Below are 57,671 nucleotides of genomic sequence, written 5' to 3'. Positions count from 1 at the left end.
GGCGAGCTGCAGATGAAGAGCCAGGCGCTGATGCTGGGCTACTACAAGCAGCCGGAGCTGACCGCCGAGACCCTCACCGCCGATGGCTGGCTCAAGACCGGCGACAAGGCGGAGATCTCCGACAAGGGCGCGCTGGCGGGCTGTGTGCGCATCACCGGCCGGGTGAAGGACCTGTTCAAGACCAGCAAGGGCAAGTACGTGTCGCCGGCGCCGATCGAGGACCGGCTCGGCGCGCATCTCGCCATCGAGGCCTGCGTGGTGACCGGCGCCAACCTGGCGCAGCCGGTGGGCATCGCGATGCTGTCGCCCGAGGCCGCCAGGCGCGACCGCGCCGGCCTGGAGCAGGAACTCGCCGCGCACCTGGCCAAGGTCAATGGGCGCCTCGATCCGCACGAGCAGCTCGAGTGCCTGATCGTCACCGCCTCGCCCTGGACCGTCGACAACGGCCTGATCACGCCGACCTTCAAGGTCCGGCGCAACCGCGTCGATGAGGTCTACGGTCCGAAGCTGGAAAACTGGATCGCGCAGCGCCGGAAAGTCGTCTGGGCCGATTGAGCCGCGTCATGGCGCCTGGCGCATGATGCGCGGATGAAACGCGGATCCCTCAAGCGCTGGGCCGCCCTGCTCAAGGGCGAGCTGCTGACCGTCTACTTCGCGGCGCGCGACCCCGAGGCGCCCTGGCTGGCGCGCTGCGTCGCCATCGCGGTCGCGGCCTACGCGCTCAGCCCCATCGACCTGATCCCGGACTTCATCCCCGTGCTGGGCCTGCTGGACGACATCATCCTGGTGCCGCTGGGCTTCTGGCTGGTGCTGAAGCTGATGCCGCCGCCGGTGCTGGCGCGCGCGCGGCTGCGAGCCGCCGAGCAGCGCGGCCGCTTGCCGCGCAACCTCAAGGTGGGGGTGGCGATCGTCGTCGCCTGGGTGCTGGTGCTCGTGCTGGCCGTGGTCTGGCTGGTGGGCCGTACGGGCGGCGGGGCGCCGCCGGGCCCGGTCTGACGCGGCCGCTGGGCCGGGTCGCGCTCAGTCCGGCCCGAGCCCCTTCTTGGCCAGCGTCTCCACGACCCACTCGATGAACACGCGCATGCGCGCCGACACGAAGCGGTTGGGCGAATAGACCAGGTAGACCGGCACGGCGTTGTGGTGCCACTCGGGAAACAGCGGCACCAGTTCACCGCGGTCGAGCTGCTCCTTCACCGCGTACTTCGCCAATTGCACGACCCCCAGCCCCGCCAGGCCCGCGGCGACATAGGCATTGCTGTCGTTGACGTCGAGCCGCCGGCGCCCTTCGATCTCCAGGCGCTCGCCGCCGCGATGGAACACGAACGGGAACACGCGGCCCGTGCGCGACGAGAAGTAGCCCACCGCCTGATGCGGCTCGCGATCGAGGTCGCCGGGCGCCTGCGGCGTGCCATGCGCCGCCAGGTAGGCGGGCGAGGCGCAGGTGCAGAACTGGATCTGGCCGACGCGCCGGGCGACCAGGCCGGCGTCCTGCACCGGGCCGACGCGCAGCACGAAGTCGACGTTGTCGACCAGCAGGTCGATGGCGCGGTCGCTGACGCCGAGCGCGATCTGGATGTCGGGATAGCGCGCGTGGAAGTCGCCCAGCGCCGGGATCAGCACCCGCGAGCCGGTCAGCGTCGTGACGTCGACGCGCAGGCGGCCGCGCGGCTTGCTCTGGTCGTGGAGCATCCCCTGGTCGATGGCCTCGAGCTCGTTGAGCAGGGCCACGGTGCGCTCGTAATAGGCCGCGCCGTCCTGCGTGACGGTCACCTTGCGGGTGGTGCGCGTCAGCAGCTGCACGCGCAGGCGGGCCTCCAGCGCCTGCACCAGCCGTGTCAGGCTGGCCTTGGGCAGGTCCATCGAGTCGGCCGCCTTGGTGAAGCTGCCGGTTTCCACCACCCGGGCGAAGGCCCGCATTTGCACGATCCGGTCCATCCAATGTCCTCGATCCGGCGGCCCGAAAGGGGGAAGCTCACCGCGGGTCACTGCTGCGGGCCGACGGGCGATTCTCATGGATTCCGCACGGCCGTGCGCGCCGCGGCCAGGATTCAGCGCTTTTGCACTGCCAAGGGGCACGCCGGGCGAATATCGGATGAATATGAAGCGGACCCGCGACGAATATCGGGAGCGGCCCGCCTGTTGATATGCCTGCCGAAAAAAGAAAACCCCTCGGCGAGCGTTAACTCATCCGAGGGGATATAGGCGGCCGGTGACGGACAGGAGGAGGGGGAGTGCGGAGAACCGCCACCGACCGGGGCCGGAGCCCCTGACCTTGCAAATGCTCTCTCAGGACATCTGGCGCTGTTGTTCGAGTTCTTTCAGGGTTTCAGGAGGGAAGCGGTGAAAACCGGTGATGCCGGATCAGCGGCCCGCCACGGCGGTGGCGGGGGCGCTGCCGCCGAAGCGCTTGACCAGGGTCGCGTAGTAGGGCGAGCTGCGCAGCTCGGCATAGCGGGCCTTGGCGGCGTCGCGGCGGGCGCTGTCGTAGCCGTAGGTCTCCGATTGCTCGACGGCGGCCAGGCCCGATTCGCGATAGATCTGCAGATCGGCCAGCACTTCGGCGCGGCTCACGGCGCTCGGGGTATTGACCGGTTGCTCATGCGGGTTGTCATTGGCCATCGCGTTGCCGGCCAGCAGGGCGGCGGAAGCAAACAGGACGGAAGCGACGATGTTCTTGCTCATGATCATTCCTTTCGGTTTCGGTCCCAGGGCGATCAGCGAAGGGGCGCGGGTTGAATATTCGACCCGTCGATCCGTATTTCTGGAGGAGATTCCCGGAAGCGGTATCGGTGTGTCGATGGGATGAACTATGGCGCATAAGGGTTGACCCTTAAATCCATTCCATCGCAACAGACCGTTGAAAAGATCGGAACAATCGACGCTCAGGCGTGGTCCTGCATCCCCAGGTGGTGGGACAGGTACAGCCGCCCGTGGAACCACGACTCCCACCCGCTGGCCTTGAGCCGATCCAGCACTGGTCCCTTGACCTCGCTGAGGTCCAGTCGGCGTCCCTGCCGCTCCAGCGTCTCGTGGAGCTCCTTCAACGCGCTCAGCCCGCTGAAGTCGATGCTGTTCACCGGTGACATGAGCAGCAGCACGCGGCGCGTCGTCGGATGGGTATCCAGGTGGGCCTGCACCACGTCCGCCAGGCTCCGCCCGTTGAGGAACAGCAGGCTCTCGTCGATGCGCAGCCCCAGCACCAGCGGATCCAGTTCCACCTGATAGCGCTCGACGTTGCGGTAATGCTCGGTCCCTGGAATGCGCCCGATCAGCGCCACATGCGGCCGCGCGCTGCGCTGCAGCAGCAGCGCGATCGCCCCCGCGACGCCCAGTCCCAGCGCCGCCGTGATGCCGACGAAGATCACCAGCAGCGTCACTGCCGCCATCAACAGCGCCTCGGCGCGCGCATAGCGCCAGGCATCGGCATAGGGACCGAATTTCAGTCCCGACAGCACCGCCACCATGATGCTGGCCGCGAGCACCGGCTTGGGCACCCAGGCCAGCAGCGGCGCCATCGTCAGCAGCGTCACGCCCATCATCCCGGCGACGAACACGCCGGTCATGCGCGTGCGGCTGCCCGCGTCGCTCATCAGCACGCTGCGCGAGAAGCTGGCCGCGGCCGGCATGCCGCCGGAAATCGCCGCGGCCAGGTTGGCCGCCGCCAGCCCCATCAGCTCCCGTCGCGCATCCACGCGCTGCCCGACGCGCCGTGCCAGCGACTCCGCCACCGCCAGGCTCGACACATAGCCGAGCAGCCCGATCAACGCGGCGCCTGGCAGCATCGCCATCCACAACTCGGGATCGAGCCGCGGCAGCGTGAAGACCAGGGCCAGCGGCGGCAGTTCGCCCACGCGCGGCAGCCCTTGCGGATCCCAGGCCCACGCGACGGCGATGCCGCCCAGCAGCACCGCCAGCGGCGCAATGCGAGACACCAGGCCTTTGGGCAGCCGCCGCACCGCGACCAGCGCCAGCAGCGCCACCACGCCGAACAGCGCCGCGATGCCGCGCCAGTCGAAGTCATGCGTCACCAGCGAGTGCCACAGCTCGGGCAAGGTGCCGCCGGTCGCCGTGGAGCCGATCAGCACGGGGAGCTGGCTCGCGGCGATCGCGATGGTCGCGCCCGATTCGAAGCCGTGCAGCACCGGCACCGACAGCAGTGCCGCCAGCGCATGCAGGCGCAGCAGCGCCGCGGCGCCGAGGAACAACCCCACCTCCGCCGCCAGCACCAGCGCCGCTTCGCTCGGACTGACGCCGGCCGGCGCGAGTTGCAGCGTCTGCATGATCATCAGCGCCAGCACCGCGACCGGCCCGATGTTCAGGAAGGGGCTGGACCCCAGCGCCGCGTACAGCAGCGGCGGCAGCAGGCTGGCGTAGAGGCCGACCTGCGGCGGCAGGCCCGCGAGCATCGCGTAGGCCAGGCTCTGGGGGATCAGGAGCACGCTGACCACCACGGCGGCGACGAGATCGTCGCGCAGGGCGTCGCGCAGATAGGGCCGCAAGGCGGCGAGGGACGGCAGGGTCGGCATGGGCGGCAGGCCGCGTCAGCAGCGCGGCGGGCGGCAGTATAGGAGCCGCCCCTCGCGCGCCAGTCCGCGGGCCGCCCTGGTCCACGCCCCCGTCATCGAGCGCGCCCTCAGAGGATCAGCGGTCCCGACGGCTTGTCCGGACGCACCACCGGCAGCGGCGGATCGCGGGGCTCGAGCAGGTCGATGCTCAAGCGCAGCGTCAGCTCCTCGCCGCGCGGCAGCGGCGTCGCGCGCGGTGAATCGGCGGTCATCAGCCGCAGCTGCACCACCGCGCGGCTGGCGTGGCGTTCATGGAGCAGCGTGTCGAGCGGCGGCGCTCCGCGCAGCAGCACCAGGCGGCCGCCCGCGCCGCTGATCGTCGCCAGCCCGCACCAGGGATCGCGCCGCTCCTCATGGCCGCGGTCCGGCTCGCGCAGCGCGTCCAGCGTGTCGTCCAGCCAGGCGGCCTCGGCGAAGTCGTCCGGAAACTGCAGCAGCCACCCCAGCCGCGCCAGCATCGGCATGCGGCTCAGATTGCACACCGACAGCTCCCACTCGAGGCGATGCTCGTCCAGCCGCAGGCTCTGGCTCGCCTGATAGCCCCACGAGCCCGGCGACGGACCGCGCGGGTGCAACATCATCGTGATCCGGTCCGAGGTCTGCAGCGTCACTTGCCAGGGCTCCTCGAAGGAACCCGGATCGGGGACGAAACGCGCCAGCGACTCCTCCACCACGGACGGCGGCGCCAGCCGCACGCCACCGCCGCCCACCGGCACGCCCCGTTCGTTGATCAGCGGCCGCAGCCACGAGGCCTTGCCCGTGGGCGTCATCTCGCCCAGCCACTTCAGCCGGCCGCCGCGGTCCGGCGAGACCACCGCGCGCCAGCGCCCCGATTTCAGTTCAACCTCACGTCCCACTTGCATCCCCGTGATGGAAAGGGGCGGAGTCTGCGCGTGAGGGGAGGACCGGTGGCCCACTCGAAAAGAGGTGGTGCTCCGCAGCTGTGATGGATTGGAGTGGACGATCAGCAAGGGTTTGCGGACCGGTCCGGGCGGCCGCGCTAGGCCCCGGCGATCAGCATCGCGATGCGCTCGTCCGAGAGGCGGATCGGCGAGGCATGGGGCGGCAGCAGCGCGACGATGGCGTGGTCGTCGCGGCTGCTGTCGCGCAGCACCGGCGACTGACGCGGCTCGCCGTTGGCATTGGTCAAGGCCGACACCATCGGCCGGTGCGCCTTGTCGCCGTTCTTCACCACCAGCCCGATCTCGCCGCTGGCCAGCCGCACCACGCTGCCCGGCGGGAAGATGCCGAAGGCCTTGATCAGCGCCGCCGCCAGCGGGCTCTGCGCCGCCATCTGATGCAACTCGCGGCCGGCCTGCGCGGCGCTCATCGCCGGCCGGTTGGCGCGGCTGCTCAGGCGCGCGGTGTAGACGTCGGCGTAGCGCAGCATCTCGGCCAACTCGCCGATGTCGCTGATGCCGTGCGGATAGCCGCGGCCATCGGGCGTCTCGTGGTGCTGCAGCACGGCCTCGAGCCAGTCGTGGTCGTCGATGCCGGCGGCGCTGAGCATCTCGACGCTGCGGATCGGGTGCTCGTGGATGGCCTCGCGCTGCATCGAGGTCAGCGGCGAGACCTGGCTCGAGAGCCGCGCCTGCAGGTCCAGCATCCCCAGGTTCATCGTCAGCGCCGCCTGGAAGGCCCGGCGCTGATCGTCCGGCCCCCAGCCCAGATAACGCGCCGCGGCCTGGCACGCGGTGGCCGCATGCAAGGAATGGGTCACGCCATAGTGCCCGCTGCCTGATTCAGGCTGTCGGACCACCTGTGCGAGTGCCATCTCCGGCGAGCAGTCGATCAGCGACATGAGCAGCGCCGTCGCGCCGTCGAGCGCCTCCGCGAGCCGCTCGGGAGCGGCGGACAGCGCGTTGCGCACGTCCGCCAGGCCGCGGTCCCATTCCTCGGGCAGGCGGTCGCGCAGAGAGGTGGCGGAGCTCGGGCGCCCGGGGCGCATCGCTTCGGTCAGCTCGTGGACCTCGACGATCGCTCCGCGGCGCATCAGCGCGTCGAGCTGGGCGCCATCGGCGATCACCTGTCCGCGCGCGAGCAGCAGCGTCCGGTCGGCGTCCCGCACGCTGAAGGCGAGCGGCTGGCCCAGGACGATCCGGTTCTTGACCGATGACAGTGAACAGACACGCATGACAGGCGCGATGAGCGGAGGGAGAGCCGGCCGCGCCAGGACATGTCGGAAATATGTAACGCGGGCGGCTCGGACTCTACATCGTCCGCCAGACGATCGTTCTGAACCGTGCCGGCCTTCCCTCACCCCGAGGGGCGAGGGAAAGCGCCAACTCCGTCACGGCCGGGAAGGGAGCCTCAGGCGGCGGCCGCGGCTGGGTAGTCGCTGTAGCCCTTGGCGTTGCCGCCGAAGAGGGTGCCGCTGTCGAAGGCCGCGAGCGGCAGCCCGCGCTCCAGCCGGACCGGCAGGTCGGGATTGGCGATGAACGGGCGGCCGAACGCGATCACGTCGACCAGGCCGGAAGCCAGCAGCGCCTCGGCCCGCGCGCTGTCGTAACGGCCGGCGACGACGATCCGGCCCTGGAAGGCGGCGCGCAGCGCGCGGCGGAAGTCCTCCGGAATGCGGGGGGCGTCGTCCCAGTCCGCCTCCGCCAGATGGAGGTAGGCGATCCCTCGCAGCGAGAGCGCGCGGGCCCCTTCGAGGATGGTCGGGATGATGTCCGGACAGGCCATGTTGCGCGCGGTGATGTAGGGCGCCAGCCGTACGCCGATGCGGTCGGGGCCGATCTCGGCGGTGATGGCGTCCACCACGTCGAGCAGGAAGCGCAGCCGGTTCTCGCGCGAGCCGCCGTAGGCGTCGCCGCGCTGGTTGGAGGTGGTGCGCAGGAACTGGTCGATCAGGTAGCCGTTGGCCGCGTGGATCTCGACGCCGTCGAAGCCGGCGCGCATTGCATTGGCGGCGGCGCGGCGGAAATCAGCCACGACGCCGGGGATCTCCTCCAGCGTCAGGGCCCGGGGGACCGGGCAGTCGACCATGCGGCCGGTGCCCTGCTCGTCGGCGATCCAGACCTGCGCCTCGGGCGCCAGGGCGGACGGCGCGACCGGCGCCTGGCCGCCATGGAAGACCGGATGCGACATGCGGCCCACATGCCAGAGCTGCAGCACGATGCGGCCGCCGGCGCGATGCACGGCGCGCGTGACCAGCTGCCAGCCGGCGACCTGCGCCTCGCTGTGGATGCCGGGGGTGAAGCTGTAGCCCTGGCCTTGCGGCGAGATCTGCGTGGCCTCGCTGACGATCACCGCGGCGCTGGCGCGCTGCGCGTAGTAATCGGCCATCAGCGCGTTGGGCACGTTGCCCGGCTGGGTGCTGCGGGCGCGGGTCATCGGGGCCATCGCGATGCGGTGGGGCAGGGTCAGCGCGCCGAGGGTGATCGGAGAGAACAGAGCGGTCATGGAAACCTCGCGGAGGAAGGGGAACCCGGGGAAGGCCAGGGCTTGGCGGACATCACTGGATGAGCGAGCCGCCGTCGATGTCGATGACGGCGCCGGTGATGAACGGGTTGTCGATGAGGAACAGATAGCCGGCGGCCAGTTCCCGCGGATGGCCCACGCGCCCGGCCGGCAGCGTCGCGGCGGCCTTGGCGAGCATGGCGCCGCGGGCGTCGGGGGCCATGCCGGCATAGGCCTCGGTGTCGGTCAGGCCGGGGCTGACGACGTTGACGCGCAGCGGCGCCAGTTCGCGCGCCAGCAGCTTGGCGGAGGCCTCCAGGGCCGCGTTCATCGCTGTCTTCACGAAGGCGCCCGGGACGGTGCGGCGGGACAGGAAGCCGGAGGTCAGCGTCAGCGTGCCGCCCGGGCGCAGCTGGCGTGCCGCAGCCTGCGCCACGGCGATCGCGCCCCAGAACTTGACGTCGAACGCGGCCTTGGCGGCGTCCAGGTCGAGCGCCGCGACCGGACCGCCGGGCGCCTGCGAGCCGGCGGTGAAGACGACGTGATCCACCGGCCCGATCGATTCGAAGAACGCGGCCACCGCCGCCGGGTCGGACACATCGAGTCCGGTGGCCAGACTGGCCGTGATCACGCGGCCTGGGCGCGCCTGCAGCGCCTGGGCGACGGCGCGCCCGATGCCGGAGGTGCCGCCGATGACGGCGCTGACGGTTTCGGCCGTGAAGGAAGAGGGGATGAGATCCATGGCTGTGTTCCAGGCTGTTTGATGGATCGAAGTCTGAAGGCCAAGGTCTCGGGGTTGAACCGCCTCGCGGCGGAAGCTTTTTCAAAGAAAATCGAACGATGACCCGGATCGCCGACCTTGAATTGCTGGTGCGCATCGCCGATCTCGGCAATCTGACGGCGGCCGCCAAGGCGCTGGACTGGTCGCCTGCCGCGGCGAGCGCGGCGCTCAAGCGCCTGGAGGAGCAACTGGGGTTCGCCCTGTTCGTGCGCAGCACGCGGAGCCTGCGGCTGTCGGGCGAGGGCCAGCGCTACCTGCCGCACGCGCGCGCCGCGCTGCGCGCGCTCACCGAAGGCCGCGACGAGGCGCTCGCCGGCCGCGAGGCGCTCAGCGGCGAGCTGCACCTGACGGTGCCGTCGGACCTCGGGCGCCATGTGCTGCTGCCCTGGCTGGAGCAGTTCCAGGAACGGCATCCGGCGCTGACGCTACGGCTGCAGTTGGGCGATCCGCTGACCGACCTGCTGCGCCGTCCCGTCGATGCCGCGATCCGCTACGGCCAGCCGGCGGGCGGCTCGCAGGTCGCGCTGCCCTTGCTCGCGGACTGCCGGCGCGTGCTGGTCGCCGCGCCGCATTACCTGGCCCTGCACGGCATGCCGGCCTCGCCGGACGACATGGCGCGCCACGAGGCGCTGCGCTACCTGCTGGACGGCGAGGTGCCCGCCCACTGGCCGGTCGAGATCGCCGGAGCGTCCGTGGCGCTGCGGTTGCAGGGACGCCGCGTCGCGGATGATGGCGAGGTCGTCAAGCGCTGGGCGCTGGCGGGGCTGGGCATCGCGTTCAAGTCCTGGCCGGACGTGGCCCAGGAGTTGGCGAGCGGCCAGCTGGTTCACGTGAATCCGCATTGGCGCGGCGACCCGTCGCCGCTGCACCTGGTGGTGCCGGGGCGCGCCCAACTGTCGCCAGCGCTGCGGCAACTGCGGGACGAACTGCGCCGCCGCCTCGAGGAGTTCGCGCGGACGATGCCGCGCTGAGGCCGGTTCAGCCGCTGGAATCCGGATGACAGGCGCAGGCCTCGCCATGCGCCGCGGACACCAGCTCTTCAAGGATGCCGCAGGCATGGTGGTCGTGGTCCGCGTCGCAGCGCTTCTGCAGCGCCACCAGCTGCGCCTCCAGCGCCTGCATGCTCTTGAGCCGGGCGCGGACCTTGCCGAGCTGCGACGCCACCAGCCCGTCCACCTTCGCCAGCGCCGCCGGATCACGGCTCTCGACACTGTCCAGCAGCAGCGCCACATCGGCCAGCGACATGTCCAGCGCCCGGCAATGCCGGATGAAGGCCAGCCGCTCCAGGTGCTCGTGGGCGTAGTCGCGATAGCCGTTCCCGCTGCGGGCGGGCGGGGGCAGCAGGCCGCTCTTCTCGTAGAAGCGGATGGTCTCGATGTCCACGCCGGTGGACTTGCTCAATTCGCCGATACGCATGAGGCCAGCATAGCCGCTTGACCTTGGAGCGGCTACAGACATTCCAATCCACCCCCATGGCACATCAGGAACACGCCCACGCCCACGACCACGTCCACGGTCACGGTCACGATCACCGCGAGGCGGATGCCCATGCCGGCCCCCACGCGCATGCCCATGGCCACGCCCATGCGGAAGGCGCCTGTTGCGGCAGCCACAGCGCGGCCCCGTCCGCGCCGGCGCCGAAGGTGTCCGCCGAGGAACTCGCCGGCACGACGCGCCAGCGCTACTTCATCGCGGGCATGGATTGCCCGACCGAGGAAGGGCTGCTGCGCCGCCAACTCGGGAGCCAGCGCGGCGTCGTGGCGCTGGAGTTCGACCTGATCAACCGTCTGCTCGACGTCCATCACCGCCTCGCCGATGACGCGCCGCTGCGCGCCGCGATCCAGTCGGTGGGGATGACCGCAGAGCCCGTCGCGGCCGAGGCCCCGCCCCCCGCCCCACCCCCCGCGGTCCCGGCCAGCCTGCGCTGGCGCATGGCCGTGGCCGGCGTCGCCGCGATCGCGGCCGAGACGCTGGCCTTCTCCGGCTTCGACGAGTCCGGCCCGCTGGTGATCGCCCTGGCACTGGCGACCATGCTGCTGGGCGGGCTGCCGACGCTGCGCAAAGGCTGGATCGCGCTCAAGCGCTTGACGCTCAACATCCATCTGCTGATGAGCCTGGCGGTGATCGGCGCGATCGTGCTGGGCCAGTGGCCCGAGGCGGCGATGGTGGTGTGGCTGTTCGGCCTGTCCGAAATGATGGAGAGCCTGAGCCTGGCCCGCGCCCGCGACGCGATCCGCGCGCTGACGCAGCTGGCGCCGGAGACGGCGTCGGTGCAGGGTGCCGATGGCCGCTGGAGCGCCGTCCCCGCCGCGCAGGTCGCGATCGGCGCGCGCGTGCGCGTTCCGCCGGGCGAGCGGGTGCCGCTCGACGGCCGCGTGCTGACCGGCCGCTCCAGCCTGAACGAGGCCGCGCTGACCGGCGAGGCGATGCCCGTCGACAAGGCGCCCGGCGACGCGCTGCTCGCCGGCAGCATCAACGGCGACGGGTTGCTGGAGATGGCGGTCACCGCCGCCAAGGGCCACACGCTGCTGGACCGCATGGCGGCGGCGGTGCAGCAGGCGCAGTCGCAGCGCGCGCCGACTCAGGCCTTCATCGATCGCTTCGCCCGCGTCTACACGCCGGCCGTGGTGCTGGCGGCCGTGGCGCTGGCGGTGCTGCCGCCGCTGCTGGGCCTGGGCGCGTGGAGCGACTGGATCTACAAGGGCCTGGTGCTGCTGGTGATCGCCTGCCCCTGCGCGCTGGTCATCTCGACGCCGGTGACCGTGGTCAGCGGGCTGGCCGCGGCGGCGCGCCGCGGCATCCTGATCAAGGGCGGCCTCTATCTCGAGCGCGCCCGCCAGCTCAAGACCCTGGCCTTCGACAAGACCGGCACGCTGACCGAAGGCCGGCCGCAGCTGGCGGCGGTGCAGCCGCTGTACCCGTCGGTGAGCGTCGACCAGGCGCTGCATCTCGCCGCGCGGCTCGACGCCGGCAGCGCGCATCCGCTGGCGCAGGCCATTGTCGCGGCCCATGCGCAGCGGCTGGGCACGGCGCTGGAGCCGGTCGAGCATCTGCGCAACCTGCCCGGCCTGGGCCTGACCGCGCAGCTGGAAGGTCAGGACTTTGCCCTCGGCAACGAGCGGCTGGCCGAGCAGCGCGGCGCCGTCGACGACGAGGCGCGATCGGCGGCCCGCTCGCTGCAGGCGCAGGGCCACACGCTGGTCTGGCTGATGCGCGGCCCGCAGACGCTGGCGCTGCTGGCGCTGTCGGACACGCCACGGCCCGAGGCCGCCGAGGTGCTGCGCACGCTGCGCGCTCGCGGCCTGGCGCTGACGATGCTCAGCGGCGACCAGCGTGCCAGCGCGGTGGCGATGGCGGGCCGGCTCGGCCTGCCGGAGGACGCGGTGCGCGCGCCGCTGCTGCCGCAGGACAAGCTCGACGCGATCGCGCGGATGGCCGATGGACAGGGGCCGGTCGCGATGATCGGCGATGGCGTCAACGACGCGCCGGCGCTCGCGCGGGCCGACATCGCGATCGCCATGGGCGCCGCCGGCAGCGCGACCGCGCTGGAGACGGCCGACATCGCGCTGATGCAGGACGATTTGCGCAAGCTGCCGGAGCTGATCGGCCTGTCCGAGCGGGTGGCGACCGTGCTCAAGCAGAACATCGTCGTGGCGCTGGGCTTGAAGGCGATCGTGGCGGCGCTCACGCTGGCGGGCATCGGCTCGTTGTGGCTGGCGGTGCTGGCCGACGCGGGCGCGAGCCTGCTGGTGGTGCTCAACGGCCTGCGTCTGCTGCGCGAGGAGCGCCCCTGAGCCGTCGACGCGGCGTGAACCGGCCATGGACGCCGTGCGAGGGCGCTGGGGAAAGTCCGCGCGACCTAGGGTGAGCCCTAATCCCGAAGCGGCGGTTGACGCTGACCTTTCGCTGACAATGGCGCGCCTGCCGCTGGCGGGCCCCAAGGGATCGACCGGTCCGGGGCCTGGACCAGCGGCAAACGCGTTCTGATCCCTGGAACGCGGTTTCCCGTGACCCGGAGCGCCGGGTCATCGATCCCTCAGCGATCCATCACGGAGCGTCGTTTGAACACAATTCAAACTCCCGGAGCGCGGCAGACCATCCTCGGCCAGCCCAACAGCCTGTTCGTCCTGTTCTTCACCGAGATGTGGGAACGGTTCTCCTACTACGGCATGCGGGCGCTGCTCGTGCTGTACCTGATCTCGGCCACGACCAAGGGCGGCTGGGGCTGGACGCGCGAGGAGGCCACCAGCCTCTATGGCTGGTACACGATGCTGGTCTACCTGACGCCGATCATCGGCGGCTACATCGCGGACCGGCTGCTGGGCACGCGCCGCGCGGTGGTGCTGGGCGGCTTCATCATCGCGGCGGGGCACATCTCGCTGTTCTTCGACACCCGCGTGAGCTTCTTCCTGGGCCTGGGCCTGGTGATCCTGGGCACGGGGCTGTTCAAGCCGAACATCTCGGCGATCGTGGGCCAGCTCTACAACAAGGACAACGAAGGCCAGCGCGACGGCGGCTACACGCTGTTCTACATGGGCGTGAACGCGGGCGCGTTCTTCGGCATCTCGCTGTGCGGCTACATCGGCGAGAAGATCGGCTGGCACTACGGCTTCGGCCTGGCGGCGGTGTTCATGATCCTGGGCGCGCTGCAGTTCTGGTTCGGCCAGGGCATCTTCGGCGAGATCGGCGGCGCCCCGAACAAGAACGCGCCGCTGGTGGATGCGAGCCAGCCGCTGGACGACACGCCGTCGCACATCGTGCGCGACCGGCTGATCGCGATCGGCGTGTTCTCGTTCTTCACGATCTTCTTCTGGTTCGCGTTCGAGCAGGCTGGCGGGTCGATGACGATCTTCGCGGCGGACTACACCGACCGCGCGCTGGTGGGCACCAGCGGGCTGATCTTCAAGATCGTGAACTCGCTGATGACGCTGATCCCGGTGGCGATCCTGAGCTGGCTGCTGATCAAGCTGGCGCGCAGCACGGAGGGCCTGTACAAGCTCTCGAACCTGCTGCTGGCGGGCGCGCTGGCGCTGATCTGGGGCCTGTCGCTGTGGATGCTGGGCCGCGAGTTCCAGATGGAGCAATCGGAGATTCCGGCCACCTGGTTCGGGGTGCTGAACTCCTTCTTCCTGGTGATCCTGGCGCCGATGTTCAGCAAGCTGTGGGAGCGCCACTGGAACCCGAGCGGTCCGGTGAAGTTCGGCGTGGGCCTGGTGCTGCTGGGTCTGGGCTTCGCGGCGCTGTCGTATGGCGCGTCGGGCATTCCGGCGGGCGCGAAGACGGCGCAGGTGAGCATGATCTTCCTGACGCTGGCCTATCTGCTGCACACGATGGGCGAGTTGTGCCTGTCGCCGGTGGGACTGTCCTACATCTCGAAGCTGGCGCCGGCGCGGTTGCTGGGGCTGATGTTCGGGGTCTGGTTCGTGAACGCGGCGATCGCCAACAAGATCGCGGGCGCGACGGGCTCCTACATCGACGCCATCTCGTCCACGTATTCGATGTCGACGTTCTTCCTGATCTTCACCATCATCCCGGCCGCCGCCGGCGTGCTGCTGATGCTGCTGAGCCCGTGGATGAAGAAGCTGATGCACGGCGTGCATTGAGCGCCTGATCGCTCCCGCGGACCTCCGCGGAATCCTCCAGAACCCGGGCGTTGCCCGGGTTTTTTGTTGGCCGCGTGGCGGGAACGCCGCCTTGAGTGATGCATAAGAAATGGTTATTGTTTATGCATCACATCTCCCTATTCTCTGGAGCTGCCATGGCGACCGCATCGAGCCAACAAGCCCTGAAGCTGAACTTCAAGGAGGACACGCTGACGACGGTGTCGAGAGACGCCCTGAAGGCGATGTCGAAGAAGCTCGGCTTCAACGAGACCCAGACCGTCCTCTTCGCCCTCGCCCGGCTCCGGGACGAAGTGTTCAACGAACAGGAGATGGAGAAGTTCATGCCTCTGACCAAGAAACATCACGAAGCCATCGCCAAGGCGGAGCCTCGCCGTCGCGGCAAGGTGCTCGATTCGCTGCTGTGAGGCCGCATGTACTGGACGCCGCGTCCCAAGTCGGGCGACATCGTCCAGTGCCGATTCCCCGAGCATGTCGGCGTGCCGGGACCGAAGGAGCGACCGGCGCTGGTGCTACAGGTTGAAGAGGCCGCCGAAGACCCGCGCGGGAGTGTCGTCGTCGTGGCTTATGCGACCAGCCGCCGCACCGGCATGCTGTTCCCCGGGGAATTCGTCGTCGAGCCCGGCGGAAAGTCCGGCCTCGCGAAGCTGACGAAATTCGATCTGGTGAACCAGCGCGTCCTTCCTTTCGGTACCGAATGGTTCGCGCCTGCACCCGGCCGGACGCCCGAGCATCCTCGCCGGGGCCGTCTGGATCTCACGAACGACCTGACCAAACGTCGGCTCCAGTCCGCCATCGGAGAAGCGAAGCGGCTGCGCAAGCGCTTGTCGTGAGGCGGGCGAGGGTTGCGCCGCACCCGCCTCGAACATCCGCTCCCGCCATCCCTAGCTTGATCCGCGGTGGTTACATCGCCGCGACATCCCGCGCGGCCGCGCCGTCCTGCTGACGCGCGGCGTCAGCAGCTCCCCCGAGACTTGCCCACACTCGCGACCGGGTCGTCAATGAAGCCCTCGGTCAAAGTGACAGGTATTGCCCACAGCACTGTGCGGACATTCGTGTACCGCGTACATTCCGCCGCACCTCACGGTGCAAAAGATGCCGTGGGGGTTTTGGGAGTGATGCATGGCTGGATCGAATCTCGCTCGCACGGCCGTCGCCGGCGCCATCGTGGCGCTGCTGCTGACCGCTTGCGGACAACCACAGGATCAACAACAACAGCACGGCGGTCCACCGCCCGTGACGGTCGCCGCCGCAGTCACGCGCGAGGTGCAGGACTTCGATGAGTTCACCGCGCGCCTGGAAGCGCCCGACACCGTCGAGATCCGCGCCCGCGTCGCCGGCACGCTCGACAAGGTCCACTTCCGCGAAGGCCAGGTCGTCAAGAAGGGCGAGCCGCTCTTCACCATCGACCCCCGCCCCTTCCAGGCCGAACTCAACCGCGCCGAGGCCCAGCTCGCCGCCGCGCGCACCGCCGCCGAGCTGTCCAAGTCGGACCTCGGCCGCGCCGAGAAGCTGGTCTCGATCCAGGGCGTCAGCCAGCAGGAGATCGACCAGCTCAAGGCCGCCGTCCGCAACAACGACGCCAACATCCGCGCCGCCGAGGCCGCGGTGACCCAGGCCCGGCTGAACCTGGAGTTCACCCAGGTCCGCGCCCCGGTCACCGGCCGCTCCTCGCGCGCCAACGTCACGCCCGGCAACCTGGTCAACGTCGGCGAGCCGGTGCTGACCACCGTGGTCTCCAGCGACAAGGTCTACGCCTACTTCGACGCCAGCGAGGCCACCTTCCTGAAATATGCCGCCGCCGCGCGCGCCGGCGGCGCCAAGCGCGAGCAGGCCAGCAAGGTGCACCTGGGCCTGGCCAACGAGCAGGGCTACCCGCACGAGGGCCGCATGGACTTCGTCGACAACCGCCTGAATCCGGCCACCGCCACCATCCGCGGCCGCGCGGTCTTCGACAACAAGGACGGCACCTTCACACCTGGCCTGTTCGCCCGCGTCAAGCTCGAAGGCACCGGCAGCTACACCGCCACGCTCATCCCCGAGCGCGCCATCGGCACCGACCAGGCCAACAAGGTCGTCATGGTCGTCGGCCCCAACAACATCGTGGCGCCCCGCCCGGTGGTCGTCGGCGCCCAGTTCGACGGCTTGCGCGCCGTCCAGGGCATCAAGCCCGGGGAACTCGTCATCATCGACGGCCTCCAGCACGCCATGCCCGGCGCGCCGGTCACGCCGCAGCAGGCCAAGCTCGACGACAAGGGCCGCGTGGTCGCCCCGCCGCAGGGCGCCGCGCCGGCCGCCCCGGCCGCATCGAAGTAACCGGGCGCGAGGTCGTTCATGGATATCTCCCGCTTCTTCATCGAGCGGCCGCGCTTCGCGTCGGTCCTCTCGATCTTCATCTTCCTGGTGGGCCTGCTGGCGATCTTCCGGCTGCCCATCTCCGAGTACCCTGAGGTCGCGCCGCCGCAGGTCGTCGTGCGCGCCCAGTTCCCCGGCGCCAACCCGCGCGTGATCTCGGAGACGGTCGCCACGCCGCTCGAGGAGCAGATCAACGGGCTGGAAAACGTCCTGTACTTCGACAGCCAGGCCACCGCCGACGGCGGCATGACGCTGACGGTGACCTTCAAGATCGGCACCAATCCGGAGGCCGCGGAGACGGCGGTGCAGAACCGCATCAACCGCGCGCTGCCGCGCCTGCCCGACATCGTCCGGCAGATCGGCGTGACGACCGAGAAGTCCAGCCCCAACCTGACCATGGTCGTCCACATGGTCAGCCCGGACAACTCGCGCGACGCGCTGTACCTGCGCAACTACGCGCAGCTGCAGGTCCGCGACGAGCTGCTGCGCGTGCAGGGGATGGGCTCGGTGCAGGTGTTCGGCTCGGGCGACTACGCGATGCGCATCTGGCTGGATCCGGCCAAGCTCGCCGGCCGCGGCCTCACCGCCACCGACGTCACCAACGCGATCCGTGAGCAGAACACGCAGGTCGCGGCCGGTGTGGTCGGCGCGCCGCCCGCGCCCAAGGGCACCGACTTCCAGCTGCAGATCAACACGCAGGGGCGCCTGGTCACCGAGGAAGAGTTCGCCGACGTCATCATCCGCACCGACACCGCCACCGGCGGCCTGGTGCGGGTGCGCGATGTCGGCCGCGTCGAGATGGGCCCGGGCACCTATGCGCTGCGCAGCCTGCTCAACAACAAGGAAGCGGTCGGCATCGGCATCTTCCAGGCCCCGCAATCCAACGCGCTGAACATCTCCAAGGACGTGCGCGCGACGATGGAGCGGCTCAAGGCCAACTTCCCGGCCGGCGTCAGCTACGACATCGTCTACGACCCGACGCGCTTCGTCGCCACCTCCATCGAGAAGGTCATCCACACCCTGATCGAGGCGGTGCTGCTGGTCGTGCTGGTGGTGATCATCTTCCTGCAGACCTGGCGTGCGTCCATCATCCCGCTGCTGGCCGTGCCGGTGTCCATCGTGGGCACCTTCGCGGTGCTGTTGCTGCTGGGCTACTCGATCAACACGCTGACGCTGTTCGGGCTGGTGCTGGCCATCGGCATCGTGGTCGACGACGCGATCGTGGTCGTCGAGAACGTCGAACGCAACCTGGAGGACGGCCTCACGCCGCACGCGGCGACGATGAAGGCGATGCAGGAGGTCTCCGGGCCCATCATCGCGATCGCGCTGGTGCTGTGCGCGGTGTTCATCCCGCTGACCTTCGTCCCGGGCCTGTCGGGCCAGTTCTATCGCCAGTTCGCGGTCACGATCGCGATCTCGACGGTGATCTCGGCGTTCAACTCGCTGACCCTGTCGCCCGCGATGGCGGCCTTGCTGCTGCGTCCGCACGACGCGCCCAAGGACCCCATCATGAAGGTGATGGACAAGCTGTTCGGCCGGTTCTTCCACTGGTTCAACTGCTTCTTCCAGCGCCGCAGCGAGGGCTACAGCCGCGGCGTCACCGGCATCCTGCGCCGCAAGTCGGCCGCGCTGATCGTCTACGCCGTGCTGCTGGGGCTGACGGCGCTGCTGTTCACGCGCATCCCGTCGGGCTTCGTGCCGGCGCCGGACAAGCAGTACCTGATCGGCATCGCGCAGTTGCCGGCCGGCGCCACGCTGGACCGCACCGACGAGGTGATCCGCCGCATGAGCGACATCGCGCTGAAGGTGCCGGGCATCCGGGATTCGATCGCCTTCCCGGGGCTGTCGATCGCGGGCTTCTCGGCCGCGCCCAACGAAGGCATCGTGTTCTTCGGCCTGGACGACTTCGAGAAGCGCACCTCGCCCGACCTGTCCAAGGATGCGATCCTGGGCAAGGTCAACGGCGCGATCCAGCAGATCCAGGGCGCGCGCATGTTCGTCGTGCCGCCGCCGGCGGTGGACGGCCTGGGCAACGCGGGCGGCTTCAAGGTGCAGGTGCAGGACCGCAGCGGCCTGGGCGAGCAGGCGCTCTACGGCGCCGTCTGGGGCACGCTGGGACCGATCTACGGCGATCAGAAGAGCGGCATCGGCACGCCCTTCTCGACCTACGACATCAACGTCCCGCAGCTGTTCGCCAACGTCGACCGGACCAAGGCCAAGCAGATGGGCGTGAGGCTGCAGGACATCTACGACACGCTGCAGATCAACCTGGGCTCGCTGTACGTCAACGACTTCAGCCGCTTCGGCAAGACCTACCAGGTGATCGTGCAGGCGGATGCGCCGTTCCGCGCCAACGCCGGCAGCATCACCGACCTGAAGACCCGCAACGAGCGCAACGAGATGGTGCCGCTGGGCGCGCTGATGAACGTCGATCCGACCTTCGGGCCGACGCGCGTGACGCGCTACAACGGCTTTCCGAGCGCGGACATCAACGGCGCCGCCAAGCCGGGCTTCTCGACCGGGCAGGCCGAGGCTGAAATGGAGCAGCGGCTGAAGAACCTGCCGCGCGGCATGACCTACGAGTGGACCGAGCTGACCTACCAGGACCGGCTGACGCGCGACATCAAGGCGGGCGGCTTCTCGATCCCGACGATGGCGGCGGTGCTGGCGATCTCGGTGCTGCTGGTGGTGCTGGTGCTGGCCGCGCAGTATGAAAGCTGGACGCTGCCGCTGGCGATCATCCTGATCGTGCCGATGTGCATCCTGTCGGCGCTGTTCGGGGTCTGGCTGTCGCACCTGCCGCCGTTCATGCAGTCGGGCGACCTCAACATCTTCACGCAGGTGGCGCTGGTGGTGCTGGTGGGCCTGGCGTGCAAGAACGCGATCCTGATCGTGGAGTTCGCCAAGGAGCTCGAGGAGCGCGGCGAGTCCATGGTCGACGCGGTGATCCATGCCTGCCGCATGCGTCTGCGCCCGATCCTGATGACCTCGATCGCGTTCTGCGCGGGCGTGATCCCGCTGATCCTGGGCTCGGGCGCGGGCAGCGAGATGCGCCGCGCGATGGGCATTGCGGTGTTCTCGGGCATGGTGGGCGTGACGCTGTTCGGCATCTTCCTGACGCCGGTCTTCTACTCGCTGCTGCGCAAGGGCACGGAGAAGAAGCGCGCCCACGCGGCCGAGCTGCGGCACCAGATCGATGCGGCGGCGCATCCGTTCCATCCGGGCGTCGACGACGCCGATCCGCCCAAGGGCACCTCGCCGAAGGGGCACGCATGATGTTCTTCCGAGTCTCTCTGATGGCCGCCGCGGCGGCCGCCACGGTGGCGCTGACCGGCTGCTCGACGGCGCCGGCGCCGCGGCAGTCCGAGGTGCCGCTGGCGTCCGGTTTCGCCAATGCGCCGCAAGGCGACGCGGCGACGCTGGCGCAGGCGCCGGTGAGCCGCTTCTGGCAGGGTTTCAACGACAGCGGGCTGGACGCGCTGGTGGCGCGCGCGCTGCAGGCCAACACGGACCTGCGCATCGCGGCGGCCAACCTGCGCGAGGCGCGGGCGCTGTCGCGCTTCGCCGATGCGCAGCTGGTCCCGACGGTGGACCTGAATGCCGGCGCGGCGCGCGTGCGGGCGCCGGACTACCAGGGCAACCCGCAGACCAACAACGCGTTCTCGGTGGGCTTCGACGTGCGCTGGGAGGCGGACCTGTTCGGGCGCCTGTCCGATGAGCGCCGGGCGGCCGCGGCCGATCTGCTGGCGGGCGAAGCCGGGCTGCGCGCGGCGCAGGTGAGCGTCGCGGCGGAGGTGGCGCGCAACTACTTCGAGCTGCGCGGACTGCAGGAGCAACTGCGCGTGGCGCAGCAGTCGCTGGACACGCAGCAGGGCGCGCTGAAGCTGGTGGCTGGCCGCCAGGAGGCGGGCCGGGGCACCGGCTTCGACACCGAGCGCGCCCGCGCGCTGGTGCAGAGCACGGCTGCGACGCTGCCGGCGCTGGAGATGGCGCTGGCGCGCACGCGCTACCGGCTCGCGGTGCTGACGGGCCAGCCGCCGACGGCGCTGGACGTGGAGCTGTCGGACGTCAAGCCGCTGCCCGGCCTGAAGACGATCGCGCTGGACCGTATCGGCACGCCGCAGGACCTGCTGCGCCGCCGTCCCGACGTGCGCGCGGCCGAGGCGCAGGCGGCGGCGGCGGCGGCGCGGGTTGGCGTGGCGCGTTCGGCGATGTTCCCGCGCATCACGCTGGGCGGCACGATCGGCCAGAACGCGACGCGGATCGGCGACCTGAACGATGGTCCGGCCTATGCGTACAACCTGGGCGCGCAGCTGGTGTGGAACCTGCTGGACTTCGGCCGCATCCGCGCGCAGATCGCGGCGGCGGGCGCGCGCAATGATGCGGCCTTCGCCAGCTACGAGCGCACGGTGCTCGCGGCGCTGGAGGAGACCGAAGGCGCGCTGGTGACCTACAACCGCAGCCAGCAGCAGGCGCAGGCGCTGTTCGACGCGGCGGTCTCGGCGGAGCGCGCCGCGCAGATCGCGCGTGAGCGCTTCAAGGTCGGCATCAGCGATTTCCTCGCGGTGCTGGACGCCGAGCGCGAGCTGCTCAACGCGCGCAATCAGCTGGCGCAGTCGCAGACCGCGGCGGCGACTTCGCTGGTCGGCGTGTACAAGGCGCTGGCGGGCGGGATCGAGACCGAAGCACCCGCACAGACCGCGGCGCGCTGACGCGCTTGCGCTTCGAGCGTGCTGCGCTGAGGTGCGCTCTGGCCCTCACCCCTTCCGCAAGCGGGCGGGGGTAAGAGCCGGACGTCGTAGTAAACCCCCTCGCCCCAGCGGGGAGAGGGAGGGGAGAGGGGGCTCGTGCCACAGCGCTGCTGCCCTTCGAAGCACCCCCCTCTCCCCTGCCCTCTCCCCCCTCGCGGGGGGCGAGGGAGTTCTTGCGCAAGGCAAATGCGGGCGGCCCTGTCTTAACCCCTCGCCCGCTTGCGGGAGAGGGAGGGGTGAGGGCCTGCGGCCGTCGAAGCGCGGGGCCTCGTGGCATCCCCGGCGGATGGCGGCGCGGGAGTTGGGCAGCAGCAGCGCTTGAGGTTGGATTGAGTGTCGGAAGCTCAGCGCAAGACCTCGCTGCTTCCTTCAACAGCCGCTCGCGGCCAGCAACGCCACCGCCGCGCCGACCGCGTTGAACGCAGACAGCGCAATGAATGCGGCGGCCCGTCTCATTGGCCCTTGAACAGCCCCTGGAACTGCCGCGACACCGGCAGCTTCTCCTCGCTGCCCTTCAGCGACAGCTGCATCGTGTTCTCGTCCACGCGCGTGGCGCTGGCGATGAAGCGGCTGTTGACCAGCACCGAGCGGTGCACCTGCCAGAAGATGCTCGGATCCAGGTCGCTCAGCAGCTCCTTGAGCGCGGTGCGGATCCACGCCTCGCCGTCGCGATGGACGACGCGCGTGTAGCGGCTGTCGCTCTGGAAGAACAGGATGTCACCGGGCGCGATCAACTGGATCTCGCGGCCCTGGCTGGCCTGGATCGGCCGCATCGAGGGCCGCTGCGCGGGCAGCAGCTGGCGCAACAGGTCGAGCGTCTCGGGCGGCATCGCGGGCATCGCCGGCGCGTCCGGCTCGGCGCCGAGCGCGGCCTGCCGCTGTCGCAGCCGCTGCAGGCACTGCTGCAGCCGCGCGTCCTCGACCGGCTTGAGCACGTAGTCGACCGCGCCGGCGTCGAAGGCCGACAGCGCGTGATCGCCATACGCGGTCACGAACACGACCTGCGGCGGCTCCGCGAGCTGCGACAGCCGCTGTCCCACCTCCAGGCCCGAGAGGCCCGGCATGCGGATGTCCAGGAAGCACAGCTGCGGCTCATGCGCGAGACAGTCGTCCCATGCGTCGCAGCCGTTGACGCTGGCCGCCACGATCTCCAGCTCCGGCGCCAGCCGTTCCAGCGCGGCGCGCAGTTGCTCGCGCGGACCTTCCTCGTCGTCCGCGATCAGCGTGCGGATCTTCGTCGTCATGCGTGTCTCCCCTCGTGGTTCTCGTCGACGTCCTCGTCGTTCTTTCCGCGTCCGCGGCCCGTGCCTCGGATCAGGCGGCCGGCACCTCGACCCAGGCCAGGCATCCCGGCGCATCGGCCGGTGCCGGCTCCAGGCCGAGCGCCGCGCGGGCGCCGAACTGCGCCTGCAGCCGCTCCCGCGTGTTGGCCAGGCCCAGCCCGTCGCAGGCGCCCGGCGCCAGGCCCTGGCCGCCATCCTGCACCTCGAGCCGCAGCCGCCCCTCGAGCGCCTTCGCTCTCACCGCGATGTGCCCGCCCCGCAGGCTGGGCTCGATGCCATGCGTGATCGCGTTCTCCGCCAGCGTCAGCAGCGTGCCGGGCGGCAGGCTCGCATGGGCCATCGCCGCCGCGGCCGACTCGTCCAGATCCAGCGACCAGGTCAGCCGCTGACCCAGCCGCGCCTGCATGATGTCCAGATAGCTGCGCACGATCTGCAGCTCCTGCTCGAGCGGCAACCGGTCCTGCTCGAACATCGGCAGCGTCGCCCGCAGATAGCGCGTCAGCGAGCGCAGCATCGGCCCGGCACGATCGTCGCGCGTGTCCACCCAGTGCTGCAGCGACGCCAGCGTGTTGAACAGGAAGTGCGGCTGGATCTGCGCCGTCGCCAGCCGCTGCGCCAGCGCGATGCGCTCCTCCTGCGCATCCAGCTCCGCCAGACGGGCGCCCAGCTGCTGCGTCCGGTACAGCGTCAGGAACCACCACGAAGACACCGTCAGCGTCATCCCGCCCGCGCCAAACGGCAGCAGGTCGCGCGCTTCGTCGCGGTAACCCAGCTTCACCATCACCAGCGTGACCAGCAGCATCACCACGCCAGCACCCATCGTCGCCACGTTGAACCGCGTGCGCGTCGGCTGGCGCCACAGCCAGCGCGCCACGCTCAGCCCCGCGGAGGCCACCAGCAGGCCTCCAATCAGGATCACGTGCGCCAGGTGCCGCGGCAGCATCGCGTAGAACACCAGACCCAGCACCAGCACGTTGCTCAAGACGTAGCAGTCAATGCCCGTCGACCACTCCCGAAGACCGGATCGCGCAATCTCCGCCTCACTGAAGCTGCGGCGAGGGCCCGGGAACAACAGATGACCCCAGTCGAAACGAACCCGGGCCCGATCAGCATCGGCAGAGCCATGTGATCGAGATGCAGCACCGGACTTGTCACCGGCTTCAGCGTGAGCGCTGGGCGTGGTCATGCGGCGAGTCTAGGACAGCCGTCCACAGACCGCCCGTGGATGCGGCGAACGGCAGCTTCGAGGGATGACTGGGACGCTGCCGCGACCGAGCAGCCAGCCCGGGATGCCGGTGCCCCTTTCCGCTCAGGCGCCTGCGCCCGCTCGGCATTCGCTTCAAGGGGCACCGGCATCCCGGGCCGGCACCACCACCGGGGCGGCGGCGGGAATGGCTTGAGCCAGGCATGGCGGAGATCAGCAATGGGGCTGACCACCGACGAAGACCTTCAGGGTGCCCGGCTCGATCGGGATCCAGGGCTCGCCGCGCGTGAGCGGCTCCGTCGCGACGATCGCGATGCGGTCGTCCTCCGTCGTCTTGGCGGCCAGATCCACCGTCAGGTCCTCGTCCTGCAAGGTCACCGGACCGAATGGGGGCTGGCGCAGCAGGTAATGCAGCTTCGTCGAACCATGCGCCCACAGCGCCTGGCCATTCGACAACAGCATGTTGAAGGTGCCATGCCGGTTGAGCTGCGGCAGCAGCTCGCGCAGCGTGTGGTTCAACTCATCGATGGCCGGCATCGTCGCGTGCGCCTTGGCCAGCTCCTGCATCAGCCAGCAGAAGGCCTGCTCGCTGTCGGTCTGGCCCACCGGCTTGAAGGCTGCATGCAGGCGCGGGGCGAACCCTTTCAGGTCGCCGTTGTGCGCGAACACCCAGTAGCGGCCCCAGAGCTCGCGCACGAAGGGATGGGTGTTCTCCAGCGAGACCACCCCCTGCGTGGCCTTGCGGATGTGGGCGATGACGACGTCGCTGCGGATCGGATAGGTCTTGACCAGCTCCGCCAGCGGCGAGACGCGCGCGCTGTGGTGGTCGACGAAGTGCCGCAGGCCGCGGCCCTCGAAGAAGGCGATGCCGAAACCGTCCTTGTGCTCATGCGCCCGCGTCGCCAGCCCGGCGAAGCTGAACATCACGTCGGTCGGTCGGCGGGCATTCATGCCCATCAGCTGGCACATGGCGGACCTCGCTCAGGACGTCATTCGAGGAACAGCCGGGTGATCCCCTTCAGGCTCACCAGGTTGCCGGGGTTGCTGGTCTCGTTGAGCACGCCGCTCATGCGCTGCAGCAGGCGCGGGCTCTTCTTGGCGCGCCAGATCAGCAGATCCGCCAGCCACGGGAAGCGGTTGACGCGATTGCCGCGCTCGTAGAGGTCGTACTTGGGCTGCAGCGCGCGCAGGCCCTGCTCGTACTGCTCGCGCACGCGGGCGTCGTCGGCGCGGTGGGCCAGGATGGCCTCGGCGGCGAGCAGGCCGGTCTCCATGGCCTTGCCGATGCCCTCACCGGTGAAGGAGTAGGTCGAGCCCGCCGCCTCGCCGGTGACCAGCAGGCCGGGCCGCGTCCAGCGCGCGCCCTTGAGCGTGCAGCGCAGCGGCGCGCCCTTGAGCTCGCCGATCAGTTCGCCCTCGGCCATCAGGCGCTTGGCGGGCGGGTAGTGCTCGACGAAGGCGTCGAAGATGGCGCGCAGGTTGACGTCCTTCTTGCGGCCCTTGCCGCCGAGGTCCTTGTGGCTGTCGGTGACGCCGACGCCGATGTTGAAGCTGCCGTCGGGCGCCGGGAAGATCCAGCCGTAGCCGGGCTGCACCGGTTTGCACCAGACGACCTCGAGCGCCTTGATCTCGCCGACCAGCGAGGGCGCGCGCACGTAGCCGCGCAGCGCGACGCCGCTGGGGGTGTGGCGCTCGCACATGCCGGCGGCGGTGAGCGCCTTGGGCACGGCGCCGGTGGCCAGGAGGACCCAGTCGGCGGTGATCTCATGGGCCTGGCCGTCGATGGTCAGGCGCGCGCCGCGCACGCGGCCCTGCGCGTCCTCGAGCGCCGCCTCGAAGCGGGCCGGCGCGAGGAAGCGCGCGCCGGCCTCCTGCGCGCCGAGGTTGAGGATCTCGTCGAGCTGCTTGCGCGGCAGCACGGCGAGATGGCCGGGGACGTCGATGCGTCCGCCGCGCGGGCCGATGCAGCCGACATGCGCGGAGCGCTGGGCCTTGGCCATGACGCGCTCGAGCAGGCCCAGGCGGTCGAGCGCCTGGTGGGCGTCGGGGATGAGGCCGTCGCCGCAGATCTTGTCGCGGCCCAGCGGCTGCTGGTCGGCCAGCACCACGTCCAGGCCCGCCTTGGCGAGCCAGCGCGCGGCGGCGCTGCCGGCGGGACCGGCGCCGATGATCAGGACTTGGCAGGCGGAGGGCCAGGACTCGGCAGACATCAGAAGGGATTCCGGTTTTCGTGGATTAGCCCGCGATTCTAGGGAGACTGTGACAACTGCCCCGATTCCCGGAGGAAGGAATACCGCGTCGACCAAAGAAATAGGGGCGCCGGCGTTGTTGCCGGCGCCCCTTTCGGGGTGTTGGGAAACGAGGGTTCAGCGATGCGCCAACCGCCTCAGAAACGGAAGCATGAGCGCCCCGAAGCGGGTGGCGGGCAGTACATCTCGTCGTAGTAGTAGCGATGTTCACTGACCTCGAAGCTGTACCCGTCGATGTAGATGCCGAGGAAGCCGTCGTGGGAGGCAGCTTCGTGGGCATAGCCCGTCGGGCCGTAGACACGTCGCTTCGGATCGCCGATCACGACTTGCATCGATTGAATGTTCTGAAAGCCGCTGGCAATTCGGTTCTTGATGTAGCCCAGTGGGGCGGCCAGTTCACCGGGAACGTTCAGGCTGAGCAGGTCCAGGCTCATGAACGAGAGGGGAGCCAGGTAATGATTGATCTGGTCCAGCTTGTTGTAGGCCCCTTTCACCGCATTGGAAATCGCTTGATCAACGAAGTGGTCGATGGCGAGATTGACCAGTTCTCCGACGACTGGCACCCAATCGAGGCTCGACGAGCAGTTGTAGGAAGAGTTCAGTTTGAAGTTTTGGATCTGAAGGTTGTCCACCACGCCGGTGTCCAGATTCACGTGGCCGCTGAACGTCGTCCCGTTGTCCAGGTCGAGCGCGATATTGCACGTCGCGCTGACACCGGCGTAGCTTCTCTTGACCGTGGCTCCAATGGAGACCTGCGGGCCGGAGAAGGACACTTCTCCCAGCCGATAGTTGAGCGAGATGGGACCGTTCACGATCACATAGCCGCTCTGATAGCCCTCGATCGGCTTGATCATTTCGAGGAGCGGCCCTTGCAACGCCGCACGGAGCTCATTCATCACCGTCTGCTGGGCGGTGATGATGGGCTGATAAATGCCGCCGCCGATCGGCTGCTTGTAGGTGACGCCTGTGTTGGTTGGCGTCCTGATCGTCGCCTCGGTATAGAAGTCCCGGCTCGCATGCGCGCATGTCGCCGCGAGCCCGACCATAGCGGTGGAGAGCACTTTCAAGATCAATCGCTTCATTGGTTCCGACCCCTGTCGAGAAGTGCGCAATGTCGGTTGCGCGCACGCCGGAGCTGATGCCCTGCTCTTGGATTGGCAGGCGTTTCTGACTCGGAAGAGATGCTACGAACGGCGATGGTCAGACCGCCATAGGCAAATCCTGGCCCCCAAAGGGAGGAACAGCAGGCGAAAAAAAGCGGGAGGGTCTCCCCTCCCGCTTCTGCCTCGTATTCACGTCGTCGCGGCGATCCCGAAGGGCCGCCGCGGGCCGGCGATCAGAACGAGTAGGTCGCGCGGACGTAGTAGGCGCGGCCCGTCGGGTCGACGTAGCGCGAATCCCAGCCACCGCCCTGGAACAGGTCTTCCTGGTTCGTGAACGGCGGCGCGCGGTCGAACAGGTTGCGCACGCCCAGCACCAGCGAGATGTCCTTGCGCGGCGCCCAGCTGCCGAACAGGTCGAAGGTCGTGTACGACGGCACGCGCGCATGCGTCGTCGGATCGAAGTCGACGTAGCCCGACTTGTAGCGCATCGTCACGCCAGCGCCGAAGTCCTGGTACTTCCAGTTCGTCGTCAGGTTGTGCTGCCAGCGGAAGATCGGGCCCGACTCGCCGTAGGTGCCGACGTTCTGCACCCAGTAGCCATCCTTGAAGTCCTGGAACTCATACTTGGCGATGTAGGTGCTGTTCAGCGCGAAGTCGAACTGGCCGACCGGGCTGTTCAGGCGGTACTGCGCGCTCAGGTCCACGCCGTTGGTGCGCACCTTGCCCAGGTTCAGCAGCGTCTGGTCGACGTAGCCGCAGTCCGGGCCCGGGCAGTTGCTGGCGATCGACAGCGTGTTGCCGGGACCGAAGTGGAAGTACTGCTGCAGCGCCGGGTAGGTGCTGTAGTTGTTGAACAGCGCGAACTGCGGGATCGAGCCGATATGGTCCTTCAGGTGCACCCACCAGAAGTCCAGACCGAAGCTGGCGTTGGCGATCGGCTCATACACGAAGCCCAGCGTCGCGGACTTCGACTTCTCCGGACGCAGGTTCTTGTTGCCGGCGTTCAGCACCTGGAACTGCGCGTCGCACTGGTTGCCCGTGGAACCATCCGGGCACAGCAGCGGGTTGGGATAGTTGCCGGCCGTGTTCGTGTAGGCGGGGCTGCCATACAGCTCGTACAGCGTCGGAGCGCGGAAGCCCGTCGACGCCGATCCGCGCAGCAGCAGTTCCTTCATCGGCTGGAAGCGGAAGCTGATCTTCGGATTGGTCGAGTTGCCGAAGTCGCTGTACTTGTCGTAGCGCAGCGAGCCGGTGACGTCGAGCGACTTCAGCACCGGCACGTTCAACTCGCCATACAGCGCGTAGACGTTGCGCGAGCCCTCGGCCAGCGAGTTGGGGTCCACGCCGGTCGAGGCCGAGACCTTGGCCGCGAAGTCGGTGTTGGCAGCCGACTTGAAGTTCTCACGGCGGAACTCGGCGCCCAGCGCGAGTTGCGCGGCGCGGCCAGCGCCGAACCAGTCCGCCAGGTCGCGGCTGGCGTGTCCGCTCACCGTGGTGACGGTGCCCTTGGCCGATTCCAGCAGGCCGTTCAGCGCCGCCTGCTGCAGCAGGGCGGTGCCGACGTCGTTCTGGTCGCCGAACGGGTTGATGCGGCCGTCCGCCAAGCCGGCGCCGATCAGGTCACCGTCGGCATAGCCGCTCACCAGGTACTGGTCGACCTTGCTGCGGTTGTAGGACACGTTGGCGGAGTAATCCCAGCCCAGCGCGTTGCCGTCAGCCGTGAACATCAGACGCTGCTGGTTGTTCCGGTTGGTCTGGCCACGCGAGCCGTTGGGGAAGTCGCGCCAGTAGACGAGCACCGGCTTGGTCGGGTCGATGTTCGAGCCGGCCGGAGGCGTCGGATAGAAGGCGGTGCCCGGGTTGACTTCGTAGCCACCGTAGGGAACCGGGGCGACGAAGGTCGTGACGGTGTTGCGGGTCGCGAACAGCTCCGCGCCCAGCGTCAGGCTGTCATTGACCAGCAGGCTGCCCTTGAGCAGGCCCGAAGTAGTCTCGACCTTCGGCGAGAAGTCCACGAAGGAGGACGTGACCAGCTTGCACACGCCATTCGAATTGACCATCGACCGGCCGTCGCAGGCGCTGCCGACCGGGTTGTAGAACTGCGCGTTGTCCTGCGTGTAGTTCGCCGGCGCGGTGCTGTAGGACAGGCCGCCGGGCATGCGCTGGTTGAAGTCGCGCTGCGTGCCGCCGATCGCGTCCTGCTTGCGGTACGACACCGAGCCGAACAGGTTGAAGCCCTGCTTCTGCAGGTCGCCGAACCCGTAGGCCACGTTGAAGTTGCGCGACTTGCCGCCGGACTTCTCGGGCTGGTCCAGGCCCAGGGTGATGGAGCCGCCCTGCAGATTGGACTTGGTGATGAAGTTGATCACGCCGCCGATGGCGTCCGTGCCGTACAGCGCGGAAGCGCCGTCACGCAGCACTTCGATGCGGTCGATCGCCGCGAACGGGATCATGTTCAGGTCGGGCGCCGAACCGTCCACCGCGTTGTTGGCAATGCGCTGACCGTTCAGCAGCACCAGCGTCTTGTCGGCACCGATGCCGCGCATGTCGGCGAACGACGCGCCACCGCTGCTCGAGCCCACCGACTGCGTGGTGTTCGTCGACGACTGCACCGACGACAGATTGGCCATGACCTGCTCGACGGAGGTGATGCCCGACTTCTTCAGATCGTCCATCTTGACGATCGTCACCGGGACGGCGGTCTCGGCGTCGATGCGCTTGATGGCCGAGCCGGTCACCACGACCCGCTCCAGCTGGGACTGTTCCGGTTGGTTCTGCGCCAGCGTCGGAAAGGACGCGGCCGCAATGGTGGCGGCAACTGCCAGGCTCACCGCGTTCAGCTTGTACATATCAGCACCTCAAGGGGAATGCGCCCGCCCTCCTTTTGGGCATGACGAGCGGAAATGAAAGGGCCCCGCATCGCGAGGCCTGGCAAAGTGTGAGCACGAATCCCTGGAGGTCATAGACCCTCGTTCGGCATACGCACCAATTCGTCGAGGCGCCGTCAAATGGCCTCGAAAACAAGGGTTTTCACTGAATGTTTTGTGACATTTCGGTCGTGCCAGCGCCACAGTTTCCGCATTTACCTGGGATTTACGCGTACGGAAATGTCGGAATTAAGTCGAGCTTGATTTGTACTGATAGCGCCCAAAACGTGAAGGCGACGTGAAGAAAATACGGTGCCTGTTGGCAAGAAGCGACCCTGGGCATACTTCGCACAAGGGCAATCTCCTGAAATATCCAGTCGAATCAACGGCTTGGAAGCGGCTTAACGAGGTAGCAAAGAAACTTCGCGAATGGAAATCGGAGCAGCCATGGACGCCATGAAACGACGCGTGGCAGCCGCTTGACGAAGGCAGTTTTCGCCTGCGGGAAACTGTGAAGATGGCGGCGCCTTCATCGCACGTCCGCACCGCGGCGGCGCGGGAATGAAAAACGCCTCCCGAGGGAGGCGTCGCGTGATCGGACGAATCGGAAAGCGGCGTGAGCCGCCTTCCGGAATCCAGTCCGATTACAGGCTGTAGCGCAGACCGACGTAGTAACGGCGGCCGATCGGGTCGTAGATCGTCGCGGTTTCGTTGCCGGTCACGTTACCCGGCAGACCGGTGATGATCGGCGCCGGCTTGGTGTTGAGCGCGTTGTCGATGCCCAGGTAGACCTGCGAGCGCTTCGTGATCTGGTACGTGCCCTGCAGATCCAGGTAGACCTTCTCCTTCACCTTGCCCCACTTCTTTTCGATCTCGTTCGACTTCAAGAACTGGTCGTCCAGGTAGGACTGGCCGATGTAGGTCGTGGTCGCCACGATGCCGAAATCGCCGTAGTTGTAGCCCAGGTTCAGCAGCCAGCGGTGCTTGGGCTGACCCACTTCGCCGTCGAAGCGGTTCTCCTCGGCGTCCGGCGTCGCCTTGTTGTAGGCCTTCTTCATGTAGGTGTAGGCCAGACGCGAATTGAACATGCCGTTGCCCAGACGGGTGGCATAGGTCGCGGTCAGGTCGATGCCTTCCACGAAGTCGCCGCCGGTGTTGGCGGAGGTTTCGTTGATGAACTCCAGCGAGCCCGCGCTGTTGGCGCCGGCCGCCGTCGCGCGGCGGGTGATGTACTGGCAGAACGACGTGTTCGCGCCGCTGTAGCACTGGTCCAGGGCGTACTGGCGTCCCGGGGTGTTGATGGCGTCCTTGATCTTGATGCGGTAATAGTCAACCGTCACCGCCAGGTTCTTCACCAGATCCTTGGGCGTGACGACGAAGCCCAGCGTGAACGACCGGCCCTTCTCCGCCTTCAGGTTGGGGTTGCCGCTGTCGAAGCCGGACACGCCCTGCAGGTCGGCCTGCGATTGCACGAAGCTGCCGTTGGCCGCGACGTTGGCCGCGACGCCCGGATCCTTCAGGCAGTTCACCGCGGTCGCCGACGTGTCGGTGGCCTTCACGCCGATGCAGGGGTCGACCAGGCCGGTCGGGAAGGTCTGGCTCGGCGCCTGGTACAGCTCGCCGATGTTGGGCGCGCGGGTCGAGGCGGAGTAGTTCGCGCGGACGCGGAAGGTCGTGTTCAGCGCCCAGTCCACGCCGGTGTTCCAGCTCGTCGTATTGCCCACGCTGGAGTAACGGCCCTGGCGCACGGCCGCCGAAGCGTCCAGCTGCTTGACCAGCGGCAGGTTCTTCAGCAGCGGCACGCGGGCTTCCAGGAACAGTTCCTTCACGTTGAAGGAGCCCGAGGTGTTGGGCAGCGCGTTGCCGGCGTTCAGACCGGTCTGGGTCAGCACGTCGAACTCGGTGCTCGAGGCCTCGCGGCGGTACTCGCCACCGAACGCGATGCCCAGCGGTCCGGCCGGCAGTTCGATCGGTTCACCGGTCAGTGTGAAGCCAGCCAGGGTCTGCGTGGTCTTGGTGTTCAGCGACGACGGCGCGTTGATGTAGGCCGCCGCCGCCGGGCTCAGCGTGTTGGCGCCGAAGACGTTGGCCGGGACGCAGCCCTGGGCGCGCGCGACCGCGTCGATACAGATCACCTCGGTCGTGTTGCCGTTGTTGTTGACGTCGTTGACGTCCGTCATCACCTGCATCGCGTTGCGCAGGTTCAGGACGTTGACCTGGCCGGTACCGGTCTGGCCTTCCTTCGTGAAGCCGTAGCCGATGTAGGTGTCGTAGTTCCAGCTCTTGCCGAGCTCGCCCTTCATGCCGGTCATCAGACGCAGCGTGTCGCGATCGGCCTTGCTGCTGCGGACGTCCACGTCGGACATGCGGCGCGTGAAGGTGAAATCCTTCAGGCCGTCGCCGTTGGTGTCGATGGCGTTGTTGTAGATGGTGTCCGGCACCAGCGGGTTGCGGACCTTCACGCCGTTGACCATGAACTCGGCCGGCGTCACGCCGCCCTGGCCATTGAAGACCTGGGCGGCGGCGTCCAGCGGGAACGGTTCGAGGCGCGTTTTGGTCTTCGTCGACGCGTAGTTGCCTTCGAAGAACGCGGTGTGCTGGTCGGTGATGTTGTACTCGCCCTTGGTGGCGAGCATCAGGCGGTCGGTCGGGACAGCGATCGTCCGGTAGGCCGAGCGGTTGAAGCCGGTCGCGCCGACGCCGTCACCGTCAGGACCATTGGTGGAGGGCGCAATCTCGTTGTGGTTGGCGTCGTAGGTGAAGCTGTGCTTGACCGGGCCCTTGCCCGCCGTCACTTCCGGCGTCCAGTAGGAGAAGGTGCCCTGCGGCACGAAGCTCGAATAGAACGGCCGGGTCGGCGTGAACAGGTCGGCGGGATCGCCGGTCTCCACCAGCGCCTTCGAGTACTGGTCCACCGCGGAGATCGCGCGGTCGCGCGAGTACACCGCGCCCTGCCGCGAACCCGACAGGTTCACCATGATGTTGCCGCGGTTGTCGGCGGTGTTCACACCGAAGGTGGCGGTGAACTTCTTCTTCTCGTCGTCGCCCTTCTGGCTCTTGCCGTACTGGGCATCCAGCTGCACGCCCTGGAAGTTGCGCTTGAGGATGATGTTCACCACGCCGGCCACGGCGTCCGAGCCATAGGTCGACGAGGCGCCGCCGGTCATGATTTCGACGCGCTCGATGAAGTCGGCCGGGATGCTGTTCAGGTCGACCGCGCTGGAGCCCGGCACGCCCGCCACGTAGCGGCGGCCGTTGACCAGCACCAGGGTCCGGTTGGAGCCCAGGTTGCGCAGGTCGATGGTGGCGACGCCGGCGCTGGAGGTCGAGAAGTTGGAGTTGGTGCGGCTGATGGCCGGGGTGCCGAACACCGGGCTCTTGAGCAGCAGTTCCTGCAGGTTGGCCACGCCCGACGCCGCGATCTCGGCGCCCGTCATGACCTGGATGGGCGCTGCGGATTCAGCGTTGGCGGAAAGGATGCGGCTGCCGGTCACCTCGACGCGCTCGAGCTGCTGCTGCGGGGCGGAGGCGTTCTGGGCGAAGCCCGCGACGGAATAGGCGCTCAGGCATGCCAAGGCGGCAATGCTGATCGAACGGCGTTGGAACATGGAGCACTCCTCGTGGGAAAGCGTTGACCAAACCGCCGGCCTGCCCTTGTCCTTGGACGCTCTTTCTGATCGCGTGGGGTGCCCGAGAGCCGCTCCATGGGGAGCCGGCGGAAATGTGAAAACAGTGTCAATTAACGAGAAGAACGTGCTGTCACGGGTTCCTCCCAATTGAGTGCAGGTGGCTGACTCAAGCTTGTGGGGGTGGGGATGCCTTTTTGCCCCCATGACCAGCGGCATGCCTATGACGGAGGCCATTTCGAGGCCGATTTGTCTGTCGCAGACGGAGGTGGCAGGCTTGGTGTCTTCCCTGACATGAAAAGGCGGCGCCGGCTTTGCGGCACGTTGCTCACCGGCAACAAGCCGTATCACATTGGCAACACGACTTCGCCTTCCGGCTAGGGATATCGCCTAGGTGACAGGGCATCGACGGCCGTGAGAACTCCGCCGGGGCTGCCGGCCAGCGCGGCCACAATGAAAAAGGCCCGCCGAAGCGGGCCTTTGTGTGGCGGCGCGAGGCCGCCGATCGTCCGTCGGACCGGGAACTCAGAACCCGTAGCTGGCGCGCAGGAAGAACGCGCGGCCGATCGGGTCCGAGTAGCGGGGGTCATAGCCGCGCTGCGAGCGGGTCGACTGGTTCGAGAACGACGGGTCGGTGTCGAACAGGTTCTTCACGCCCAGCGTCAGCGCGGTGGACTTGTTGAACTTGTAGGTGCCCGACAGGTCGACCAGCGTGTAGGTGTCCACGTTGCCGTAGAACGACGGGCCGCCGACCACGGTCGTCGGATCGTTCTGGTCGCGGTAGCCGCTCTGGTGACGGATCGCCAGGCGCGAGCTCCAGTTGTTCAGCGCCCAGGCCGCCGAGAAGGTGTGCTTCCAGCGCAGAACCGGGCTGCCGTCCTTGTAGACGCCGACGTTCTGGATGAAGTCGCCCGACGGGTTGGTCTGGTACTTGTAGCTGTGGACGTAGGTGCTCTCGTACTGCAGACCCAGGTTGCCCCAGGCGCCCAGGCCGGTGGAGTACGCGACGGCGAAGTCGATACCGTCGGTCTTGACGCGGCCGATGTTGGCGTTGGTCTGGACCACGTAGCCGATGGCGTTGCTGTTCAGGTCCAGGCCGCCGCACCGCTGCAGGTTGGCCTGCACGTCGGCCGGCAGCGTGTTGCAGCGGACGATGTTGGCGGCGTAGCGGGTCGGGTCGGCGAAGATGACGTCGATCGGCAGGACGCTGATCTGGTCACGCAGCTTGATGTTCCAGTAGTCGGCCGAGATGGTCAGCGCCTTGATCGGCTCGACCACCACGCCCAGCGTGAAGGTCTTGGACTTCTCCGGCTTCAGGTCCGGGTTGCCGCCGTTCTGGACCTGCGGCTGCGACTGGCAGTCACGGCTCTTCACGCCACCGTTGATCGGGTTGCCTTGGGCATCGCAGAGCAGCGGGTCGTTCTTGGCGCCGGACGAGAAGGTCACGGTCTGCGGGGCGTACAGGTCGTCCAGGCCAGGGGCGCGGAAGCCGGTGTTGTAGGAGCCGCGCAGCGCCAGTTCCTTGATCGGCTGGAAGCGGATGCCGACCTTGGGGTTGGTCGTCGCGCCGGCGTCCGAGTAGTCGTCGCGGCGCAGGGCCAGCTGGACTTCCACCATCTTGTGCAGCGGCAGCAGCAGTTCGACACCGATGGCCTTCACGTTGCGGTCGCCGCCGACGTGGTTGGCGGAACGGCCCGCCGACGGGATCGCCAGCACGACGTCGTCGTTGGTGTCGTTCTTGTACTTTTCCTTGCGGTACTCGGCAGCGACGGCCAGCGCGGCGCGGCCGCCGGGCAGGTCGAAGATCTCCTTGGACGCGCGGAAGTCGGCGCTCTGGGTTTCGCCCATCGCGTTGGCGAACACGCCGCGGCGCTTGGCCTGCTCGATGATGGCCAGTTGAGCCGGGGTCGCGTCGGCGAACGGGTTCAGGTTGCCGGCGGCGACTTGGGCGCGCACGAACGGGGCGTTGACGTAGCCGTCGACGGCGGCGTCATTGGCCGTGCTCTTCGAATACAGCACGCCCGCGCGGTAGTCCCAGTCGGCGATCACACCCGAGAGGTCAGCCACGGCGCGCTCGGCGGTCGAGTGCGAACCGTTGGTTCGCGGACCCGCCGGCACCATGCGCCAGCCCACGCTGATCGGCTTGGTCGTGTCGATGCCCGGGTAGTTGCGGGGGAAGAACGGGTTGCTCGGCTGCATCGTGATGGCCGACACCGGGTCCGGCGCGACGCGCGCGGTGTTGTCGTTCTTCGTCGAGATCGCGTCCAGCGACAGCACGTGGTTGTCGCCGATCTTGACCGACGCGCGGCCGGCCAGCGTGGTCTGGTCCACGTCGGGGGCGATGTCGATCGTCGAGCTGAAGTCGAAGATGCAGACCTTGTTGTTGGTCGGGTTCACGACCGACAGCGGGCCCTTGCAGTCCGGGGCCGACGGGTTGCCCGACAGGTTGCCCTGGGTGAAGTTGCCCGGGAAGGTGGTGGGCGAGCTGCCGGCCACGCCGCGCGACGGGATGATGCCGGTCTTGGCGAAATCGCGGTCCAGCGCGCGGATGCGGTCGGTGCGGCGCTTGTCCAGCGAGGCCCAGAAGTTGACGCGGTCCTTCTCCAGGTCGCCGAAGCCGAAGGTCAGCGAGGCGCCTTCCTTCTTGCCGCCCTTTTCCTGCGGGTTGCTCAGTTCGAGCACGGCCTGGCCGCCGCGGAAGTTGGACTTGGTGATGAAGTTGATCACGCCGCCGATGGCGTCCGTGCCGTACACGGCGGACGCGCCGTCACGCAGCACTTCCACGCGGTCGATGACGGCGAAGGGGATGGAGTTCAGGTCGACCGCGTTGGCGCCGAAGGCGAACGCCGTCATGCGGCGGCCGTTCAGCAGGACCAGGGTCTTGTTGGTGCCCAGGCCGCGCAGGTTGGCGTAGGTCGCGCCGCCGGTGCTCGAACCGATCGAGTTGGAGCCGGTGTTGCTCGACTGGCTGGACGACAGCAGTTCGACGATCGCCTCGACGCTGGCCACGCCCGAAGCGCGCAGTTCCTCGGCCTTCAGCACGGTGATGGGCAGGGCGCCTTCATCGCTGATGGAGCGCTTGATCGCGGAACCGGTGATTTCGATGCGTTCGAGCTGTTGCGCTTCTTGCGCATGCGCGGCGCCGACCGAGGCCGCGAGGATCGCTGCGGCCACGCTGATTTGGCGGAGGGAAGGAGAAGTGGGCATGCCTGTTCCGTGAATGGCAAAAGAGAAGGATGCGCCCAACAACTTTTAGTTACCGAGCGCAGTGGAAGGTGAAGAAACTTTAAGGAACAGGAATTGCCCGAGGCCTTCGGGTCCACCCCTAAGGACTTTCCATGATTGATGGGGGGTGTCATTTCTCACCGGCGTCTGTCACAGGCTGAAACACCGGCCTTGCCCAAACCTTGGGCAGAGGCGGGGCGAAGAAATCGATGCGCCCAAGAAAAAGGCGATCCCTGAGGGATCGCCAGATTGCGGGGGACGTACGCTGCACGATGAGCGCGAATGGCAGCGGATAGCCGCCTTTCGCACCACATTTGGTGCAGGGTCAGGCGCCGGTTGCCGCCTTGCGCTTCTGCCGCCACGCGTGAAGCAGCGGCTCCGTATAGCCGCTCGGCTGCTCGCGGCCCTTGAACACCAGATCCAAGGCCGCTTGATAGGCCATGCTTTCAGGGTGCCCGGCCATGGGCTCGTAACTCGGATCCCCCGCGTTCTGGGTGTCCACGACCGCTGCCATCCGTTCGAATGTCGCGCGAACCTGTTGTTCAGTGACGACGCCGTGCGCCAGCCAGTTCGCGACGTGTTGGCTGGAGATGCGCAGCGTTGCCCGATCCTCCATCAAACCGACTTGATTGATGTCCGGCACCTTCGAGCAACCGACGCCCTGGTCGATCCAGCGCACGACGTAACCCAGGATCCCCTGGATGTTGTTGTCCAGCTCTTGCTGCTTCTCGGTGTCCGACCACGACGGGTCGGCGGCGACCGGGATGGTCAGCAGGCGCTGGAGCAACTCGGCGCGATCGACGGACGGTGCCTCGGCCTCGATCTGCTGCTGGACCTGCGCGACGCTGATCTGGTGGTAATGCAGCGCGTGCAGCGTGGCGGCGGTCGGGCTCGGCACCCACGCGGTGTTGGCGCCGGCCTTCGGATGGGCGATCTTCTGCTCCAGCATCGCCGCCATCAGGTCCGGCATCGCCCACATGCCCTTGCCGATCTGGGCGCGGCCGCGCAGGCCGGCGCTCAGGCCCACCAGCACGTTGTTGCGCTCGTACGCCTGGATCCAGGCGCTGGTCTTCATGTCGCCCTTGCGCAGCATCGGACCGGCCAGCATCGCGGTGTGCATCTCGTCGCCGGTGCGGTCCAGGAAGCCGGTGTTGATGAAGGCCACCCGGCTCGGCGCCGCGGCGATGCAGGCGGCCAGGTTCACGCTGGTGCGGCGCTCCTCGTCCATGATGCCCAGCTTCACCGTCGAGGCCGGCAGGCCCAGCAACTGCTCGACGCGGCCGAACAGCTCGTTGGCGAAGCCGACCTCGGCCGGCCCATGCATCTTGGGCTTGACGATGTAGATCGAGCCCTGGCGCGAGTTGCGCAGGCCCGAGCCCGACAGCTGCTTCAGGTCGTGCAGCGCGATCAAGGTCGTGATGACCGCGTCCATGATCCCTTCGGGGATCTCCCGGCCGCCGTCGAGCAGGATGGCCGGGTTGGTCATCAGGTGGCCGACATTGCGCACGAACAGCAGCGAACGGCCCGGCAGCACGACGTCATCGCCGCCGCTCGCCGCCTTGTAGACGCGGTCGGGATTGAGGCGTCGCACGAAGCTGCGGCCGCCCTTGCTGACTTCTTCCGTCAGCGAGCCGCGCAGGATGCCCAGCCAGTTGCGGTAGGCGAGCAGCTTGTCTTCGGCGTCGACGGCGGCGATCGAGTCCTCCAGGTCCAGGATGGTCGACAGCGCCGATTCCATCAGCACATCGGCCACGCCGGCGGCGTCGCTCTTGCCGATCGCGGAGGCGCGGTCGATCTGGATCTCGAGGTGCAGGCCATGGTGGCGCAGCAGGAGGGCGGTCGGCGCGGCGGCATCGCCCAGGTAGCCGATGAACTGCGCGGGGTCGGCCAGCGCGGCCGTGCGGCCGTCCTTCAGCGCGACGGCCAGCGCCGTGCCCTCCACCCGGTAGCCGGCGGCATCGGCATGCGAGGCGCCCGCCAGCGGCGCGGCCTGGTCCAGCACCTGGCGCGCGAAGGCGATCACCTTGGCGCCGCGCGCCGGGTTGTAGCCGCCGGCGCGCTCGGCGCCGTCGGTCTCCGGGATCACGTCGGTGCCGTAGAGCGCGTCGTACAGCGAGCCCCAGCGCGCGTTGGCCGCGTTCAGCGCGTAGCGGGCATTCAGGATCGGCACGACCAGCTGCGGGCCGGCCTGGGTCGCCAGCTCGGCATCGACATTCGTGGTGGTCGCCTGCGCGTGCGCCGGCACCGGCACCAAGTAGCCGATGCGCTTGAGGAAGTCCTGGTAGGCCGCCATGTCGCGGATCGGACCGGGATTCGCGCGATGCCAGCCGTCGAGCTCGGTCTGCAGCCGGTCGCGCTCGGCCAGCAGCGCGGCGTTCTTCGGGGCCAGGTCATGCGCGAGCGCGTCGAAGCCTTGCCAGAACGCGCCCGGCTCGATGCCGGTGCCGGGCAGGGCCTCGGTCTCGATGAAGCGGGCCAGGGCGGCGTCGACCTGGAGGCGATGGTGGGGGCTGCGTGCGCTCATGAGGACTCCCTGATGGCGGAAAAAGGACGATGAAAGGGGATGCGGACAAGGATCCCGGCAGGATCCGGATGCGTTGACTGTAGGGTGCGGCGGCCGTTCGATTCATGTCAGCCCTGGTCGGAGATCCCTGACTTTTCTGCATGAATGGGGCGGACTAGGGTCTCCATTCATTGCTTCTGGCGGCGCAACGGACCCACAATCGCCGCCATGGACCGCCTCAAACAGATCGAGTCCTTCGTGCTGGTCGCGACCAAGGGCAGCCTGACGGCTGCGGCGCAGGCCGAGGGCGTGGCGCCGGCGGTGATGGGTCGCCGCCTCGATGCGCTGGAGGCGCGGCTTGGCGTGAAGCTGGTGCTGCGCACCACGCGCAAGCTGACGCTGACGCATGAGGGCACGGCCTTCCTTGAGGACTGCCAGCGCCTGTTGGCTGACTTCGCCAGCGCCGAGGCCAGCGTCAGCGCTGGCGGCATCCAGGCCAGCGGTCATCTGCGGATCACCGCGCCGGCGGGCTTTGGCCGGCGCCATGTCGCGCCGCTGGTGCCGGCTTTCCTTGCGCGGCATCCGGAGGTCAGCCTGTCTCTGAATCTGAGCGATCGCGTCGTCGACATCGTCAACGAGGGCTTCGATTGCGCGGTGCGTGTGGGCGATCTCAGCGATTCCAGCCTGATCAGCATGCGGCTGGCCGACAACCGGCGGCTGTGCGTGGCGGCGCCGTCGTACCTCAAGCGGGCCGGCACGCCCCGGCATCCATCCGAGCTGCTGCGGCACGAGTGCCTGACCTTGAGTTCCGACGCGAGCCAGACGCGCGGCTGGGCCTTCCGCATCGACGGTCAGGTGCAGCACCTGCGCCCGACGGGCCGGCTGGACTGCAGCGATGGCCAGGTGCTGCACGACTGGTGCCGTCAGGGCCTGGGCCTGGCCTGGCGAAGCACCTGGGAAGTGGCCGGCGCGATCCGCGCGGGCGAGCTGGTCAGCGTGCTCGACGAGTTCGCTGCGCCGCCGAACGGCATCTTCGCCATGCTGCCGCAGCGCAAGCACTTGCCGCTGCGGGTGAGGCTGTGGATAGACTTCCTGAAGGAACATCACGGCAGCCCCGACTACTGGGCGCGCGCCACCACCTGGGAGACTCCATGACGCTCGAAGCCTTGCTCGCCGGCCTGCACATCCTGGCGATCCTCGGCCTGGTCGTATTCCTGTCGAGCCAGGCGGCGCTATGCCGCACCGAGTGGATGAACGCGGCGGTCGTGCGCCGGCTGTCGCGGCTGGACATGATCTACGGCATGACCGCGGTTGCGGTGCTGCTCACCGGATTCGCGCGGACCTGGTGGGGCATCAAGGGGCTGGGCTGGTACTGGGGCCAGCCGCTGCTGCACGTGAAGTTCGGCTTGTTCGTGGTGATCGGTCTCATCTCGATCAAGCCGACGTTGACCTATCGCCGCTGGGTCAAGGCCCTCGACGGCGGTGCTGGTCTGCCGAGCGATGCTGAGGTGCGCGCGACGCGACGCCTGGTCATGATCCAGGCCCACCTGCTGATGCTGATTCCGATCGCAGCGGTGATGCTCGCGCGCGGTGTCCTGACCAAATGAGCCTCCCGACTTTCTCGGCCGGTTGAATCTGCCCACTTCGTCGGGGTGAGGCGGGCGCTGCACGACCTCGGCCGAGTGACGCGGCGCTGCATCGGGTGCTCCGCTAGGCGCAAACCGCAGCCATAGCAGCGCTATGGCGAGGATTTGCAACAACGCGGAGCGCCCGATGCAGCGTCGCGTGGTGTGTTACTTGGCTGAGAGGCAGTCTTTCATGAAGGCCTTGCGGGCGTCGCCGGTCTTGCCCTTGGCGTCGGCGTTGCAGGTCTTCATCTTGGCCTGCTGGTCGGTCATGGCCGGGGCCGACGCGGCGGCGGTCTCGCCCTTCAAGCAGCTGCTCATGAAGGCCTTGCGCTCGTCGCCCTTCTTGCCGGTGGCCTTGGCATCGGCGTTGCAGGTCTTCATGCGCTGCTGCTGCGCGGTGGGCTCCTTCTTCGGCTTGGCGTCGTCCGCGGCATGCGCGCCCAGCGAGGCCAGGGCCAGCATCGCGCCGGCGATCAGCGAGATCGGGGTCAGTCGTGTCATCACTCTCTCCTTCAGGGGGCTACGGGGTTGGGAAAGACCTCTCGGGCAGTGGAGCACACCAACGAGCGGCTCTCAATAGCGGTTGACGCCCGTCAAGAGAATGACTGACTGCCAGCAGTTGACCGCGACGGGGCGGCGCCTTCCCTGAACGAGTCGGTCACCGACTCACAGGATGCGGCGCGGGGAGGCCAGCGCCTCATGCGCCAGATGCAGCCGCCGCACCAGCACCTGGATGAAGGCGCGGTCGAAGCGGTGTTGGCACTCCGGGCTGAGCTGTCCCAGCGACTCCGGCGTGAAGGACACCGTTGTACAAAGTTGGGTCACCCGGATGTCGGTGCTGTGACGCCGCAGATCGGGATTCGGCGCGAGGTAGGCCATCTCGCCGACCGAGGTGCCGGTGCCCAGCGTCGCCACCAGCGCGCCCTCGCGCCACACCTCGACCTCGCCCTGCGTGATGATGTGGAAGGTGTTGCCTTCCTGCCCCTTCTTGAACAGCAGGTAGTCCAGCGGATAGCGGCGCCAGCGCGCGCGCCGCACCACTTCCCAGAGCTCCACGTCGCCGAAGCCGGCGAAGAACTCCAGCCCGCGCAGCAGGTTGAAGCGCTCCGAGTCCTTGACCTCGTTGAGCCGCGCCAGCGGCACCAGTTGCTTGGCGACCAGTTCCGACAGCGCGCCGCCGAAGGCCTCCCAGTCCGGATAGCGCTCGTGCGGATGCTTGGCCAGCGCACGCTGGATGACCGCGTCCAGCTCCGCCGTGACCCCGCCGCGCTGGCCCGCCAGCGGCTGCGGCGCCTGGTGGTAGATCTGATGCATCAGCGCCATCTGGTTGGGCGCGTCGAACGGCGCGCGGCCGCTGACCAGGTGATAGAGCACCGCGCCCAGCGCGTAGATGTCGGCCTGCGCGCCGACGTCGCCGCCCTCGATCTGCTCGGGCGGCATGTAGGCCAGCGAGCCGACGCGATGCACCTGCGTCATGTCGGCGTTCAGGTTGAGCGCGCTGCCGAAGTCGCTGACCTTGACGTCGGTGACCTGGCCCTGGCTGTCGAGCACCGCCAGCAGATTGGCGGGCTTGATGTCGCGGTGGACCACGCCCTGGCGGAACACATAGGACAGCGCCATCGCGCACTTGAAGCCGAGTTCGACGATCTGATCCAGCGGCAACAGCCGGTCATTGCGGCAGAAGTGCTTCAGCGTGACGCCGTGGACGAATTCCATGACGAGATACGGGAGGTCGCCGTCCTGCACCGCGTCCAGGATCTGCACCACGTTCGGATGCTGCAGCCGGCCCGCCAGCGCGGCCTCGGCGGCGAAGAAGCGGATGCTGAGCGTGTCCTCCTCGGAGCGGCCGCCTCCGGACCAGGCGCGCATGCGCTTGATGGCGACCTCCTGGCCCTTGAAGTCGTCCATCGCCAGGAAGACGTCGCTGGTGGCGCCCTCGCCCAGCCGCCGCAGCACGCGGTACTTGCCGATCTGCGCCGGCAGGTCGGCCAGACCGCCGAGCGTCGAGTCGGAGAAGGCGGAAGGGCGGGAATCGCTGGAGGCGCTCATCGGAGGGGCATCCTGCCCCAGGGGGAGGGGCTCGGCAAGGGGGGGCTCACCGGCTCTTACAGGGGACGGCCCCTAAAATGCGGCCCCATGATCCAAGCCAAGCAGGAATTGCTCGCCGCCCTCGGCACCGTGCTCCAGGGCCTGAGCCAGGAGGCCGTCGACGCCGGCCTCATCGCCGCCGCGCCGGTGGCCGCCTTCGAGACCCCCAAGCAAGCCTCCCACGGCGACTTCGCCTGCACGGCCGCGATGCAGCTGTCCAAGGCGCTGAAGAAGAATCCGCGCGAGCTGGCGACGACGCTGATCGCCCAGCTGCAGGCGCAGCCGGCCTTCGAGCGCTGGGTCGACGCGCTGGAGATCGCCGGCCCGGGCTTCATCAACATCCGTCTCAAGCCGGCCGCGCGCCAGGCCGTGGTCGGCGAGGTCTTCGCCGCCGCCGCGCGCTTCGGCCACCAGCCCGCGCGCGATACCTCGGTGCTGGTGGAATTCGTGTCGGCCAACCCGACCGGGCCGCTGCACGTCGGCCATGCGCGCCAGGCGGCGCTGGGCGATTCGCTCTGCCAGCTGTTCGCGACGCAGGGTTGGAAGGTCAGCCGCGAGTTCTACTACAACGACGCCGGCGTGCAGATCGGCACGCTGGCCCGCAGCACGCAGCTGCGCATCCAGGGCTTCAAGCCAGGCGACCCCATCTGGCCGACCGATCCGGAGAATCCGGACAGCAAGAACTTCTACAACGGCGACTACATCCAGGACATCGCCGACGCCTTCATGCGCAAGGAGACGGTGAAGGCCGACGACCGCGAGTTCACCGCGTCGGGCGATCCCGAGGACCTCGAGTCGATCCGCCAGTTCGCGGTGGCCTTCCTGCGCCATGAGCAGGACCTGGACCTGCAGGCGTTCGGACTGCGCTTCGACAACTACTTCCTCGAGTCCTCGCTGTACACGGGCGGTCAGGTCGAGGATGCCGTCGCGCGCATGATCGCCAACGGCAAGACCTACGAGGACGGCGGCGCGCTGTGGCTGCGCTCGACCGAGTACGGCGACGACAAGGACCGCGTGATGCGCAAGTCCGACGGCACGTACACCTACTTCGTGCCCGACGTCGCCTACCACGTCAACAAGTTCAAGCGCGGCTTCTCGAAGTGCATCAACATCCAGGGCACCGACCACCACGGCACGATCGCCCGGGTGCGCGGCGGCCTGCAGGCCACCGGCGTCGGCATTCCGCAGGGCTTCCCGGACTACGTCCTGCACAAGATGGTCACGGTCCTGAAGGGTGGCGAGGAGGTCAAGATCTCCAAGCGCGCCGGCAGCTACGTCACGCTGCGTGACCTGATCGAATGGACCAGCCGCGACGCGGTGCGCTTCTTCCTGATCAGCCGCAAGGCCGACACCGAGTTCGTCTTCGACGTGGACCTCGCGCTCAAGGCCAATGACGAGAACCCCGTGTTCTACGTGCAGTACGCGCATGCGCGGATCTGCTCGGTGCTGCGCAAGGGCGCCGAGCAGGGCCATGGCGAGGCCGAGGTGGCCGCGGCCGACGCCGCGCTGCTGACGGCGCCGACCGAGTACGCGCTGATGGCGAAGCTGGCGGACTATCCGCGCATGCTGGCGTCGGCGGCGCAAGACCTGGCCCCGCACGACGTGGCGTTCTATCTGCGCGACCTGTCCGGCGCGCTGCACAGCTACTATGGCGCCGAACGCGTGCTGGGCGACGACCCGGCCCTGACGCGCGCGCGCCTGGCGCTGCTGGCCGCGACGCGCCAGGTGATGCGCAACGCGCTGGCGGTGCTGGGGGTGTCGGCCCCGGACGCGATGGAACGTGACTCGCAGGAGCAGCAATGAGCAAAGAGAAGCAGCGCGGCGGATTCGCCATGGGCCTGATCGTGGGCCTGCTGCTGGGACTGGGGATCGCGCTGGGCGTGGCCCTGTACGTGACCAAGGCGCCGGTGCCCTTCGTCAACAAGCTGCCGCAGCGCACCGCGGAGCAGGACGCCCAGGAAGCCGAGCGCAACAAGAACTGGGATCCGAACGCGCCGCTGGCCGGCCGCACGACGAAAGCCGCCTCCGGTGTCGTGACGCCAGCGCCCGCGCCCCAGACGCCAGCGGTGACGCCGGCGCCGCAGGTCACGGCCGGCACGACGCCCGCGCCGGCCGTGGAAGGCCGCCCCGCCGAGCGTTCGCCCGCCGCGGCGCCCGTCCCGTCGGCCAAGCCCGAAGCGCGCCCGGCCGAGACCCGCAGCGCCGATGGCGCGCGCCCGGATGGCTCGCGCGGCAGCTTCTTCGTCCAGGCCGGCGCCTTCACGCGCATGGAGGACGCCGAGCAGCAGCGCGCCAAGCTCGCGATCCAGGGCTTCTCGGCCAAGGTGATGGAGCGCGAACAGTCCGGCCGCACGGTGTTCCGTGTGCGCCTGGGGCCGTTCGACTCCCGCGACGAGGCCGAGTCGCAGCAGAAGAAGCTCGAAGGCGCCGGCATCGAGGCCAATCTGGTCGCGATCCAGCGCTGAGCGCGCCAGGGCGGTTAATCCCGTCCTAAGCCAGTTTTTCTAGGATGGCCGGCCAATGCGGCGCCGGCCGCAGCGGAACACACAAGGAATCGAAGATGAAGCGTCGCGAATTCACCGCCCTCACGGCCCTGTCGACCGCCGCTGGCGGCGGCCTGCTCCTGAACGGCGCTCCGGCGCTGGCGCAGGGCGGCCCGATCGAAGGCCGCCAGTACCAGCGCCTGACCACGGCCGTGCCGGGCGGCGCGCCGGGCAAGATCGAGGTGATCGAGTTCTTCTGGTACGGCTGCCCGCACTGCTACGTCTTCGAGCCGACGATCGAAGCCTGGGCCAAGCAGCTGCCGGCCGACGTCGTGTTCCGCAAGGTTCACGTGGCGTTCCGCGCGAACGTGAAGATCCACCAGCAGCTGTTCTACACGCTGGAGGAGATGGGCAAGGAGGCGCAGACGCGTCCGGCCATCTTCAACGCGATCCACCGCGGCGGCCAGAGCCTGACCGACGCCGATTCGATGGCCAAGTTCCTGGCGCCGCTGGGCGTGGATCCGGCCAAGTTCAAGGAGACCTTCAACTCCTTCAGCGTCAGCACCAAGTGCCAGCAGGCCGCCAAGCTGCAGGACCGCTACAACATCGATGGCGTGCCCACCGTCGCGATCGGCGGGCGGTATCTGACCTCGCCGTCGATGGCCGGCTTCGGCCTGCGCGTCAGCGAGGAGGAATTGGGCCAGCGCTGCATCGCCGTCGCCAACTTCCTGCTGCCGAAGGCGCGCAAGGGCGAGTGAGCCCGCAGCGGCGCACGACGCCAGCCGCCACGATGAAAGCGCCCCTCGCGGGCGCTTTCTGCATTCTGGGAAAGCGCTTGCCTTTCTCCGCCCCTTGCGCATAAAGTGATATCACCTTTTGGAGGAGCCAGGTGATGAGCACGACTGCAGTCCCGAAGAATGTCCCGCCGCGCAGCGCGACGACACCGATCGAGCGCCGCGCAGGCGCGGCCAACGGCTATGCCGCGCTGCTGATCGCACTGGCTCTGCTGGCCTTCGCGGGCTGGCGCCTCTTCGCACTTGGGCCGGAGGCGATCGGCGCGGCGCAGGGGGCGCTGGTGGCGGCGGGCGTGGTCCTGCTCACCGGCCTCTACATCCAGCAGCCCAACGAGGCCCGCGTGCTGACCTTGTTCGGTCGCTATGTCGGCACGGACCGCGTGTCGGGCCTGCGCTGGACGGTGCCGCTGCTGATGATCAAGCGCCGCCTGTCGCTGCGCGCGCGCAATCTGGACGCGCCGACGCTGAAGGTCAATGACAAGCGCGGCAATCCGGTCGAGATCAGCGCCGCCGTCGTCTGGCGCGTCGAGGACACGGCGCGTGCGGTCTTCGAGGTCGACGATTTCGAGCAGTACGTCAGCATCCAGGCCGAGGCCGCGATCCGGCATCTGGCCTCGCAGTTCGCCTACGACGAGGGCGACGACCTCGGCGCCCGCGAGACCACGCTGCGGGCCGGCTCCGACGAGGTGATGGCCGCGCTGATCGCGGAGCTGCAGGCGCGGCTGCAGCCGGCGGGGGTCGGCGTCGAGACGGCGATGCTCACGCACCTGGCCTATGCGCCCGAGATCGCACAGGTGATGCTGCGCCGGCAGCAGGCCGAGGCCATCATCAGCGCCCGCAAGAAGATCGTGCATGGCGCGGTCAGCATGGTCGAGGAAGCGCTCAAGGGTCTGAGCGAGCGCGAGATCGTGCAGCTCGACGACGAGCGCAAGGCGGCGATGGTGTCCAACCTGCTGGTGGTGCTGTGTTCCGACAAGGACACGCAGCCGATCGTCAACGCGGGGACCCTCTACAACTGAGCAGCGAAGCGCAGATGGCCAGTCCCGCGAAGAAGCAGTTCCCGCTGCGCCTGGATCCGGCGCTGTGGGAGGAGATCGAGCGCCTGGCCGCGATCGAGCTGCGCTCGTCCAACGCACAGATCGAGCTGCTGCTGCGCGAGGCGCTCAAGCGCCGCGGCATCAAGCCGGCGCTTTCGCCCGCGCCGCGCCGCGGCCGGCCGCCGATCGCTGGCGAAGCCGCGCCGCAGGACGGCCGCCCGGATGCGGGCGAGGGCGCTACGCCGCCCGCCGGCGAATAACCCGTTCGGCGTCTGCGCCTTTCGGGCGCCCTGCATGGTTCGCACGACCGTGCTAAATTGCGCCGCATGGAAGCCAAGACCGCCCGCAGCGAACTGACGCAGAGCGCCATCGTCGATGTCGCGCTGGAGATGGCGCGCCTGGACGGCCTGGACAGCCTGTCGATCGGCGAGGTAGCCAAGCGGCTGAATCTGTCCAAGAGCGGCGTGTTCTCGCGCATCGGCTCGCGGGAGGCGCTGCAGTGCGCGGTGCTGGACGCCTTCGAGAAGACCTTCCAGCAGGAGGTCATCCTGCCCGCGCTGCGCGAGCCCCGCGGTCTGCCTCGGATGGACGCGATGGTGCGCGCCTGGCTGGGCCGCGTCGGCGGCCCGCATGGCAACTGCCTCTACGTCGCGGGCGCCTTCGAGTACGACGACCGCGACGACGCGATGCGCGACCGTCTGCTGGACGGCGTACGCCGCTGGCGCTCGACGCTGCGCCGCACGCTGGTCCAGGCGCAGGATGCCGGTCAACTGCGCGCGGATGCGGACCTGGACCAGCTGATCTTCGAGCTCGACGGGCTGTTCACCGCGCTCGTGCGCGAGGTGCGGTTCCTGCGCACACCGGACGCCGTCAGCCGGGCCTGGACCAGCTATCGCCGTCTGATGGCGCCGCTGCTGCTGGACGCGAATCGCGGGGCGCCCGCTTCCGCTCCCCGAACCCCAGCCTGAAGGCCACCATGCCGTCCGCCCGCTCTCAGGTTTCCACCGAATTCGCACGGACGTGCGAAATCTTCCTCGCCCCCTGTCTTGAGAGTCCATCATGACCATCCTGCTGATCCTGAGTCTGGTCTTCGGCGGTGCGCTGTGGCGTGCCTGGGTGTCCTGGCGGCGCCTGCTGCGCATGCTGCCCCGGCACAACCGCGACCTGGTGCTGTTCTGATCCATTCGCGCTGACGCCTCCACGCCGCCGCGTCAAGCGTCCCCGCCCCGCGCGGTCACGGGATATGCCCGGAGTGGCGCGGCCATGGGCCCTTCGTACACTCGATGGTTGAATCCATTGAGGAAAGTCCATGGCGTGGTTGATGCGCTGGCGGCCGGTGACCGTCGGCCCCGAGAAGGCGATTGCCCCTGATGAACGCCTGTCGTGGCCGCAGACCGCGGCGCTCGGCCTGCAACATGTGATCGCCATGTTCGGCGCCACGGTGCTGGCGCCGCTGCTGATGGGCTTCGATCCCAATGTCGCCGTGCTGATGAGCGGCGTGGGCACGCTGCTGTTCTTCTTCCTGACCGGCGGACGGGTGCCGAGCTACCTGGGCTCGAGTTTCGCGTTCATCGGCGTCGTGATCGCCGCCACCGGCTACGGCGGCAGCGGCCCCAATCCGAATCTGCCGCTCGCGCTGGGCGGCATCATCGCCTGCGGCGTGCTGTACACGCTGATCGGGCTGCTGGTGTCGGCATCGGGCAGCGCCTGGGTCGAACGGCTGATGCCGCCAGTCGTGACCGGCGCGGTCGTCGCGGTGATCGGCCTGAATCTGGCCGCCGTGCCGATCAAGAACATGGCGCCCGCCGCCTTCGACGCCTGGATGCAGGGCGCGACCTTCATCAGCGTCGCGCTGGTCGCGGTGCACGCGCGCGGCATGCTGCAGCGGCTCCTGATCCTGGCCGGCCTGATCCAGGCCAGCCTGATCTACGCGCTGCTGACCAACGGCTTCGGCCTGGGCAAGCCGATCGACCTCTCGGCGGTCATCGCCGCGCCCTGGTTCGGGCTGCCCGGCTTCCATGCGCCGGTCTTCGATTCGAAGGCGATGCTGATGATCGCGCCGGTGGCGCTGATCCTGGTGGCCGAGAACCTGGGCCACCTCAAGGCGGTCAGCGCGATGACCGGCCGCGACATGTCGCCGCTGCTGGGCCGCGCCTTCATCGGCGACGGACTGGCCACCATCGCCAGTGGCGCGGTCGGCGGCACCGGTGTCACGACCTACGCCGAGAACATCGGCGTGATGGCCGCCACCCGCATCTACTCGACGGCGGTGTTCGTCTTCGCCGCGCTGATGGCGCTGGTGCTGGGTTTCTCACCCAAGTTCGGCGCGCTGATCCAGGCCATCCCGCTGGCCGTCATGGGGGGTGTGAGCATCGTCGTCTTCGGCCTGATCGCGATCGCCGGCGCCCGCATCTGGGTCGACCATCACGTCGACTTCCGCGACCCCCGCAACCTGATGGTGGCCGCGATCACGCTGGTGATCGGCACCGGCGATTTCACGCTCAAGCTGGGCGGGTTTACGCTCGGCGGCATCGGCACCGCCACCTTCGGTGCGATCCTGCTGCATGCGCTGCTGCGGCGCGGACGCACGGACTGACCCCACGGCGCAGGCACGGGCGCGAACTCGTGCACGCTTGACGCGATCCACACGTCTGGACCACCCGTAACGAGACGTACAAACCGGCTTCGACACGATGAGCAAGGTTGGAGAGTTGAGAGCAGCGGACACCGCGCGGAAGACGGCCTTCATGGCCGCGGCCGCGCTCGCGCTCGCCCTCGCGCTGCCCTTGCTCGCGGGCTGCGGGCCGCGCGAGGCGGCCACGCCCGGCGCCGCCGCGGCCGGCAGCGGCGTCCCCGACCGCGCGCTGCAGGGCGAGCTCGAACAGCAGGAGCGCGTCGGCCAGGCGCATCCGCGCGAGCATCTGCGCGAGCTGCAGGCCATCGAGGCGCGCGCCGCGGCTGGCAGCGCCGAGCGGCTCGAAGCGCTGAGCCAGCGGGCCGCCCTGCTCGCGCAGCTGCGCGACCGCAGCGGCCATGAGGCCGCGCTCGAGGCGCTGAAGGCCTGGCCCGAGGACTCGCCGGTGCGCGCGCAGGTGCCGCTCGCGCTGATGCTGGCCAAGGCCCAGTGGCTCAAGGCCAATGGCGAGCTCGGCGCCGGCGTGCGGCTGCTGGGCGGGCTGCAGGAGATCGAGGCGGCCAAGGCGGACCGGCGGCTGCTGTGGCGCGCGACCGAACTGCTGGCCTACATGCAGGGCGATTACGGCGAGGTCGACGCCGCGGTGGAGAGCGGCCTGAAGGCGCTCGAGCAGGCGCGCGCGATGGATTCGCGCTGGCGGGCCGCGATCACGCAGGCGACGCTGGCGTTCAACTACTTCCGCAGCCAGCAGGTCGACCATGCCAAGCGCACCGCGGGCGAGGCGCTGCAGACCGCGCAACAGGACCCGGATCCGGTGCTGATGTACTCGATCCACACCATCCTGGGCATCGTCCACACGCAGGACGAGGACCCCAGGATCAGCCAGCAGGCGCGCGAGCAGGCGCTGCAGTACGCGCGCGAGGCGCAGGCCCCGTCGCTGCAGGCGCTCGCGCTGGGCAACCTGGCGGACTACGAGCTGCGCAGCGGCAACTACGCGCGGGCGCTGGAGCTCTCGACGCAAAGCCTGGCGCTGGCGCACGAGGTCGGCGAGATCTCCACCGAGATCCTGGCGCGGCACAACATGGGCATCGCCAAGATCGGGCTGCGCCGGCTCGACGAAGGCAAGCGCGACGTGCTGCAGGCCATCACGATGGACGCGCAGCGCGAGGCCGGCAGCTACACCGCCGATGCCTGGCTGGAGCTGGGCGGCTACCTCGAGAAGTTCGATGACCTGGCCGGCGCGGTCGATGCGTACCACCGCTCGCGCAAGGAATTCGACGAAGTGCTGCGCGACGAAACGCGCCGCACCGTGCTGGAGGCGCAGGCCCGCTACGAGGACCAGCAGCGCCAGCGCGAGATCCGCTTGCTCAACCAGGACAACAGCCTCAAGAGCGAGCAGATCCGCACCCGCGACCTGCAGCTCAAGCTGTGGGCCGAGGTGGGCGGCTGCGTGCTGCTGTCGGGCGCGCTGCTGGCGCTGGCCTACCGGCGCATCCGCCGCACGAATGCGGCGCTGGCGCAGACCAACGAGTCGCTGCGCGTGCAGAGCGAGCGCGACCCGCTGACGGGGCTGGCCAACCGGCGCCATTTCCAGCAGGCGATCGTCGAGCTCACGCGCGAATCGGGCGGGTTGCGCGGCAGCCTGTTCCTGATCGACATCGACCACTTCAAGCGCATCAACGATCAGTGGGGCCACGCGGCCGGCGACACGGTGCTGGTGGAGGTGGCGCGCCGGCTGCGCGGCGTGCTGCGCGAGCAGGACCTGGTCGTGCGCTGGGGCGGCGAGGAATTCCTGATCCTGGTGAAGTCCGAATCGACCGAGGACGCGCGCCAGCTCGGCCAGCGGCTGCTGGACCAGATGGGCGCCCAGCCGGTCGATCACGGCCCGCTGCGCATCCCGATCAGCGCGTCGATCGGCTTCGCGAGCTTCCCGATGGCGCCGCATGACCTGACGCTGGAATGGGAGCGCGCGATCGACCTCGTCGACACGGTGATGTACATGGCCAAGGCCCATGGCCGCAACAAGGCCTATGGGGTCGCGGCGATGCAGGCGCGCGACCGTGATCAGCTGCTCGCGCTGGCGGGCCGGGTCGAATCGGCCTGGCATCAGGGGCAGGTGCAGCTCGTGAGCCTGCTCGGACCGGTGCAGGAAGGGCGCGCATGAGGTCGCGGCGCTTCTCTCGCGGCTTGCCGGCCTTGTTCGGCGCGCTCTCGCTGACTTGGGCGCTGGCCTGCGCGCTGACCTTCGCGGCGGAGGCGTCCGCGGCGCCGGCGGCCACGCCCGCCGCGAGCGCCGGCGCAGAAATCCCGGATCGCGCGCTCGACGCGCAGCTCGCGGAATTGGACCGCTACGGCTACAACGAGCCGGAGAAGGCGGCGCAGCAGGTGCGCGCGCTGCTCGCGGATCCGGCGCATGCGGCGCAGCGGATGCATGTCGAGTACGTGCTCGGCCGCATCGACGCGTCCGCCGGCCGCGCCGACGAGGTCCGCCGCCTGGCGGCCGAGCTGGAGACGCGCCCGAACGGCAGGCCGCTGGCGCGCATGCTGCTGGCGGAGTTGCAGGACCGGCTCGGCCAGACGGGGCGTTCGGGGGAGATGGCGCAGCAGGCGCTCGACGAACTCACGCCCAGTTGCCCGCCGCCGCAGAACCAGACGGTGCCGCCGGGCTGCGACGCGCGGGTCGCGTTCCAGGCGCTGCGCCTGATCGCGCGAGCCCAGGGCGCGCGCGGCGAGTACGCCTTCGCCGACGCCTCGCTGCGGCGGGGCCTGGCCTGGGCGCAGGCCTTGCAGGACCACAACGCGATCGGCTCGATGCTGGGTGCGCTCGCCGTCAACAGCCAGGTGCGCGACGAACCCGCCGCCGCGCAGCAGTGGATGGCGCAGGCTTGGCAGCTCGCGCAGGGCGATGTCTCGGCGATGAGCCGCGCCAGGATGTACGAATCGATGATCGCGTCGCGCCGCGGGGACCGCGCGACGCAGCTGACCACGCTCGAGGAAGCCTTGCGGCTGGCCGGGCAGGCCGGCGCGCGGCGCGATGTCGCGCTGCTGCAGAACAACCTGCTCGACGTCTACATCCACACCGACCAGCCGGCCAAGGCGGTGCAGCTCGCCCGCCTGGCGCTGCCGGTCGTGCAGTCCTACGGCGACCAGACGGTGGAGCGCACGCTGCGGCACAACCTGTCGGTGGCGCTGGTCCAGCTGCGCCAGTTCGACGCGGCCAAGCGCGAGATCGCCCGCGTCGTCGAGTTCGCGCAAGGCGACTTCGATCCGGTGCGCCGCGCGCTGCAGCTGCGCGAGCTCGGCGAGGCCTACGCCAAGGTCGGCCAGTGGAAGGAGGCGTTGCGGCTCTATCACGAGGAGCGCGCGCTGAGCGCCGAGACGGCGCGGCGCAATCGCGAGTCCTCGCTGCAGCAGCTGCGCCTGAAGTACGACAGCGAGGCCAAGCAGCGCGACCTGGAGCTGCTGCGCCGCGAGCAGACGCTGAAGGACCGCGAGCTCGGCAACCGGCGCCTGGCGCAGTACGTCGGCGTGGGGCTGGTGGCGCTGGCGGGGCTGTCGCTGCTGCTGCTCGGCGTGATGCTGGCGCGCGTGCGCGAGGCCAACCGCAAGCTCAAGGCGAACCAGAGCCTGCTGCGCGCGCAGAGCGAGCGCGATCCGCTGACGGACCTCGCCAACCGGCGCCACTTCCTGGCCGTGATGGATCGCCATGCGAAGGACATGTTCACCGGTGCGCTGCTGATGATCGACATCGATCACTTCAAGCACGTCAATGACCGCCATGGCCATGCGGCCGGCGACGCGGTGATCGTGGAGGTGTCGCGGCGCATCGCGCAGGCGGTGCGCGCCGAGGACCTGGTCGTGCGCTGGGGCGGCGAGGAGTTCCTCGTCTTCGCGCGCAACGTCGCGCCGGATCAGCTGCAGTTGCTGGCCGAGCGCGTCCTGTTCATCGTCGGCGGCCAGCCGGTGCAGACCGCCGCGGGCGCGCTGCGCGTCACCTGCTCGATCGGCTTCGCGCATTTCCCGCTGCCGCCGGCGCAGCTCGCGCTGCACTGGGAACAGGCGGTCAACTGGGCCGACATGGCGCTCTACACCGCCAAGTCGCAGGGCCGCAACCGCGCGCGCGGCATCGTGACCGTCGAGGCCGGCGACGCGCAGGCGCTGATCCAGATCGAGGCCGACTTCGATGCCGCCTGCAGCTCCGAGCGCGTGCAGCTGCAGACCATCCTGGGCCCGGAACCGCCCGAGGGATCCGAGACCGCGTAGCGGCGCGGCGGGCCTTCATCGAGATCATCACGAGGAGACGCCCCATGAGCCTGCTGAACCGGCGCGCGTTGCTCGCGCGTTCGTCCGCTGTCTGGTCCGCCGCCTGGTCCGCCGCTGTCCTGCCGGGCCTGGTCCATGCGCAGTCCTCGCCGGGCTGGCCGTCGCGGCCGCTGCGGCTGGTCGTGCCCTTCCCGCCCGCCGGCACCACGGATCTGCTTGCCCGCGCGATGGCGCCCGAGCTGCAGAAGGCGCTGGGGCAGGCGGTGATCGTCGAGAACAAGCCGGGCGCGGGCGGCAACACCGGCTCGGCCGACGTGGCGCATGCCACCGATGGCCACACGCTGCTGATGGGCACGGTGGGCACGCATGCGATCAACCAGTCGCTGTATCCGAAGATGCCCTTCGATCCGGTGAAGGACTTCGCGCCGATCACGCTGGTCGCGGCGGTGCCCAACGTGCTGGTGGTGAATCCGGCCAATGCGCAGAAGTACGGCATCGCCAGCGTCGCGGACCTGGCGCGCGTGGCCAGGGCGAATCCGGGCAAGCTGAACATGTGCTCGAGCGGCAATGGCACCTCGATCCACCTCGCGGGCGAGCTGTTCAAGAGCCTGACGGGCACCCACATGGTCCATTTCCCGTATCGCGGTTCCGGGCCGGCGCTGCTGGACCTGATGGCGGGCAACATGGACCTGATGTTCGACAACCTGCCGTCGGCGCTGCCGCACATCCGGTCGGGGAAGCTGAAGGCGATCGCTGTGACGAGCGCGACCCGCAGCGAGGCGCTGCCGGAGCTGCCGACCGTGGCGGAGAGCGGCCTGCCGGCGCTGAAAGGCTTCGAGGCCTCGTCCTGGTTCGGACTGCTGGCGCCGGCCTCGCAGCCGGCGGATCAGGTCGCGCGCGTGCAGCGCGAGGCGGCCAGGGCGCTGGCGATGCCGCTCATCAAGGAGCGCCTGGCGAGCCAGGGCGCCGTGGCCGGCGGCGGCTCGAGCGCGGAGTTCGCCGCCCTCATCGCCAGCGAGACGGCGAAGTGGGCCAAGGTCGTGAAGGCCTCGGGCGCGCAGGTGGACTGAGGCTCAGATCTTGAAGTCGTAATCGATGGTCAGCGGCGCGTGGTCGCTGAAGCGCTGGTCGAGGTAGATCGCTTCGCGCTGCGCCAGGTGCGCCATGCCCGGCGTGGCGAGGTGGTAGTCCAGCCGCCAGCCCACGTTCTTCGCCCAGGCCTGGCCGCGGTTGCTCCACCACGTGTACTGCTCGGGCTTGTCGTTGAGCGTGCGGAACACGTCGACCAGGCCCACGTCCTGCTCCAGCAGCTTGGTCATCCAGGCGCGTTCCTCGGGCAGGAAGCCGCTGTTCTTCTGGTTGCCCTTCCAGTTCTTGAGGTCGATCTCCTTGTGGGCGATGTTGACGTCGGCCACCAGGATGAATTCGCGCTCGGCGCGCAGCGCCATCAGGTAGGGGTACATCTCCGCGAGGAAGCGGAACTTGGCCGCCTGGCGCTCCTCGCCGCTGGAGCCGCTGGGGAAGTAGCAGCTGATGAGCGAGAGCTTGCGGCCCGGCTTGTCGAAGCGCTTTTCGATCCAGCGGCCCTCGTGGTCGAACTCGGCGCTGCCGAAGCCGACGATGACGTCGCTGGGGGTTTCCTTCGTGTAGAGCCCCACGCCCGAATAGCCCTTCTTCTGCGCGTAATGGAAGTGGCCGCTGAGGGTGTCGTAGCCGGCGAACTGCGCCTCGACGACGTCAGCCTGTGCCTTCAGCTCCTGGACGCCGACGACGTCCGCCTGTTGCGGCGGCAGCCAGTCGAACACGCCCTTGGTGGCGGCCGAACGGATGCCGTTGAGATTGAGGGTGATGAAACGCATGAGAGGGTCCCCGGAAGAGGGCGGCAGTATCGCAAAGCCTCCTTCCGAAGTTGGCAGCAACGGGGGATCGGTCCTCGCGCGACAGGCCGGACGGCGCACCACGCCGGGCTGCTTGGACGCGCCGCCAGCGCCCATCCGGGCGAGCGGCGGCCGGTTGCAGTGTTTGGACAACACATACTGCACCACGATGGTGCGCAGGGTGACGGGTTGATGACGAACTTGCTAGATTCGCGTCCACCGTGCCACCGCGCGCTCACATTTTTGCCATCTGTGAACCGGGTTACCCCTTGGTCTTGCAGTTGACGCCCCCCGGTTTTCCATCCTTCCCGGAGCTTCTTCATGAATCGATTCGCCACCCAGCGCGCCGCCCGTCCGGCGCTGCGCGAGGCCGCCGCGGCCGTGTCGCTGGCCGTGCTCGCCTGGCCCGCGCTGGCCCAGGAGGCCGACGCCCCCGCCAAGGAAAAAGGCCAGCTGGAGACGGTGACCATCACCGCCGAACGCCGCGTCGAGAACATCAAGGAAGTGCCCAACGCGGTCACCAAGATCTCCGGCGAGAAGCTGGACGTGCTGAACTCCGCCGGCCAGGACGTGCGCTTCCTGTCGGGCCGCGTGCCCAGCCTGAACATCGAATCCTCGTTCGGCCGCGCCTTCCCGCGTTTCTACATCCGCGGCTACGGCAACACCGACTTCCGCCTGAACGCCTCCCAGCCGGTCTCGCTGGTCTATGACGACGTGGTCCAGGAGAACCCGATCCTCAAGGGCTTCCCGGCCTTCGACCTGGCCGCGGTGGAAGTCGTCGCCGGCCCGCAGGGCACGCTCTACGGCCGCAACACGCCGGCCGGCGTGGTGAAGTTCGACTCGGTCAAGCCGTCGCAGCGCCAGGAGGGCTACCTCAACGTCTCCTACGGCACCTACGGCACGATGAACCTGGAAGGCGCCGCCAACGTGCCGCTGACCGGCGACTGGGCCGCGCGCATTTCGGCGCAGATCCAGCATCGCGACGACTGGGTCAAGAACCAGGTCCCGACCGGCAAGACCGGCGAACTGGAAGGCTATGACGACCGCGCGCTGCGCGTGCAGGCGCTGTACCAGCCGCACAAGGACTTCAGCGCGCTGTTCAACTTCCATGGCCGCGACCTGAAGGGCAGCGCGCGCCTGTTCCGCGCCTCGATCATCAAGCCGGGCACCAACGACCTGGTCGACGGCTTCGATCCCGAGAAGGCCTACACCGACGGCGTCAACGAGCAGACCCTGCACGCCACCGGCGGCAGCGCGCGCCTGCGCTGGGGCCTGGGCCAGATCAACCTGTACTCGATCACCGGCTACGAGTCGGTGCGCCCGTTCAGCCG

44 protein-coding genes (1 of these 44 running past the window's edge) are annotated in these 57,671 nt (G+C 68.7%); 23 read left to right on the top strand and 21 right to left on the bottom strand.

The genetic code is table 11. From position 1 onward, the window contains the following. A protein-coding gene (locus tag ABDW61_RS00220; RefSeq protein WP_343635005.1) for an AMP-binding protein crosses the window boundary here: on the top strand, window positions 1-555 show its 3' end. 1,149 nt of this gene lie to the left of the window's left edge; 555 of the gene's 1,704 nt are visible here — the last part of the coding sequence; the start codon falls outside the window, past its left edge; it ends in the stop codon at window positions 553-555. A 33-nt stretch (window positions 556-588) separates the two neighbouring features. Further along, complete coding sequence (locus tag ABDW61_RS00215) at window positions 589-996, top strand: YkvA family protein (protein WP_343635003.1); 408 nt, start codon at window positions 589-591, stop codon at window positions 994-996. 24 nt (window positions 997-1,020) lie between these two features. Here ABDW61_RS00215 and ABDW61_RS00210 read toward each other — a convergent pair whose 3' ends face one another. The 7 genes from ABDW61_RS00210 to ABDW61_RS00180 form a co-directional block, all read right to left on the bottom strand. Next, window positions 1,021-1,917: a LysR family transcriptional regulator gene (locus ABDW61_RS00210; protein ID WP_343635001.1), complete on the bottom strand. Its 897-nt coding sequence runs from the start codon at window positions 1,915-1,917 to the stop codon at window positions 1,021-1,023. A 444-nt stretch (window positions 1,918-2,361) separates the two neighbouring features. Beyond that, entirely contained in the window at window positions 2,362-2,682 is a 321-nt protein-coding gene (locus tag ABDW61_RS00205) for a DUF4148 domain-containing protein (protein WP_343634999.1), read from the bottom strand. A 200-nt stretch (window positions 2,683-2,882) separates the two neighbouring features. Then, window positions 2,883-4,526, bottom strand: a complete 1,644-nt coding sequence (locus ABDW61_RS00200) for a SulP family inorganic anion transporter (protein WP_343634997.1) — start codon at window positions 4,524-4,526, stop codon at window positions 2,883-2,885. Between the two features lie 107 nt (window positions 4,527-4,633). After that, window positions 4,634-5,428 (bottom strand): hypothetical protein, encoded by a 795-nt coding sequence (locus tag ABDW61_RS00195; protein WP_343634995.1) that lies wholly within the window; start codon window positions 5,426-5,428, stop codon window positions 4,634-4,636. A 137-nt stretch (window positions 5,429-5,565) separates the two neighbouring features. Continuing rightward, the gene (locus tag ABDW61_RS00190; protein ID WP_343634993.1) at window positions 5,566-6,699 is read right to left on the bottom strand and encodes an HD domain-containing phosphohydrolase; all 1,134 of its coding nucleotides are present in this window, start codon (window positions 6,697-6,699) and stop codon (window positions 5,566-5,568) included. Window positions 6,700-6,875: 176 nt separating this feature from the next. Then, a complete protein-coding gene (locus tag ABDW61_RS00185; RefSeq protein WP_343634991.1) occupies window positions 6,876-7,970 on the bottom strand; it encodes an alkene reductase in 1,095 nt (364 codons plus the stop codon). 52 nt (window positions 7,971-8,022) lie between these two features. Then, window positions 8,023-8,709, bottom strand: coding sequence for an SDR family oxidoreductase (locus ABDW61_RS00180; RefSeq protein ID WP_343634989.1), 687 nt, complete (start codon window positions 8,707-8,709; stop codon window positions 8,023-8,025). Between the two features lie 98 nt (window positions 8,710-8,807). On the opposite strand from ABDW61_RS00180, the gene ABDW61_RS00175 reads away from it, so the two are divergent. After that, window positions 8,808-9,719 carry a LysR family transcriptional regulator gene (locus ABDW61_RS00175; RefSeq protein WP_343634987.1) on the top strand — a complete coding sequence of 304 codons (912 nt, stop codon included), beginning with the start codon at window positions 8,808-8,810 and terminating at the stop codon, window positions 9,717-9,719. A 7-nt stretch (window positions 9,720-9,726) separates the two neighbouring features. Here the strand turns inward: ABDW61_RS00175 and ABDW61_RS00170 are convergent, their stop codons facing one another. Both ABDW61_RS00170 and ABDW61_RS00165 read right to left on the bottom strand, forming a co-directional pair. Then, window positions 9,727-10,164: a Cd(II)/Pb(II)-responsive transcriptional regulator gene (locus tag ABDW61_RS00170; RefSeq protein ID WP_343634985.1), complete on the bottom strand. Its 438-nt coding sequence runs from the start codon at window positions 10,162-10,164 to the stop codon at window positions 9,727-9,729. A 32-nt stretch (window positions 10,165-10,196) separates the two neighbouring features. Further along, entirely contained in the window at window positions 10,197-10,334 is a 138-nt protein-coding gene (locus ABDW61_RS00165; protein WP_343634983.1) for a hypothetical protein, read from the bottom strand. A 57-nt stretch (window positions 10,335-10,391) separates the two neighbouring features. Between ABDW61_RS00165 and ABDW61_RS00160 the strand changes: the two genes are divergently transcribed. From ABDW61_RS00160 to ABDW61_RS00130, 7 genes are all read left to right on the top strand, one after another. Beyond that, on the top strand, window positions 10,392-12,542 hold the full coding sequence (locus ABDW61_RS00160) for a cation-translocating P-type ATPase (RefSeq protein WP_343634981.1): 2,151 nt from the start codon (window positions 10,392-10,394) through the stop codon (window positions 12,540-12,542). A 267-nt stretch (window positions 12,543-12,809) separates the two neighbouring features. Then, window positions 12,810-14,351 carry a peptide MFS transporter gene (locus ABDW61_RS00155; RefSeq protein ID WP_343634979.1) on the top strand — a complete coding sequence of 514 codons (1,542 nt, stop codon included), beginning with the start codon at window positions 12,810-12,812 and terminating at the stop codon, window positions 14,349-14,351. Between the two features lie 155 nt (window positions 14,352-14,506). Further along, window positions 14,507-14,776, top strand: coding sequence for a hypothetical protein (locus tag ABDW61_RS00150; RefSeq protein WP_343634977.1), 270 nt, complete (start codon window positions 14,507-14,509; stop codon window positions 14,774-14,776). A gap of 6 nt (window positions 14,777-14,782) precedes the next feature. Beyond that, window positions 14,783-15,202: a type II toxin-antitoxin system PemK/MazF family toxin gene (locus ABDW61_RS00145; protein WP_343634975.1), complete on the top strand. Its 420-nt coding sequence runs from the start codon at window positions 14,783-14,785 to the stop codon at window positions 15,200-15,202. Window positions 15,203-15,491: 289 nt separating this feature from the next. Beyond that, window positions 15,492-16,685, top strand: a complete 1,194-nt coding sequence (locus ABDW61_RS00140) for an efflux RND transporter periplasmic adaptor subunit (protein WP_343634973.1) — start codon at window positions 15,492-15,494, stop codon at window positions 16,683-16,685. A gap of 18 nt (window positions 16,686-16,703) precedes the next feature. Further along, complete coding sequence (locus ABDW61_RS00135; RefSeq protein ID WP_343634971.1) at window positions 16,704-20,000, top strand: multidrug efflux RND transporter permease subunit; 3,297 nt, start codon at window positions 16,704-16,706, stop codon at window positions 19,998-20,000. After that, window positions 19,997-21,436 carry an efflux transporter outer membrane subunit gene (locus ABDW61_RS00130; RefSeq protein WP_343634969.1) on the top strand — a complete coding sequence of 480 codons (1,440 nt, stop codon included), beginning with the start codon at window positions 19,997-19,999 and terminating at the stop codon, window positions 21,434-21,436. The genes ABDW61_RS00135 and ABDW61_RS00130 overlap by 4 nt, the downstream gene beginning before the upstream one ends. A gap of 491 nt (window positions 21,437-21,927) precedes the next feature. Here ABDW61_RS00130 and ABDW61_RS00125 read toward each other — a convergent pair whose 3' ends face one another. From ABDW61_RS00125 to ABDW61_RS00085, 9 genes are all read right to left on the bottom strand, one after another. Further along, window positions 21,928-22,719 carry a LytTR family DNA-binding domain-containing protein gene (locus ABDW61_RS00125; RefSeq protein ID WP_343634967.1) on the bottom strand — a complete coding sequence of 264 codons (792 nt, stop codon included), beginning with the start codon at window positions 22,717-22,719 and terminating at the stop codon, window positions 21,928-21,930. 70 nt (window positions 22,720-22,789) lie between these two features. Next, complete coding sequence (locus tag ABDW61_RS00120; RefSeq protein WP_343635952.1) at window positions 22,790-23,731, bottom strand: histidine kinase; 942 nt, start codon at window positions 23,729-23,731, stop codon at window positions 22,790-22,792. A gap of 444 nt (window positions 23,732-24,175) precedes the next feature. Then, on the bottom strand, window positions 24,176-24,931 hold the full coding sequence (locus ABDW61_RS00115) for a class II glutamine amidotransferase (protein WP_343634965.1): 756 nt from the start codon (window positions 24,929-24,931) through the stop codon (window positions 24,176-24,178). A 20-nt stretch (window positions 24,932-24,951) separates the two neighbouring features. Then, window positions 24,952-26,172, bottom strand: coding sequence for a geranylgeranyl reductase family protein (locus ABDW61_RS00110; RefSeq protein WP_343634963.1), 1,221 nt, complete (start codon window positions 26,170-26,172; stop codon window positions 24,952-24,954). Between the two features lie 176 nt (window positions 26,173-26,348). Further along, on the bottom strand, window positions 26,349-27,278 hold the full coding sequence (locus tag ABDW61_RS00105) for a hypothetical protein (protein WP_343634962.1): 930 nt from the start codon (window positions 27,276-27,278) through the stop codon (window positions 26,349-26,351). Window positions 27,279-27,547: 269 nt separating this feature from the next. Then, entirely contained in the window at window positions 27,548-30,163 is a 2,616-nt protein-coding gene (locus ABDW61_RS00100) for a TonB-dependent receptor (RefSeq protein WP_343634960.1), read from the bottom strand. A gap of 662 nt (window positions 30,164-30,825) precedes the next feature. Next, window positions 30,826-33,789 carry a TonB-dependent receptor gene (locus ABDW61_RS00095; protein ID WP_343634958.1) on the bottom strand — a complete coding sequence of 988 codons (2,964 nt, stop codon included), beginning with the start codon at window positions 33,787-33,789 and terminating at the stop codon, window positions 30,826-30,828. 543 nt (window positions 33,790-34,332) lie between these two features. Further along, on the bottom strand, window positions 34,333-36,981 hold the full coding sequence (locus tag ABDW61_RS00090; protein WP_343634956.1) for a TonB-dependent receptor: 2,649 nt from the start codon (window positions 36,979-36,981) through the stop codon (window positions 34,333-34,335). A gap of 376 nt (window positions 36,982-37,357) precedes the next feature. After that, window positions 37,358-39,556 (bottom strand): malate synthase G, encoded by a 2,199-nt coding sequence (locus ABDW61_RS00085; RefSeq protein WP_343634954.1) that lies wholly within the window; start codon window positions 39,554-39,556, stop codon window positions 37,358-37,360. Window positions 39,557-39,763: 207 nt separating this feature from the next. Here ABDW61_RS00085 and ABDW61_RS00080 point away from each other — a divergent pair, with 207 nt between their 5' ends. Continuing rightward, complete coding sequence (locus ABDW61_RS00080; protein WP_343634952.1) at window positions 39,764-40,690, top strand: LysR family transcriptional regulator; 927 nt, start codon at window positions 39,764-39,766, stop codon at window positions 40,688-40,690. Further along, window positions 40,687-41,142 carry a DUF2214 family protein gene (locus ABDW61_RS00075; RefSeq protein WP_343634950.1) on the top strand — a complete coding sequence of 152 codons (456 nt, stop codon included), beginning with the start codon at window positions 40,687-40,689 and terminating at the stop codon, window positions 41,140-41,142. Before ABDW61_RS00080 ends, ABDW61_RS00075 begins: the two co-directional genes overlap by 4 nt. A 186-nt stretch (window positions 41,143-41,328) precedes the next feature. Here ABDW61_RS00075 and ABDW61_RS00070 read toward each other — a convergent pair whose 3' ends face one another. Further along, entirely contained in the window at window positions 41,329-41,664 is a 336-nt protein-coding gene (locus tag ABDW61_RS00070; protein ID WP_343634948.1) for a PsiF family protein, read from the bottom strand. Window positions 41,665-41,829: 165 nt separating this feature from the next. Next, the gene (locus ABDW61_RS00065; RefSeq protein ID WP_343634946.1) at window positions 41,830-43,212 is read right to left on the bottom strand and encodes a serine/threonine-protein kinase; all 1,383 of its coding nucleotides are present in this window, start codon (window positions 43,210-43,212) and stop codon (window positions 41,830-41,832) included. A gap of 87 nt (window positions 43,213-43,299) precedes the next feature. Here ABDW61_RS00065 and argS point away from each other — a divergent pair, with 87 nt between their 5' ends. The 10 genes from argS (at window position 43,300) to ABDW61_RS00015 (ending at window position 55,533) form a co-directional block, all read left to right on the top strand. Continuing rightward, entirely contained in the window at window positions 43,300-45,054 is a 1,755-nt protein-coding gene (argS, locus tag ABDW61_RS00060; protein ID WP_343634944.1) for an arginine--tRNA ligase, read from the top strand. Next, the gene (locus ABDW61_RS00055; RefSeq protein WP_343634942.1) at window positions 45,051-45,716 is read left to right on the top strand and encodes an SPOR domain-containing protein; all 666 of its coding nucleotides are present in this window, start codon (window positions 45,051-45,053) and stop codon (window positions 45,714-45,716) included. Before argS ends, ABDW61_RS00055 begins: the two co-directional genes overlap by 4 nt. A 95-nt stretch (window positions 45,717-45,811) precedes the next feature. Then, window positions 45,812-46,492 carry a thiol:disulfide interchange protein DsbA/DsbL gene (locus tag ABDW61_RS00050; RefSeq protein WP_343634940.1) on the top strand — a complete coding sequence of 227 codons (681 nt, stop codon included), beginning with the start codon at window positions 45,812-45,814 and terminating at the stop codon, window positions 46,490-46,492. A 134-nt stretch (window positions 46,493-46,626) separates the two neighbouring features. Then, entirely contained in the window at window positions 46,627-47,547 is a 921-nt protein-coding gene (locus ABDW61_RS00045; RefSeq protein WP_343634937.1) for an SPFH domain-containing protein, read from the top strand. 14 nt (window positions 47,548-47,561) lie between these two features. Beyond that, entirely contained in the window at window positions 47,562-47,825 is a 264-nt protein-coding gene (locus ABDW61_RS00040) for a hypothetical protein (RefSeq protein ID WP_343634935.1), read from the top strand. Window positions 47,826-47,891: 66 nt separating this feature from the next. Next, entirely contained in the window at window positions 47,892-48,533 is a 642-nt protein-coding gene (locus tag ABDW61_RS00035) for a TetR/AcrR family transcriptional regulator (protein WP_343634933.1), read from the top strand. Between the two features lie 341 nt (window positions 48,534-48,874). Then, on the top strand, window positions 48,875-50,161 hold the full coding sequence (locus ABDW61_RS00030) for a solute carrier family 23 protein (protein ID WP_343634931.1): 1,287 nt from the start codon (window positions 48,875-48,877) through the stop codon (window positions 50,159-50,161). A 97-nt stretch (window positions 50,162-50,258) separates the two neighbouring features. After that, a complete protein-coding gene (locus ABDW61_RS00025; RefSeq protein WP_343634929.1) occupies window positions 50,259-52,364 on the top strand; it encodes a diguanylate cyclase in 2,106 nt (701 codons plus the stop codon). Next, the gene (locus tag ABDW61_RS00020) at window positions 52,361-54,463 is read left to right on the top strand and encodes a GGDEF domain-containing protein (RefSeq protein WP_343634927.1); all 2,103 of its coding nucleotides are present in this window, start codon (window positions 52,361-52,363) and stop codon (window positions 54,461-54,463) included. Before ABDW61_RS00025 ends, ABDW61_RS00020 begins: the two co-directional genes overlap by 4 nt. Window positions 54,464-54,507: 44 nt before the next feature. After that, window positions 54,508-55,533 (top strand): tripartite tricarboxylate transporter substrate binding protein, encoded by a 1,026-nt coding sequence (locus tag ABDW61_RS00015; RefSeq protein ID WP_343634925.1) that lies wholly within the window; start codon window positions 54,508-54,510, stop codon window positions 55,531-55,533. Between the two features lie 3 nt (window positions 55,534-55,536). On the opposite strand, the gene ABDW61_RS00010 is transcribed toward ABDW61_RS00015, so the two are convergent. Further along, the gene (locus ABDW61_RS00010; RefSeq protein ID WP_343634923.1) at window positions 55,537-56,322 is read right to left on the bottom strand and encodes an exodeoxyribonuclease III; all 786 of its coding nucleotides are present in this window, start codon (window positions 56,320-56,322) and stop codon (window positions 55,537-55,539) included. Between the two features lie 339 nt (window positions 56,323-56,661). On the opposite strand from ABDW61_RS00010, the gene ABDW61_RS00005 reads away from it, so the two are divergent. Beyond that, the coding region (locus tag ABDW61_RS00005; protein ID WP_343634921.1) for a TonB-dependent receptor plug domain-containing protein at window positions 56,662-57,671 on the top strand (1,010 nt) is incomplete at its 3' end.

Source organism: Roseateles sp. (assembly GCF_039595595.1).
In the GTDB taxonomy this organism is placed as follows: Bacteria; Pseudomonadota; Gammaproteobacteria; order Burkholderiales; family Burkholderiaceae_C; genus Roseateles.
Note: the sequence above shows the minus strand (reverse complement) of the source record. Positions and strands in the feature narration are given on the sequence as shown.

Coding starts and splice junctions, on each gene's coding strand:
- ABDW61_RS00215 (WP_343635003.1), top strand. CDS start 589: ATGAAACGCGGATCCCTCAAGCGCTGGGCCGCCCTGCTCAAGGGCGAG.
- ABDW61_RS00210 (WP_343635001.1), bottom strand. CDS start 1,917: ATGCGGGCCTTCGCCCGGGTGGTGGAAACCGGCAGCTTCACCAAGGCG.
- ABDW61_RS00205 (WP_343634999.1), bottom strand. CDS start 2,682: ATGAGCAAGAACATCGTCGCTTCCGTCCTGTTTGCTTCCGCCGCCCTG.
- ABDW61_RS00200 (WP_343634997.1), bottom strand. CDS start 4,526: ATGCCGACCCTGCCGTCCCTCGCCGCCTTGCGGCCCTATCTGCGCGAC.
- ABDW61_RS00195 (WP_343634995.1), bottom strand. CDS start 5,428: ATGCAAGTGGGACGTGAGGTTGAACTGAAATCGGGGCGCTGGCGCGCG.
- ABDW61_RS00190 (WP_343634993.1), bottom strand. CDS start 6,699: ATGCGTGTCTGTTCACTGTCATCGGTCAAGAACCGGATCGTCCTGGGC.
- ABDW61_RS00185 (WP_343634991.1), bottom strand. CDS start 7,970: ATGACCGCTCTGTTCTCTCCGATCACCCTCGGCGCGCTGACCCTGCCC.
- ABDW61_RS00180 (WP_343634989.1), bottom strand. CDS start 8,709: ATGGATCTCATCCCCTCTTCCTTCACGGCCGAAACCGTCAGCGCCGTC.
- ABDW61_RS00175 (WP_343634987.1), top strand. CDS start 8,808: ATGACCCGGATCGCCGACCTTGAATTGCTGGTGCGCATCGCCGATCTC.
- ABDW61_RS00170 (WP_343634985.1), bottom strand. CDS start 10,164: ATGCGTATCGGCGAATTGAGCAAGTCCACCGGCGTGGACATCGAGACC.
- ABDW61_RS00165 (WP_343634983.1), bottom strand. CDS start 10,334: ATGGGCGTGGCCATGGGCATGCGCGTGGGGGCCGGCATGGGCATCCGC.
- ABDW61_RS00150 (WP_343634977.1), top strand. CDS start 14,507: ATGGCGACCGCATCGAGCCAACAAGCCCTGAAGCTGAACTTCAAGGAG.
- ABDW61_RS00145 (WP_343634975.1), top strand. CDS start 14,783: ATGTACTGGACGCCGCGTCCCAAGTCGGGCGACATCGTCCAGTGCCGA.
- ABDW61_RS00140 (WP_343634973.1), top strand. CDS start 15,492: ATGGCTGGATCGAATCTCGCTCGCACGGCCGTCGCCGGCGCCATCGTG.
- ABDW61_RS00135 (WP_343634971.1), top strand. CDS start 16,704: ATGGATATCTCCCGCTTCTTCATCGAGCGGCCGCGCTTCGCGTCGGTC.
- ABDW61_RS00130 (WP_343634969.1), top strand. CDS start 19,997: ATGATGTTCTTCCGAGTCTCTCTGATGGCCGCCGCGGCGGCCGCCACG.
- ABDW61_RS00125 (WP_343634967.1), bottom strand. CDS start 22,719: ATGACGACGAAGATCCGCACGCTGATCGCGGACGACGAGGAAGGTCCG.
- ABDW61_RS00115 (WP_343634965.1), bottom strand. CDS start 24,931: ATGTGCCAGCTGATGGGCATGAATGCCCGCCGACCGACCGACGTGATG.
- ABDW61_RS00110 (WP_343634963.1), bottom strand. CDS start 26,172: ATGTCTGCCGAGTCCTGGCCCTCCGCCTGCCAAGTCCTGATCATCGGC.
- ABDW61_RS00100 (WP_343634960.1), bottom strand. CDS start 30,163: ATGTACAAGCTGAACGCGGTGAGCCTGGCAGTTGCCGCCACCATTGCG.
- ABDW61_RS00095 (WP_343634958.1), bottom strand. CDS start 33,789: ATGTTCCAACGCCGTTCGATCAGCATTGCCGCCTTGGCATGCCTGAGC.
- ABDW61_RS00085 (WP_343634954.1), bottom strand. CDS start 39,556: ATGAGCGCACGCAGCCCCCACCATCGCCTCCAGGTCGACGCCGCCCTG.
- ABDW61_RS00080 (WP_343634952.1), top strand. CDS start 39,764: ATGGACCGCCTCAAACAGATCGAGTCCTTCGTGCTGGTCGCGACCAAG.
- ABDW61_RS00075 (WP_343634950.1), top strand. CDS start 40,687: ATGACGCTCGAAGCCTTGCTCGCCGGCCTGCACATCCTGGCGATCCTC.
- ABDW61_RS00070 (WP_343634948.1), bottom strand. CDS start 41,664: ATGACACGACTGACCCCGATCTCGCTGATCGCCGGCGCGATGCTGGCC.
- ABDW61_RS00065 (WP_343634946.1), bottom strand. CDS start 43,212: ATGAGCGCCTCCAGCGATTCCCGCCCTTCCGCCTTCTCCGACTCGACG.
- argS (WP_343634944.1), top strand. CDS start 43,300: ATGATCCAAGCCAAGCAGGAATTGCTCGCCGCCCTCGGCACCGTGCTC.
- ABDW61_RS00055 (WP_343634942.1), top strand. CDS start 45,051: ATGAGCAAAGAGAAGCAGCGCGGCGGATTCGCCATGGGCCTGATCGTG.
- ABDW61_RS00050 (WP_343634940.1), top strand. CDS start 45,812: ATGAAGCGTCGCGAATTCACCGCCCTCACGGCCCTGTCGACCGCCGCT.
- ABDW61_RS00045 (WP_343634937.1), top strand. CDS start 46,627: ATGAGCACGACTGCAGTCCCGAAGAATGTCCCGCCGCGCAGCGCGACG.
- ABDW61_RS00040 (WP_343634935.1), top strand. CDS start 47,562: ATGGCCAGTCCCGCGAAGAAGCAGTTCCCGCTGCGCCTGGATCCGGCG.
- ABDW61_RS00035 (WP_343634933.1), top strand. CDS start 47,892: ATGGAAGCCAAGACCGCCCGCAGCGAACTGACGCAGAGCGCCATCGTC.
- ABDW61_RS00030 (WP_343634931.1), top strand. CDS start 48,875: ATGGCGTGGTTGATGCGCTGGCGGCCGGTGACCGTCGGCCCCGAGAAG.
- ABDW61_RS00025 (WP_343634929.1), top strand. CDS start 50,259: ATGAGCAAGGTTGGAGAGTTGAGAGCAGCGGACACCGCGCGGAAGACG.
- ABDW61_RS00020 (WP_343634927.1), top strand. CDS start 52,361: ATGAGGTCGCGGCGCTTCTCTCGCGGCTTGCCGGCCTTGTTCGGCGCG.
- ABDW61_RS00015 (WP_343634925.1), top strand. CDS start 54,508: ATGAGCCTGCTGAACCGGCGCGCGTTGCTCGCGCGTTCGTCCGCTGTC.
- ABDW61_RS00010 (WP_343634923.1), bottom strand. CDS start 56,322: ATGCGTTTCATCACCCTCAATCTCAACGGCATCCGTTCGGCCGCCACC.